We start from the raw sequence: 56,200 nt of genomic DNA, 5'->3' as shown, positions 1-56,200 counted from the left end.
CAGGGAAAGCCGACATCGACGACGCCGGCGTCCGGCAGCCCCTCGCCGGTGACGGTGACCAGGAACTCGCGGTCGCGCAGCTGCGGGTTGGCCGTCAGCCGCTCGGGCGGCACGACCTCCGCCCACGGCAGAGCCCGCCTGCGCGCCTCGGCGGCCAGTTCGGCGGCGGGCATCCCCGCCGCGAACCGCCGGACCAGCTCATCGACATGGGCACGCCCGGCCCACCGGAACGCCGGGTCCTGCCAGCGCTCGTCGAGCAGATCACCGGCCTCGCCCCGCTCCGCCATCCATGCCAGCAGATCGGTCCACATCCGGTCGCTGCCGGAGTAGCCCCCTGCCACGTGCCCGTCCGCCGCCTCGAAGATCCGGTGCGCCACGTGCTCGTACACCCCCGCGCTGCGCACGGGGAAACGTCCGGCGTGGATCCAGGCCAGGGCGGCGGTCTCCAGCGTGGCGGCGACGGCCTCCTGTACGGAGATGTCGACGAGCTGCGGCGTCCCCGACACGATGCCGAGCAGCGCGCCCATCGCCGCGTGGGCTCCCGCGGTCTGCAGCGCCTGCTCACGCGGCGGTGGTGTGGGCTGCCCGCCGGGGCGCCCGCCGAGCCAGGTCATGCCGCCCGCCGACGCCAGCACCAGGTCGTCGCCGACCCAGTCGCGGCGCGGTCCGGTGAGACCGAAGGGCGTCACCACCACGTGCACGGCGCCCGGCCACCGCGAGCAGCCGTCCTCCCGCAGCCCGCGCAGCCGCGCCAGGGGCCCGCTCTCCAGCACGATGTCGGCGCCCGCGGCCAGCTCGTCGAGCTCCGCGGCCCCGTGCACCGGCCGCAGGCGTTTGCCCGCGTGCCAGTGCGTACGGGCCGCAGGGCCGAGGCCGGTGCCCGGCTCGATCCGTACGACGTCGGCGCCGGTGCCGACGAGCAACCGGGCGCCCTGGAAGGCGAGTTCATCGCTCAGATCGAGCACGCGCAGTGCCGTCGGGTCCGTGTCTGTTCGCACCACGGCTCCTCCCCTCACGTGTCCGCAGCCCTTGCGGAATCTCACGATCACCGGGGGGAGGGGAGGCGGGCCACCGACCTGTTCTGCTGACCGGACCAGGGCCGGACCAGGGCCGGACGCCACCGGACAGAGGCCGGACCGAATGTGCCCCGCCCCGCGCGCTCAGCTCACCGCGGTCGCGTTCCGGCCACGCACCGAGCGCACCGATCGCACCGGACGCACCGCACCGTACGAATCCGTGTCCGTGCTCCCGCTCCTGCACGCCACACCGCGCTCGATGCTCCGCGCCGTGTCCTGCAACGCCGTGAGGCACCGGTCCACGGAGACCTGCGCGACCGGAGCGGTGACCGAGAGCGCCGCGTACTCCCCATCGCCCAGGGCCACCGGAACGGCGAGGCTGGCGTACCCGGCCCTGACGCCCTCGACCTCCAGCGCGTACCCCTGACGGACCGCCGCGGCCAGGTGCTGCGCCAGCACCTCCGGGTCCGTCACGGAACGCGGGGTCAGCGCGGGCAGACCGACGCGGACGAGGGCCGCCACCCGCTCGGGCCCGTCGGGGGCCAGGGAGAGCAGCACCCGGCCGGTCGCCGTGCAGGAGGCCGGCAGCCGGCCGCCGACGTAGGAGTGGGTGAGCACGTTCGCCTCCCCCGCGATCTTCTCCAGGAACAGGACGTGGGTGCCGTCGAGGACCGCGAGGTGCACGGCGATGCGGGTCCGCGTGAACAGGTCGGCCATCAGCGGGCGGGCCACCGAGCGCAGCACCGCGGACGCGGGCACCCGCTGCCCCAGGTGGAAGAGCCTGATGCCGAGCTCGTACGTCTCCCCGTGCCGGTCGAGCAGCCCCCACTGCACCAGCTCCTGCGCGAGGCGGTACGCCGACGCCTTCGGCACACCCGAGCGGCGGCTCAGCTCGCTCAGCCGCAGCCGGTGCGCGCCCGACTCGAACGCGGCGAGCAGGAGGTGAGCCTTGCCCAGTACGGAGTTGGGCAGCAGGTCATCCTCTTCGGCGTACGACCCCATCAGCGTCCCCTTACGTCGTCACATGGCGGCACAGGCCATTTGAAGTGCAACAACGCCATGTTGCATAGAGGGGCAGCGACGTAAACACCAGGCAACAGGTGCGCCGACGCAGGCCCTGGGATCCGCGCGCCTTACGGACGGTCCGACGCAGGCCCTGGGACCCGTGCGCCGTACGGACGGCCCGATGCCGCCTCGTTCCTGCCGTTCCGCCAGCCGGGACAGCGTCCTTTGCGTCGACCCTCCCGGGTGCCAGCGTGCCGCAACCCCGACAGCACTCCGACCCGGAGGACGCATCCGATGTTCTGTCACCACCGCAGGGGAAGGCGTCCGGCGGCCGCTCTCCTCACCTTGTTCGCCCTGCTCCTCGCCACCGCCTGCGGCGCCGGCACCACCGACTCGGCGGGATCGGCGGGCGGGAAGAACCCGACCGTACGGATCGCCCTCGGCGTCGACGCCTCGTACGCGCCCCTGTATCTCGCCGCCCAGCGCGGCATGTTCGAGAAGGCCGGCCTCGACGTACAGCTGATGCAGGTCGAGGGCGGACCGGCCGCCGCCCAGGCCGTCACGGCCGGCACGGCCCAGATCTCCGCCAACGCCGACTCCACGGCCTTGCCGCAGATGGTGAGCAACCCCCGGCTGCGCGCCCTCGGCGCCTTCCAGTCCTCGGACCGCTACCTGAAAGTCGTCCTGCGCAAGGGCCTCACCTCGCCACGGCAGATCAAGACCATGGGCTCCATCCAGGGCCTCGGGCTCTACGCCACCCACGAGTACCTGCGGCACCACGGCATCGACCCGGCGTCGGTGAAGATCCTGCAGAGCGCGCCGCAGGAGATCCCCACCATGCTCCAGCGCGGCGACATCGACGGCTACATCCTGTTCGACCCCTGGGTGAGCAAGGGGGTCGACGCCGGGGGCCGCATCGCGGGCTCCATCGGCGACTTCGGCGTCACCTATGTGCAGTGGCTCCTCACGGACGAGAAATGGCTGAAGGAGAACCAGGAACTCGCCGGAAAGATCTTCAAGGTGGTCGCGGAGGCCGACCGGCTGGTGACCGAGGACCCGCACGCGGCTGCCCTCGCGGCCCACGAGCAGGCCCAGCTGCCGGTCGCGGGGACCGAGCGGGCCATCGGTGAGATCTCCTTCGAGGCCCGCGCCCTGACCTCGGCCGATGTCACCTCGTCGCGCCGGATCGCGGACTTCCTTCTTGAGCAGAAGCTCATCAAGCAAGCACCCGACCTCGACACGGTGCTGCTGCGCGGCTGGTACGACCGGCACGCCCGGTGACCGCCCCCGACACGCCATTCCCGCGCTGTCCCGCTGAGCGGACCGCCGCGCATGCACCGGCCCGCACACCGGCAGTAGCGTGCGCCAACTCGCGGACCCCCACCCCGATGACCTGCCGAAAAGCACCCCAATCCGAGGTGACCATGAAGACTGCGTCCCGCTCGACATCCCGCCCGTCACACCGCATCACCGGTGTGTCACTCGTCACCGCCGCACTTTTCGCGGCGACCGCGTGCGGCGCGGGCACCACCGACGCCGGAGCCGGCCCGGGCTCCGGCGGTGGCGGGAAGGGCCACCCCCAGCTGCGTATCGCGGTCGGCATCGACGCCTCGTACGCGCCGTTCTACGTGGCCGGCGCCGAAGGGCTCTGGGCCAAGCACGGGGTCGACGTCGACCTCGTCCAGTTCGCCAAGGGCGGCGAGGGCGTCGACGCCCTCAACGCCGGACAGGTGCAGATGGCCGGCAACTCCGACGCCACCACCATCGGCCTGCTCGGCCAGAACCCCGACCTGCGCTCCCTCCTCGTGTACGAGAACTCCGGGCGCTACCTCAAGGTCGTTCTCGGACCGGGCGTGAAGACGGCCAAGGACATCCGGAAGATGGCCGTGGTCCCGGGCCTGTCCGAGCTGGCCGCCACCCGGTTCCTCGAATCGAAGGGCATCAAGCCCGGCTCGGTCGAGTTCGTGACCTCCGACCCCGCCGAGATCCCCGCGCTCACCAAGAAGGGCGACATGGACGCGTACGTCCTGTGGGAGCCCTGGCCCTCCAAGGGCGAGGAACTGGGCGCGAAGATCCTGGAGACCACCGGCGACTACGGCCTCAGCTACCAGCACTGGCTGCTCTCGACCTCCCCCTGGCTCAAGGACAACAAGGACACCGCCGCCAAGGTGGCGGCGGCCCTCGCGGAAGCGGCCGAGAAGGTCGAGAGCGACCCGGACACCGCGGCGAAGGCCACCGAGGACGCCGCGAAGATCCCCACGGCGCAGACCGTGAATGCGGTGAAGGAGATCGACTTCGGCGTCCGCGACTTCACCGCGGAGGACCTGAAGGGCTACGAGGACACGGCCCGGTTCTACCTGGACACCGGCAAGGTCAAGGCCCGGCCCGACGTGGCCCGTGCCGTCCAGCGCGGCTGGCTCCCCGACAACCCCGCACAGACGGAGGGGTCCTGATGACCGAGGGAATCGAGAAGGAGACGGCACCGGGGAACGGCGCGCTGACCGTGGCCACCGCGCCCGCACCCCGTACCCGTACGGAACAAGCGGCCGAAAAGCGCGGGGCGGCCCTGCGCGTCGAAGGCGCCGGGATCACGTTCGGCGACTTCCGGGCCGTCCAGAACATCGACCTCGACATCCCGGCCGGCGAATTCCTCTGCCTGCTCGGCCCGAGCGGCTGCGGAAAGTCCACTCTGCTGTCGGCGATGGCCGGATTCATCCAGGTCAGCGAGGGCTCGCTGACCGCCGACGGCGTCCCCGTCAGCGGACCCGACCCCGAACTCGGCATGGTCTTCCAGAGCAGCGAGGCACTCTTCGACTGGATGACGGTCCACCAGAACGTCACCTTCGGGCCCCGTATGCGCGGCTGTTCCCGTGCCGAACAGGACCGGGTGGCCGACGAATTCCTCGGCCTGGTCGGACTGCGGCACTGCGCGGACCGGTACCCCGGCCAGCTCAGCGGCGGTATGCGCCAGCGCGTCCAGATCGCGCGGGTCCTCGCCAACGAGCCGGGTGTCGTCCTCATGGACGAACCCTTCGGCGCGCTCGACGCGCAGACCCGGCAGGTGCTGCAGCAGGAGACGGCCCGCATCTGGCGCTCCTCCGGCTGCACCGTCGTCTTCGTCACGCACGACATCGACGAGGCGATCCTGCTCGCCGACCGGGTCGCCGTGATGACCGCGGGCCCCGCGGCCTCGATCAAGTCCCTGTACACGGTCGACCTGCCGCGCCCCCGCGACGAGTCCGACCCCGCAGCCCTGCGCCTGCGCAACAAGCTGCGCGAGGACATCGGCGAAGAGGTCCGCAAGGCGATGCGCGACCAGGGACTCGACGACCAGCTCGACCGAGAGGCGAAAGGCGCATGACGATCACCACCACGGAGGCCACGGCCCCGGCCCGCCCACGCACCCGCCCGCGCCGCACCGGCCGGCCGGCGGGCGGACAAGGACTGCGCACCGTCGGCCTGTACGCCGTCGCCGTCCTCGTCGGCCTGGGGGTCTGGCAGCTCGTCGCCATGAAGTACGGCCCCTCCCTGGTCGCCTCGCCGAAGGAGACCCTGTCGGCCGCCCGTGAGCTGGCGGCCGACGGCACCCTGGGCAACTCGGTCATCGCCTCCAGCCGCCGCATCCTCATCGGCTGGGGTCTCGGCGTCCTGGTGGGCGCCCCGGTCGGTCTGCTCATCGGGCAGATCACGATCGTGCGCCAGCTCCTGGAGCCGTACATCGAGTTCTTCCGCTTCATCCCGCCGGTCGCCTTCGTGACCCTGGCGGTGGTGTGGCTGGGCATCGGCGAGACGTCGAAGGTGGTCCTGATCTTCTACACGGCCGTCTTCATCGTCACCCTCAACACCAGTGCGGGGGTGATGGCCGTCAACGAGTCCAAGTTGCGGGCCGCCGCCAGCCTCGGGGCGAGCCGCCGCCAGGTCCTGCAGCGCGTGGTGCTGCCGTCGACCGTCCCGTACATCCTCACGGGCGCCCGCCTGGCCATGGGCAACAGCTTCCTGACGATCGTCTCGGCCGAGATCGTCGCCGCCCAGGTCGGCCTCGGCTCCCTGATCTGGACCTCCCGCAACTACGGCCGTATCGACTGGGTCTTCGTCGGCATCATCACCCTCGGCATCCTGGGCCTCGTCTACGACCGGATCCTGCGCGTGATCGCGATGCGTGTACTGCACAAGTACGGAGCTAAGGTGTGAAAGGGCCCGCAGTGATCAACGGGGGAAAGCCGTGATCAACGGGGGAGCAGTGACCGGCAGGGAAGAGTCGTGACCGACGGGGGAAAGCGCAGCGACCATCGGGGGAAGAACGGAGAACACCGCACGTGAGTATTCCCTCGAAGGCATCGCGGACGACGGCGTCGGGAACGTCGGCGTCCGGAACATCGGCGTCGGGAACGCCGGCGTCGCGCACCCTCCTCCTGGAGGAGTTCGGCACCCTGCCGCGGCTCGGGGAGCGGCCCGTTCCCGAGCCGCGCCCCGGGCACACCCTCGTCCGGACCGCGGCGGCCACCGTCGCGCACCTGGATCTGAACATCCTCGACGGCAAGTTCGGCATCCTGCCCGAGCTGCCGTTCATTCCGGGCACCCAGGGCAGCGGTCATGTCCTCGCCTCGGACACCCACCCCGAGGGCGCCCTGGTCCGGTTGCGCGGCGAGGGCCTCGGCCTGAACCGCGACGGCGCCTGGGCCGAGCACGTGCTCGTACCGGACGCCGCCGCGGAGCCGATGCCCGAGGGCACCGACCCCGCTCTCGCCTGCATCTACTTCTCCCCGGTCGGCACCGCCTGGGCGACCGTGCACACGATCGCCCAGGTGCGGCCGAGGGAGCGGGTCCTGGTCACCGGCGCGTCCGGCGCGGTCGGCGCCATGGCCGTACAGCTGGCGGCGCGCGCCGGTGCGGAGGTCGTCGGCGCGGTCGGCCGCCCGGCGAAGCTGCCGCACGTCCCCGGCGTCGCCAAGGCGCTGCTCGCCGCCGACCTCACGGAGGAAGCCATCGGGGGCAAGGTGGACGTGCTGATCGACACGGTCGGCGGGCAGGTCCTGCGCAACGCCCTCCCCCTGGTCCGCCCGCGCGGCCGGGCCGCTCTGCTCGGCTACACCGCCGGCCGTGAACTCACCCTGGACCTCGCGGACTTCTTCCTCGCCGATGTCTCGCTGCTGCCCGTGAACATGATCAGCCGCGGCGAGGAGGTCGCCGCCGACGTGCTGGGCCTGCTGCCCGACCTGTCGTCGGGCGCGCTGTCGCTGCCCTACGAGCGGTACGGGATGGACGCCCTCGGCGAGGCGGTGGACCGGCTGCGTACGGGTGCGGCGGTCGGGAAGATCGTGCTCGACCTGGGGAACGGCGCGGGCTGAACCCGTCCCCTCCGCAAGGGGCCCCTCCAATCCGCAAAGAGCCCCTCCAATCCGCAAAGGGCCCCCTCCAACAGGAGGGGGCCCTTTGCGGTCGCGGGGTCAGGGCAGGGAAACGCCTGCCTGCGCGGCGAGTTGGTCCGGATTGACGGGGAGCCAGTCGTAGTCGATGGAGTTCCAGAAGGCGCACTGGCGGCGCGCCTCGTACACCTCGGTGCTCAATGCCCGGCTCTCACCGCCCGGCAGCAGCGACATGTACTTGCCGGCCCGGTACGAAGGCCACGCGGCGAGTCCCGGGGCCGCCGGGTTCCCGTGCTTCACGAACGCACCCCAGGAGCGCACCATTTCCCTGGACAGCTGCCGCTGCCCGGGGGACAGCAGCTTCGAGGCCGCCGAGGGCATCAGGTACGGCATCTCGGTGGCGTGCGCGGCACCCGGGTCGAAGCCGGGCGGCAGGTTGCCCAGGACCGGCGGGTGCGGGTCGTCGAACTGGTAGAAGTACGTGCGCGGTTGCCGCGAGGCGAACTGGGCCGTGAGGTTCTGGTACTGACAGCCGCCGAGACCGTAGAAGACGCTACTGTCGCCCCACAGTGCGGCCATGGCGTACGTCCCGGTGTACGAGTCGCCGTAGGCACTGAACGGATAGTGCTCGAGGACGGCCTCGGCCTCGGGCCCGAACTCGATGCGGACCGCCCGCTCGTACTGCTCCTTCGTCGCGCGCGCGAACGGCAGCGCCCAGGGCCGCACTTCGTCCCGCGTGCTGCCGATGAGGAGGGGGACGTTCGCCGCGCGGCCGGTGCGCACGGCCTCGCTCGGCGGGAGCGGCAGCTCGGGTCCGCCGGACACGGGAAGCGGACCGCTCAGGACACCGCCGACGAACCCGCCGCTGGAGTACAGCAGTTCACCGGCCGGCTTGCCCCGCAGACAGGACAGGCCGTCCGGGGAAGCGGGACAGCCCGCGGCCGCCGCGTACTTCTTGCCCCGGGCGACGGCCTGGTCGGCCGTGTGGCTGGGGCACCCGGCGCTCTGGATGATCGCGCCCGAGAACAGGCCGCGGGCCGGGGGCGAGGACATGAGCGCGCAGACGGAATGACCGCCGGCCGACTCCCCGGCGATGGTCACCCGGCCCGGGTCCCCGCCGAAGGCGCCGATATTGCGCTGGGTCCAGCGCAGCGCCGCCTGCTGGTCGAGCAGACCGTAGTTGCCCGCGCCCCGGCCGCTCAGCCCGGGCAGATCGAGGAAACCGAACACGCCGAGGCGGTAGTTGATCGTGACGACCACGACGTCGTTGGCCTCGGCGATCCGCGAGCCGTCCTCGGAGTCGCCCGCGCCGAAGGAGAAGCCGCCGCCGTGGATGTAGAACATCACCGGCAGCGGCCGGTTGGTGCGGTCGGCGGGGGTGTACACGTTCAGGTACAGGCAGTCCTCGCTCATTCCCGGGCCGCTGTCACCGCCGAACTGCAGACAGCGCTTGCCGGGGGCCTTCGCGGAGCGGGTGCCCGCCCAGGACGGGGCGGGGGCCGGCGGCTGCCAGCGGCCGGAGCCGACCGGTGGTGCCGCGTACGGGATACCGAAGAAGCGGTCGACCCTCTCCGCGGACGTTCCCGCGACCCGCCCTTTGTCGGTGCGGATCGTCAAGGAAGGTGAGGCGGGTGCGGCTGCCACGAGGGTCAGCAGGACGAACAGGCTCACCAGACCGGCGAGCCCTCTTCGGACAGTTGATTGCACGGAATCTCCTGAGAGGCCGGAGCAATGGGGGAGCCATGATGTGGCTCGTGCCCCGGGCGCACGACGATTCCGGTCCGTTCAACGGACCTGCGGTCAACGGACCTGCGGTCAACGGATCTGAGGTCAACGGACCTGCGGTCAACAGACCTGCGACAGAACGCCCTTCACCGCACCCGCGGCAAAGCGAACGGAACATGCCCGACCGCGCGGCCTGTGACGTTCGGCCGTGACGCTCGTATGACGCTCGTGGTGCCCGCGAGGTCGTCGACAGGACGGGAAAACCGCCACTGAACTGCAGTTTTTGTTGGTCCTGGCCAGGCCGACACCTTTCCGATGACGCATCACGTGGAGTGCGTCGCGATTCTGGAGCCGGCCGACAAGGGCCGCTGACCCCGACTCCGCAGCCACGTCACGGATAACGCTTTTCCGCTGGGAGATGCGTCACGGCGCGGGCGCGCATGTTTTTCGTTACGCCGTCCCGTCTTTCCCGGCCTCCTCTTCAGGGGTGCCTCTTCACAGGCGTCCCCCGCTGAACTGTCCCCTGAAGAAGGCCACCCCCCCATGAACAGCTCTTCCCCCAACCGCGCAGGCTCACGGCGGCGCGGTCAGCACCGTCGCCGCCGGGGTGCCGTCGCCCTGCTGCTCGCGGTGCCCGTCGCGGCCGTGCCGTATCTGCTGCTCACGCAGGACGACTCCCAGGCGGCGAAGGCCCCGACGTCCGCGGCAGCGCCGTACAAGTGGAAGAACGCGCAGGTCGTCGGCGGCGGTTACGTCTCCGGCCTCGTCTTCAACCAGCGTGAGAAGGGGCTCCTTTACGCCCGCACCGACATGGGCGGCGCGTACCGCTGGGACGCCCGTGCCGAGCGGTGGATCCCGCTGACCGACTGGCTCGGTGAGAAGGACTGGAATCTGCTCGGTATCGACTCCCTCGCCACCGACCCCGTCGACCCCGACCGGCTCTACCTCGGCACGGGCACGTACACCAACGACTGGGCGGGCCCCGGCGCGATCCTCCGTTCCACCGACCGCGGCCGCACCTTCAAGCGCACCGATCTTCCGTTCAAGCTCGGCGGCAACGAGGACGGCCGCGGCGCCGGCGAACGCCTCGTCGTCGATCCGTCGGACAACTCCAAGCTGCTTCTCGGCTCCCGCAAGAACGGGCTGTGGCGGTCCACCGATCACGGTGCGACCTGGCGCCAGGTCGAGTCCTTCCCGGTCAAGGACGGGGCGGGCAGCGGTGCCGGCATCTCGTTCGTGACCTACGGCCCGAAGGGCAGCAACACCGTGTACGTCGGTGTCGCCGACAGGTCGAAGTCCCTCTACCGGTCGGTCGACGGCGGTGCCTCCTGGCAGGCCGTCGCCGGGCAGCCGACCGGACAGATGCCGCAGCACGGTGTCGTCATGTCGGACGGCACGCTGTACCTGACGTACACCGACAACCTCGGGCCCAACGGCGTCACCGGCGGGTCCGTCCACAAGTACACGCCCAACAGAGGCAGTTGGAAGAACGTGTCGCCCTCCCAGGGCTCGTACGGCTTCTCGGGGCTCGCGGTCGACCCGCGCAAGCCGTCCACGGTGATGGTCACGACGCTGGGCCGCTGGTGGCCCGAGGACGAGATCTACCGCAGCACGGACGGCGGTTCGAGCTGGAAGGCCCTCTCGGACAAGTCCGTACGGAACGCATCCGGCGCCCCGTACGTCGGCACGCACACCGGTCACTGGATGACGGCCCTCGCGATCGATCCGTTCGACTCCGGGCATGTCCTTTACGGCACCGGCAACGGGATCTGGCGGAGCGAGGACGCCGACGCCGCCACGAGCCACTGGGCCGCAGGGGCCAAGGGACTCGAGGAGACGGCGATCCTCGACGCCATCGCTCCGCCCGGCGGCGCGAGTGTCCTGACCGCCATGGGTGACCAGGGCGGTTTCCGGCACACCGATCTGACGAAGGTGCCGTCCGGGCGGATGAAGAACCCGCTGATGAGCAACAGCACCGACATCGACTTCGCCGGGAAGAAGCCGTCGGTGATGGCGCGGGTCGGTACGGGTGGCAAGCAGGACGGCGCGTACTCCACCGACGGCGGTGTCACCTGGCGGGGCTTCGCCGCCGAACCGGTGGCCGGTGCTCACAGCGGCCGGATCGCCCTCGCGGCGGACGGTTCCACGCTGGTGTGGACCCAGGCAGGGCAGTCCCCGTACCGCTCCACGGACAAGGGGAAGACCTGGTCGAAGGTGCAGGGGCTCGGCACCGGTTCGGAGGTCGTCGCCGACCGCTCCTCGGCGCGCACCTTCTACTCCCTGGCCGGGGGCACCCTCTACGCCAGTACGGACGGCGGCGCGACCTTCACCGCTCGTGCGACCGGCCTGCCCGCCGACGGCCGCCTCAAGGCCGTGCAGGGCCGGGCCGGCGATCTGTGGATCGCGGGCCGCGACAAGGGGCTGCTCCACTCCACCGACGGTGGCCGCAAGTTCACCCGGCTCACCTCGGTGACGTCCGCCTCGGCGGTCGGCTTCGGCAAGGCGGCGCCGCGCGCCTCGTATCAGACGCTGTACATGATCGGCACGGTCAAGGGCGTCACCGGCGTCTTCCGCTCCACCGACCAGGGCGCCACGTGGACCCGCGTCAACGACAAGGGGCACCAGTGGGGCGCCATCGGAAGCCAGGGCGTCATCACCGGCGATCCCGACACCTACGGCCGCGTCTACATAGGCACCAACGGCCGCGGCCTCCAGTACGGCGACCCGTCCTGATCCCCGTACACCACCCGTGACAGCGGGCCGCCCTTCCGGCCGCGGCGACATCGCGGCCGGGAGGGCGGTACAGGGTCCGGCCGGTCAGCTCTCGCCGGTGCGCCGCCCTCTTCGCCGTACGGTGAAGCCGCCCAGCAGGGTCAGCTTCACCGCGACCGCCGCCGCGACCAGGCCGACCGTCCCTGCCGTCCACCGGGTGTCCGCCAGCGCGGCCCCGCCGAGCCCCAGGTGCACGGCCACCACGGCGGCCACCGCCGCGCCGGCCGCGAAGCCCGTCCGGGCGAAGTGTCCCAGCCCCAGGGGACGCTCAGGGGGCCATGGGTGTCCGACCACTCGACGCCGATCTCGTCGGGCCGGATCCCGGCGAGCACGGGTGCCCCGGCGGACGGGTCGCCGCCGTGGTGGCCGCACGGCCGGTGGTTCAAGTGCCGGCCCTTGTCGACCGCGTCTGTACGCGGAGATCGCGGAGATCGCGGAGATCGAGGAGTTCGCGGACGGGCGGATGCCGGTGGGCGGCAGCGGGAGTCGTGGGCCGCCTCGGGTGGTTGGGTCCCCTCGAACGCGAGGTCGCCGGCCACCCGCATGGGCGAGGTCGCGGTGCCGCGGGCATTCGGATCGGCCGCACCGGCGCCCCGGACGACGTGGCCGCCACCGTGGTGTTCCTGCTCTCCGGCCGGGCCGACCGGGTGACCGGCGCGTTCTGGATCGTCGACGGCGGCGTCATGGCCGGACGGAATGGAACACCACGGCCGCAACGAAAGGCCCCGTATCGGCTACGCGGCAGGCCCCGGTCTCAGGCACTGCCCTGGTCGTCGAACGACCAGCTCACGTCATACGGCGCCAGACGCGCGGTGATCCGGCTGCGCTGGTCGGGGTCGTGGACGGCGGGCAGGGAGACCTTCGGGCGGCCGTCCGCCAGTTCGCAGTGGATCCGGTTTTCGGGGACGTCCAGATCCGTCAGGGCCGTGGCGATTGCGCGTCGTGTGGCGTCGAGGCGGAGGGGGATCTTCGAAGGCTTGCCGATGTCCGTCAGGGGGAGGGCCGGCAGGACGACGACGTCCTTGGGGGCGGCGGCCCGCTCGGGGACGTGCCGGGCGGCGAAGGCGATCAGGTCGGCCGGTGTGGTGCCGGGCGTGCCGGGGCCGAGCGTGACGTAGGCGACCGGGACCTCGCCGGAGTGGGGGTCGGGGCGGCCGACGGCGCTTGCGGCGGTGACGGCCGGGTGGGCCAGGAGGGCGTCCTCGATGACGGACGGGTCGATGTTGTGGCCGCCGCGGATGATCAAGTCCTTTGCGCGGCCCAGGAGATGGATGAATCCGTCGGCGTCCACGCGCGCGAGGTCCCCGGTGTTCAGCCAGCCGTCGCGTACGGTGCCGAGGCTGTCGAGGACGGGGCCGGCGGCGTCGTGGCCGACGACGTAGCCGGGGAAGACGGTGGGGCCGCTGATCGCGAGGACTCCGGGTTCGCCGGGCGGGAGGTCGTGCCAGGTGCCGTCGCCGTCGATCCGTACGGTCTTCACGCGCTGGTACGGCATGCGCCGGCCCACGGCGTCGGGGCGGTGGTGCTCGTGCAGGAAGCTGCGGGCGCTGCCGCAGGTGGCTTCGGTGAGTCCGTAACCCTGGCAGAGAGGGACCCCGGTGTGCTGCTCGAACGCCTCGCGCACCGCGGGCGGCAGCGGGGACGCGCCGACGATCGCGAAGCGCAGCGAGGAGATGTCCGCGTCGAGCGGCACCCGCGCGAGGGCGGCGTACACGGTGGGGACGGCGGACAGGGTGGCGATCCGGAAGTGCTCGACGAGCTTCCAGAACACGCGGAACAGCGCCGGTTCGCGGTAGCCGAGCGGGCCGGTCCACACGCTGTGCTGGCCGCGCATGAGGGGTGCGAGAAGCGTGACGACCAGGGCGTTGACGTGGAACAGCGGCAGTCCGGAGAAGAGCACGGAGTCGGCGTCCAGGACACTGTTGGCCGCGATCATCCACGCGTCGGCCACCTCGTTGGCGTGGGTGTGCGCGGCGAGTTTGGGGGCGCCGGTGGTGCCTCCGGTGTGGAAGTACGAGGCCAGGTCGGCGGGGCCGGGCGGCGCGATCTCGGGGTGGAGTTGCGCGGGCTCGGCGGCGGCCGCGATGTCCAGGTAGGCGACGTGGACCCCGTCGAGGGGTGCCAGATCGGGCGCGGGACCGGTGGCGCCGGTCGGGCGCAGGGCGAACAGTGCGGTGCACGGGAGCGAGGCCGCCGCGGTACGGGCCGTCTGCCAGGCGGCGGCGTCGAGTTCGGGTCCGGCCGCGACCAGGATCCGTGCGCCGCCGAGGGCGAGGAGCCGTTCGGCGTGCTCCGCGGCGAGCGCCGGGTTGACCGGTGCCGCGCAGCCTGCGAGCTGGGCGGCGAGCAAAGTGGCCGGCAGCAGGCCGGTGTTGGGGGTCAGGAGTCCCACGGCGGTGCTGCGGCGGACGCCGTGCCGGTGGAAGAGGTTGGCGATGCGGTGCACCTGGTCGCGCAGCTGCCCGAAGGACACGGTCGTGCCGCGCGTCCATTCCTCGGCACTGGGCAGCGCGGTCAGGGCGGGCCGGTCGGGCCACGCGCCGGCGGCGCGTATGAGGACCTCGTACGTGGAACGGGGCAGGCCGCGCTCCTCCAGCGGGACGGACTCGATCGCCGCCAGCGCGCCCGGCTGGTCGTAGAGCGGCCAGAGCAGGTCGGTGTGCAGGGCGTTCACGGAAGCCGCCTCTCGGTGGTGACGGGCGTGCGGTCTCCGGCAGTCGGGGCGGTCGCGTCCCCGATCCCCGCGTACGACCAGGGCCTGAGCACTTCAAGGGCCTTGCCGATACGGAAGACGGCCGGGTCGTCGTAGGGGTGACCGACGATCTGGAGGCCGGTGGGCACGCCCCAACTCGACATGCCGGACGGCACGTTGAGTACCGGGCAGCGGTTGGCGATGTTGAACGGCGAGGTCATGGCGCACCACAGTTTGTCGGCCACTTCCTCGCCGTACACGACGACCTTGTCGCCGGCCAGGTCGTCGCCCGCGTGCCAGCCGGGGACGGCGGTGGTGGGGCAGACCAGGGCGTCGAACCCGGCCATGGCGGCGGCGAGTTGCTGCTGCAGCCGGTGCTCGGAGCGGAGCGCGTCGAGGTAGCTCACCTGCGTGCGGGCGTAGGCCATGGTGTCGGCGAAGGCGGCCGTGTACGGGCTGAGCAGCTCGCGATGGGTTTCGGCGGTCTCGCCGACGAGAGCTCCGAAGACGGTGGAGAAATGGCCGGCGACCGCCGTCAGCAGGTCGGCGCGCGTCCAGGGCAGGACGACCTCCTCCACGTGGGCGCCCGCGTCGGCGAGGGCCCGGGCGGTGGCTCGGGTGTTGACCTCGACCTCCGGATGCACCTCGTACTCACCGAGTCGTACGCACAGGGCGATCCGCGCCCCGCGCACGTCCTCGTACGAGGTGGGCAGGGTGAGCTTGGGCCGGATCGAGGCGTGGTCGCGGGGGTCCGGTCCGGCCAGGACGTTCTGGAAGGCGATGACGTCGTCCACGGTGCGGGCCATCGGACCGTCCCCGCGGTAGTGGTCGGCCGCGAGCACGCCATGCCCGGGATTGCGCCCGTACGGGGCCTTGAAGCCGACGGTCCCGGTGAAGGCCGCGGGAATGCGGGTGGAGCCGCCGATGTCGGAGGCCGTGGCGAGCAGGGACGTGCCCGCCGCGAGGGAGGCGCCCGCGCCGCCGGAGGAGCCGCCGGGGGTGAAGTCGGGGTTCCAGGGATTGCGGGTGACTCCCCACATACGGGAGTGCGTGTAGGTGGCGAGGGAGAACTCGGGGGTCGCGGTGCGGGCATGGATGATGCCGCCCGCGTCGAGGACGCGGTCGATCACGGGCGCGTTCTCGGTGGCGACGCGGTCCTTGTGGACGAGCGAACCTTCGGTCAGGGTGCGGCCCTTGAGGGCGTGCTTCTCCTTGGCGGCCACGGGGATCCCCTCCAGGGGGCGTGGTACCAGGCCGTTCCTGCCGAGGTAGCGGTCCTCGGCGTGCCGGGCCCGGTCGAGTGCCTCGTCGAAGAGCCGCTCGGTGAAGGCGTTGATCCGTGGCTCGACCTGCTCCGCCCGCTCGACGACGGCCCGCAGGAGTTCGACGGGCGACAGCTCACGTCGGAGGAACAGCCGGCGCGCCTCGGTGGCGCTGAGGTGCACGAGGTCGGCGTCGGCGGGCGTGCGACTGGACATGCGCGTCCTTCCCGTTCGGGGCTGAGGCGCCCGGCGCGTCGGCCGTGCGGCGGTGGTCTCAGCCGTCAGCCTCGGGGGCCCGCCGTGCCCGGACCGCGGATTGCACGGATCCGCCAGGAGCGGCGGCGGGGCGCAGGAAAGCGCAGCCTGCCCGGACCCGCGTTTCAGTCCACGGGGTGCCACGGATCGATCGGGACGCAGCCGACGCTTCGGCCGTCCTCGCCGAGCAGCCGGCCCATGCGCTTGACCCAGCGCAGGTTCACGGCCCGGTTGAGCACGCGCACCGAGGGGATCCTGGTGGCGGCCTGGACCTCGTAGCGCGCGAGGTCGTCCAGGGCGTGCAGCCAGACGACGCTCAGGAGATTCGCCTCGGCGGACACCGAGGCCGCCATCCGCGTGCTCCGCAGGCGGCCCAACTCCTCGCACGCGGAGACGAGTTGGGCGGGTGGCACGGACATCCAGAGCGTGGCCGTGCTGCGCCAGCCCGCATGCAGATGGGCGGCGTCGCAGCGCAGCACCGCTCGGCCGCTGTGGAGCAGCGAGTGGACGAGCCGCCGTACCGTCGACTCCGGACGGTCCAGTGCGGCGGCGATCGACGTGACGGAACGGCGGCCGTCCTCGGCGAGCGCGAGCAGCAGTCCGCGGTCCTCGGACGTGAGCCGGGCCCCGGCGCTGCGCACACTGCCGTCCTCGGCCTCCGCCAAGTCGCGCCGCTGGTCGCGGGAGAGGGAGTCCATCCGCCACTCGCTGCCGTCCCGGTGCACATGCTGCACCAGATGCGTGCGCGTGCCGGTCACCGTCTCGATCCGGGCGAGGGCGAGCACGTACGCGCTCATCGCCGGCATGGACGCCGTGGCGACGGTCAGGAGCAGGTCGCACGATCCCGCCACCAGCTCCACGCTCATCGCCTGCGGGTGCCGGGCGAGTTGTCCGGCCAGGGCCTCGCGGGCCTGCGGCAGGCAGGACACCTCGATCAAAGCGAGGGCGGCATAGGTGACTTGGGAGGGGGAGGCGTGGCAGGTGACCCATGCCGCCTCCGACTCCCGCAGCCGTGACCAGCGCCGCGACAGGGTCGCCGCGTCCACGCCGAGCGGGCGGGCCAGCTGGGCCCAGGGGGCGCGGGGCGCCATCTGCAGGGCGTTGACGAGTGCGAGATCCAGTTCATCGAGTGTTCCCCGGGGCGGGGTGGCGGCCGCCTTCGGTCCGGCAGTGCCTGCGAATTCATGCATCGGATCACCTTTCCGATGCGGATTCTTGCAATTGCGCGGCCGGGCGGGAAGTGGCCTGTTCTGTATCCCGCAACACACCGGCACCCGGCCACACACCGGCCACCCGGCACCACACCTGCACGCGGCCGCCTCACATCACCAACCGGCCGCACCGCAACACCGCAACACCGCAACACCGCAGCCCCGCAGCATCGCCCCGCTCTCAGACCTCAGCCCTGGGGAGTCCTCCATGCCTCGTTCGCGGTTCCTCTCCGGCGCCGTCACGGTCGCCGCCCTGTCCCTGGCGGCGTCCGCCTGCACCACCGGTCCGGCCGGCGGGCCTTCGTCGGACGGTGACGGGAGCGGCGGCGGCACCGTCAGGATCGGCTTCACCTCCGACGTCACCTCGTTCGACCCGGCGAAGGGCGCGGGCGCGACGGACTACGCCCTGACGTCGCTGCTGTACCAGCCACTGATAGGCCAGGACGACGGCGGCGCCTTCGTTCCCGGTCTCGCCGAGAAGTGGACGTCCACGCCGACGAAGACCACCCTGACCCTGAAGAAGGGCCTGACCTGCTCCGACGGCTCGCCACTCACCGCCTCCCAGACGGTCGCCTCGCTGCGGCGCTACCAGGCCGAATCCGCCGGCGCCCTGCTCACCTTCGGCCCCGCGAACGCCGGCGAGAAGACCACGATCACCGGCGACGACAAGACCGGCACGGTCACCATCACCACCTCCGCCCCGTGGGGCGAGGTCCTCGCCGGTCTGTCCGGCACCGCCGCCGGGATCGTCTGCAAGGCCGGCCTCGACGCGGGCGACGCGCTCGCCCGCGGCGCCGTCGAGGGCGCGGCCACCGGTCCGTACGAGATGGCGAAGGCACAGCGCGGAGCGTCGTACGAGCTGCGGCTGCGCAAGGGGTACACGGTGTTTCCGCAGTACGCCGCGGTCCCCGCGGGTGAACCGGCCGGCCGGCTGCGCATCCAGATCGCGAAGAACGAGTCGACGCTCGCCAACCAGTTGCAGACCGGCGCGCTCGACCTGGCGCCCTTCACGGGCACGGACGCCAAGCGCTTCGGCGACAGCGACAACGGCAGCGACAATGGCACGTTCACGGTCAAGTCCGCGCCGCTCATCCGCCATTACGTCGGTTTCAACCAGCGCTCCGGACGCCCGGGCGCCGACCCGAAGATCCGCAAGGCGGTCGCGCAGGCGCTCAGCGTGGACGCGTTCAACAACGTGTTCGGCGGCACCGGGCAGAAGCTGACCTCGTATGTGGACGACAAGGCCCCCTGCGTCTCCACCGACAGCTCCCTGCTGACCGGGACCGACAAGGCCGCCGCGAGGCAGGTCCTGAAGGGTGTCGTGATCAAGCTGGAGGGGTCCAATGCCGTCGCGGGCGGCGCGGGCAACTCCTATGTCGCCGAGGCCCTGCGCGCGGCCGGCGCCGATGTGAAACTCACCAACGCCGACAACGCCACCTGGGCCACCGACGTCACCGCCAACCAGGGCGACTGGGACCTCACCGTCTTCCCGCTGATCAGCGGTGCCCTCGCGCGCGGCGGTGCCTACTTCCTCGGCCCCGAACCGGCCGAGGGCGGTCTCAACTACGGCGCGGTGCAGAACACGGCGTACGCGCGGCACTATGTCGCCGCCACCTCCGTCACGGACCGCAACGCGAAGTGCGCCGCCTGGCAGAAGGCGCAGGAGGCGCTGCTCACGTCCCACGACGTGATCCCGCTGGCCACGGTCGACGTGCACTACGCCACCCGCAAGGGCATCTCCTTCGCGACGCCGACCGGGGCCCTGTCCCTCTCCACGCTCCGGGTCACCGGCTGATGGCGGCGACATCCGCACGGGCGGCCACCGTGGGGGCCGGGCGGCCGGCGCCGCTCGGCCCCTGGGGCGCCTTTCTCGTACGGCGAGTTGCCGGGCTCGCCGCCGTCGCGGTCACCCTCGTCGTCGGCACGTTCCTGATGGTGCAGCTGATCCCCGGAGACCCGGCACGCGTGGTCGCCGGCGGCGACGCGACCCCTGCCGACGTGGAACGGGTCCGCCATGAACTCGGCCTGGACAGGCCGCTGTTCACCCAGTTCGCCGACTACGCGGGCGGACTGCTCCGCGGTGACCTGGGCAGCTCCTTCCAGACGACGGAGCCGGTCGCCCGCATCATCGGGGACCGGCTGCCGTTCACCGCCGAGATCGCGCTGCTCTCCGTCCTCGCGGTGCTGCTGCTCGCCGTGCCGATCGGACTGGCCGTCGCGGCCCGCGGCAGCCGCCGTGCCGACAGCTCGTTCACCTTCGTCACCGGAACTGTCGGTGCCACACCCGAGTACGTCATCGGCACTCTCCTCGTCCTCGGCTTCGCCATCAAGCTGGGCTGGCTCCCGGCGGCGGGCGCCGAGACCCTCGCGTCACTCGTGCTTCCGGTTGCGGCCCTGGTGCTGCCCGCCACCTGCGTCATGGCCCGCATCGTGCGCAGGGAGGCCGCACAGGTCCTCGCCCAGGACTACATGCGCACCGCGCGCGGCCGCCGCCTGAGCCCCTTGCGCCTGTACGCCCGGCACGCCCTGCCCAACCTGCTGACCGCCACGCTCACCCTGGGCGGGCTGATCCTCGCCGGGCTGCTCGGCGGCACGGTCGTCGTCGAGTCCGTCTTCGCCTGGCCCGGCATCGGCCAGCGCGTCGTCGAGGCGCTCCTCGTGCGCGACTACCCCGTCGTCCAGGGCTGCGTCCTGGTGCTCGGCCTGCTCGCCGCGCTGCTCAACCTGCTCGTCGACCTCGTCCTCGCGCTGCTCGACCCCCGGGTCCTGGCCGGAAAGGGAGCCAACTGATGCGCCGCGTACGGTGGAACGCACCCCTGGTCACGGCCCTCGCCGGTCTCGGTCTGATCGCCCTCCTCGGCATCGTCGCGCCCCTCGTGCTTCAGGAGGAAGCGACCGCTCTGAGCGGCGCCGCCCGCGCGCCCGTGAGCGCCGAACACTGGCTCGGCACCGACGCGCTCGGCCGCGATGTCCTGGCCCGCACCCTGGTCGCCACCCGGCTCACCCTGGAGATGACCCTCGCCGCGACCGCGATCGCGGCGGGCGCGGGCATCCTGCTCGGTACCGGCGTGTGGGTATCCGGAAGGCGCGTAAGGGAGTTGGGCCTGCGCCTGATCGACGTCCTCGTCTCCTACCCGGCGCTCATCCTGGCGCTGGTGATCGCCACGGTCGTCGGCACCGGACCCACCGCCTCCGTCCTCGCGATCGGTCTGGGCGGCGCCCCCGCCTTCGCCCGGCTCACGGCCAACATGGCCGCGTCCGTGGCCCAGCGCGACTTCGTCACGCAGGCGCGGCTGATGGGCGTGCCCCCGTACCGCGTGCTGGTCCGGCACCTCCTGCCGAACATCGCAGGGCCGCTGCTCGTGCTGCTCTCGGTGGCCTTCGCGAACGTCCTGGTCGCCCTGTCAGGCCTCTCCTTCCTCGGGGTAGGCGTGCAGGCACCGGACTACGACTGGGGCGCACTCCTCAACTCCGGCCTGGCGTCCCTCTACACCAATCCCGCCGAGGCGGTCGGCCCCGCGGTGGCCATCACCGTCACCGGAGTCCTCGCGGGATTCGTCGGCGACGGACTCGCCGCGGCCCTCGATCCGCGCGCGCGGGACACGAAGACCGCACCGGCACAGACTCCGGCCGTGTCCGCGCCCTCGCACCGGGCTCCCGCGGACGCCCTGGTCACGGTGGACGGCCTGAGCGTCGTCCTGCCGGACGGCACACGGCTCGTCGACGAGGTCTCCTTCCATGTCATGCCCGGCGAAATCGTCGGTCTCGTGGGGGAGTCGGGCTCGGGCAAATCGCTGACGGCGATGAGCGTGGCGAGGCTCCTGCCGGAAGGGCTGTCCGCCCACGCCGCACAACTCACCCTGGACGACCTGGACTTGGCTGCTCCAGTGGTGGATCCGGCCCGGCTGGCGACCGGCATCGGCATCGTCTTCCAGGACCCCTCGGCCTCCTTCAACCCCGCGCTGCGGATGAAGGGCCAGCTCACGGAGACCCTGCGCGTGCACCAGGGCGTGCGCGGTGCGGAGGTGGACCGGCGGGCGGTGGAGGCCCTGGAGCAGGTGCGGATCAAGGAACCCGCCCGGGTCGTGCGGCAGTACCCGCACGAGCTGTCCGGCGGCATGCGGCAGCGCGCGATGATCGCCGCCGCCCTGCTGCCCGGCCCGAAGCTGATCGTCGCCGACGAACCGACCACCGCACTGGACGTGACCGTGCAGGCCGAAGTCCTCGACGTCCTCACGGACATCAACCGACGGCGCGGTACGAGCGTGCTCCTCATCTCGCACGACATCGGGGTCGTCGGCACGGTCTGCCACCGGGTGCTCGTGATGTACGCGGGCCGGGTCGTCGAGGCGGTGTCCGCGGCCGACCTGCGGGCGGGGCGCGTCAAGCACCCGTACACGCAGGCCCTGCTCGCGGCGAGCCCTCGGCTGCAGGACACCGGGGCCGCCGAACGCGCACCGCTCGCCACGATCCCCGGCCGTCCGCCGCAGCCCGCCGCGCGCCCAGCTGGCTGCGCCTTCGCCGCCAGATGTCCCGTGGCACTCGACACGGTCTGCGCCACCGAACGACCGCGACTGATCGACGACGTGGCCTGCCACGCCGTACGCCAGGAGGTGCCGACCGCATGACCTCACCCCCGTACAAGCTGCAGGTCGAGGACCTGACCGTCGGCTTCGGCCACGGCCGGCGCGCGCGCACCGTGCTGCACGGCGTCTCCACCGGGGTCCGCGCCGGGCAGACCCTCGGCCTCGTCGGCGAATCCGGCTCGGGGAAGTCCACGATCGCCAAGGCGATCGTCGGCATCCATCCCGTACGGGCGGGCCGCGTCCTCCTCGACGGAGCGGACCTCACCGGCCTCGGGCGCAGGGAGCTCGCCGCCGTCCGCCGCCGGGTGCAGCTCGTCTCGCAGGACCCGTACGCCTCGCTCAACCCGCGGATGACGGTGGGCCAGGCCGTCGCCGAGGCCGTCGATCCGGCCCGTGCCGACGCCCGCAAGCATGCGGCGGCGGTCGAACGGTGGCTGGAGACCGTGGCCCTGGACGGCTCCGCCGCCGGCAGATACCCGCACGAGTTCTCCGGCGGACAGCGCCAGCGCATCGCGGTGGCGCGTGCTCTCGCCGTGGGGCCCGAGGTCCTGATCGCCGACGAGATCACCTCGGCGCTCGACGCCTCCGTACAGGCGGAAGTGCTCAACCTCCTTGAGGAGCTGAGGCGTTCGCTGTCCCTCACGATGGTCTTCATCTCGCACGACCTGGCCGTTGTGCGCCATGTCAGCGACGAAGTCGCCGTCCTGCGCCACGGCGAGCTGGTGGAACAGGGCCCGGCGCACGATGTCTACCGGGCTCCACAACACCCCTATACGCGCAGTCTGTTGGCGAGCGCCCCGACATTCGAGGAACCCGGGGCATCCCACGCCTCCGCGGAAGCCGAGGACCTCGAGGAGAAGGAGGAAGCGGTATGAACGCACCGGATGCCGTCGCCCGCCGGGCACTGGAGATCACGGCCGATCTGCGGCCCGCCGCCCTGGAGGACTTCTACCAGGACCTCCACCGCCACCCCGAACTCGCCTTCCAGGAGCACCGCACCGCCGCGAAGCTCGCCGCGCGGCTGCGTACCGCCGGCTACGCCGTGACGGAAGGGGTCGGCGGCACGGGAGTGGTCGGCGTCCTCGCCCACGGCGACGGGCCGACGGTGTGGCTGCGCGCGGACATGGACGCACTGCCGGTCCAGGAGGCCACCGGCCTGACGTACGCCTCCACCGTCGACGGCGTGATGCACGCCTGCGGCCACGATCTGCACGTCACCTGGCTCGCGGGAGCCGCCGAGGCGCTGGCCGCCGCCCGCGGCACCTGGTCGGGCACGCTCGTCGTCGTCGGGCAGCCCGCCGAGGAATCCGGCGGCGGGGCGTCCGTCATGGTCGCCGACGGGCTGCACCGCCGGTTCCCGCGGCCCGACGCGGTGTTCGGCCAGCATGTCGCGCCCGGTCTCGCCGGCTTCTACCCGCACACCCCGGGCCTGACCATGTCGGCCTCCGACGACATCGACGTCGTCGTGCACGGCATCGGCGGTCACGGCTCGCGCCCCGAATCGACGGTCGACCCGGTGGTCACGGCCGCGTACATCGTCACGCGGCTGCAGACCGTGGTCTCCCGCGAGGTGGCGGCGGCGCACTCGGTGGTCCTGACGGTGGGACAGTTCCACGCCGGCACGAAGCACAACATCATCCCCGCCGAAGCCCGGCTCTCCCTGAACCTGCGCACCCAGGACACCCTCGTACGCGACCGCGTCATCGCGGCCGTCCGCCGGATCGTGACGGGCGAGTGCCGGACCGCGGGCTGCCAGGAGCCGCCGGAGATCACGGTCCGGGCCGGGTACCCGAACACCGTCAACGACGCCGTGCTCGACGGCGAGATCGCCGCCGTGCACCGCGAACTGTTCGGAGCGGACAGTGTGTTCGACTTCGGTCCGGCGATGGGCAGCGAGGACTTCTCGCTCCTCGCGCCCGAGGGAGTGCCCTACGACTTCTGGTACGTGACGTCGACCCCGGCCGACGTGTGGGAGGCGGCCGGGGGGACGGAACTGGCCGAGAAGTTCGCCAACGTACCGAGCAACCACAGCCCCCTGTTCGCCCCCGACCCGTCGGTGCTCGTCCCCGGCGTACGGACACTGGTGTCGGCGGCGCTGAGCCGGCTGGCGTGACTCACTCCAGAGGCAGCCCGGCCCCGTGCTCCCCGGGTGTCCTGGGCCCGTGGATACGGCGCTCATGCGCCTGGATCGGCACGTCGTTGATGCTCGCCTCGCGGCGGCGCATCAGGCCGTCGGCATCGAACTCCCACAGCTCGTTGCCGTAGGAGCGCCAGTGCCTGCCGGCCGCGTCCCGCCACTCGTACTGGAAACGCACGGCGATACGGTCGTCGCCGTAGGACCACAGCTCCTTGCGGAGCGCGTAGTCGAGCTCCCGTGCCCACTTCGCGGCGAGGAAGGCGCGGATCTCGTCCCTGTCCGTCACGAAGGAGTCGCGGTTGCGCCACACCGAGTCCGGTGTGTACGCGAGGGCGACGCGGTCGGGGTCGCGGGTGTTCCACGCGTCCTCGGCGGCCTGCACCTTGGCGCGGGCGTCGGCCTCGGTGAACGGCGGTACGGGCGGCCGGGGTTGAGCTGTCTGCCGGGTGTGGGTGTCGTGCCGGTCGCGGGTGTGCTGCGAAGAGTTCATTCCGACCACTCCGAATTCTCGATGACGTTCACGAAGTCGGTACGTACGAAGCCCGGGGAGAAGCGGGCGAGCACATCGGCCTTGACGTTGCCGAAGGCCGTGCCGGGGCGGTGCGCGATGCCCTCGGTGAACGCCGCGAGGATCCGGCGCTTGAAGTCCGGGCGCGGATGCGCGGCGACGACCGCGTCCCGCTGCTCACGGGTGACCTCGTCGAACCCGAGCCCCAGGACGTCGACTTCGACGCCCGCGGTGACCAGGGCCACCTCGGGCTCCATGTGGTACGGGATCTCCGGGGTCGTGTGCAGGGCGATGGCGGTCCATGCGATACGGGCCCGCTCGGGCGCCAGGCCGTGCCGCAGCAGGAAGTCCCGGGCCGCGTCGGCGCCGTCGATCTCGAAGCGCTGCTCCGACGCGGCGTACTTCTGCGTCAGCCCCAGGTCGTGGAACAGGGCGGCCACGTAAAGGAGTTCCGGGTCGAAGTCCAGTCCGCGGCGGTGGCCGCGCAGGGCGCCGAAGAGGTGGACACGGCGTGAGTGGTGGTAGAGCAGGTCGCCCGCGGTGTCGCGGACCAGCTCGGCCGCCTCCCGGGCGAGCGCGCTGTCGGGGATCTCGATACCGGCGATCCGTTCGGCGGTACGTGGGGTCACAGCCGGCTCCTTCTCGGTTGCTCCGCTGTCCGCGGCCCGTCGCCGCGGTGCCCTCAGACTGCCGCCCGCGCACCTCCGCCCACCATGTCCATCCGGACAGGAATCCCACACATATGGACAGAGCGCGGCGTTAACCTGGGGACATGAGTAGCCGAGAGCGCCCCGTCCTCCGTACCGTCGCCGTGCTCGCGTACGACGGTGTGCGCCTGCTCGACGTCACGGCGCCTCTTGAGGTGTTCAGCACGGCGGCCGGTCTCGGTGCCCGGTACGAGGTGGTCCTGCTGTCGCCTGAGGGCGGCCCGGTCACCACCTCGGCCGGGACCCGGCTGCTCACCGACCCGGTCGGTCAACTCGCGGGCCGCGTCCACACGTTGATCGTGCCGGGCTCCCCGGGGCTGCCGCGGCAGCTGCCGGCCGGTCTGCTCGACGCGGTCCGCACCCTGCACGCGGCGTCCTGGCGCACCACGTCCGTGTGCACCGGCGCCTTCGCGCTCGCCGAGGCGGGACTGCTCAGCGGCCGGCGCGCCACCACGCACTGGCGGCACACGACGACCCTGACTCGACGCCACCCCGATATCGACGTGGACGGCGACGCGATCTTCGTACGGGACGGGCGGATCTACACCTCGGCCGGCGTGAGCGCGGGCCTCGATCTGTCCCTGGCGCTCGTCGAGGCCGACGAAGGCCCCGATCTCGCCCGGGAAGTCGCCCGCGACCTGGTCGTCTTCCTGCAACGCCCGGGCGGGCAGTCGCAGTTCTCCGTCGCCGCGCGCACCCCCACGCCACGCCACGGCACCCTCACCGCCCTCCTCAGGGAGATCGCCGCGGACCCGGCGGCGGACCACTCCCTGCCTGAGCTCGCCCGCCGGGCCGGCCTCAGCGCCCGCCATCTCACCCGGCTCTTCCACGACGAGATCGGTGACACCCCGGGCGGCTACGTCGAGTCGGTACGCCTGGAAGCCGCGCGGAACCTGCTCGACGCGGGCGAGACGGTCACCGCGACGGCCCGGCTCAGCGGCCTCGGCAGCGACGAGACCCTGCGCCGGGTGTTTCTGCGCCACCTGGGAGTGACGCCCTCGGCGTATCGGGCGCGGTTTCGTACGACGGCCCCAGGAGCGCGTCAGTAGACCGCCAACGGTGCCGGCCGCTGGACCTGAGCGTGCCCCCGCGCACGGACGCCGATCCCGCCGCGCCGTCCGACGATGGCAGGATGCCTTGTTTGCGGTGGCGCCGAGGCGCCGGCCACAGCGCCACCGGGCCCAGAAGTTCGTGAGAAGTGATGACGTGATGAGGAGGGACGGGCTGTGTCCGCTCCACGGATGAGTACGACGCCCCTGCCGGGCATCGGTGTCCGCTACGACCTGACGACCCGTGCACACCGCCAGCTGTCGGTGGTCGCCCACCGCGACGGCAGCAGGACCGTGAACGTGTACCACGGCGACGACCCCGACGCGTGCGCCCAGGCCGTGCATCTGACGGGCGAGGAGACCGCCGCCGTGATCGATGTCCTGATGCCCTCCCATCACAGCCCCAACCTGCTGCACACCACCGATCTCGGCCTGGTCGCCGAACGCATGGAGGTGTCGGCGCACTCGCACTGGAACGGCCGGGTGCTCGGCGACACCCGGCTGCGTACCGAGACCGGTGTGTCCGTCGTCGCCGTGCTGCGCAGGGCCGAGGCGATCCCGTCGCCGACGCCGGACTTCAGGCTCGCGGGCGGGGACACCCTCATCGTCATCGGTACGCGCGAGGGCGTGGACGCGGCCGCTTCGATACTCGGACGTGAGTGACAGATGCACTCTGCCGTCTTTCTCATCGAGTTCGGCGCGATCATCCTCGGGCTCGGTCTGCTCGGCAGGCTGGCCGGGCGACTGCGGTTCTCGCCGATTCCGCTCTATCTGCTCGCCGGTCTCGCGTTCGGCGAGGGAGGTCTGCTCCCGCTCGGCGCCAGCGAGGAGTTCGTGGCGATCGGTGCCGAAATCGGCGTGATCCTGCTCCTGTTGATGCTCGGGCTCGAGTACACCGCCAGCGATCTCGTATCGAATCTGAAGACCCAGTACCCGGCCGGACTTGTCGATTTCTCGCTCAATGCACTCCCAGGAGCCGTTGCGGCACTGCTGCTCGGCTGGGGACCGGTGGCCGCGGTGGTGCTCGCCGGTGTCACCTGGATCTCCTCGTCCGGTGTCATCGCGAAGGTGCTCGCCGACCTGGGCCGCCTAGGCAACCGCGAGACACCGGTGATCCTCAGCATCCTGGTCCTCGAGGACCTGGCGATGGCGGTCTATCTGCCCATCGTCACCGCCCTGCTGGCGGGCGTGAGCCTCGCCGTCGGCGCCATGACGCTGGGGATCGCCCTGGGCGTCGCGGGCGCCGTGCTGTTCATCGCGCTGCGGTACGGGCGGGTCATCTCACGCTTCGTCTCCAGCGACGATCCCGAGAAGCTGCTCCTGGTCGTGCTCGGCCTCACGCTCCTGGTGGCGGGCATCGCACAGCAGCTGCAGGTGTCGGCCGCCGTGGGGGCGTTCCTCGTGGGCATCGCGCTGTCGGGCGAGGTCGCCGAGGGCACCCATGTGCTGCTCTCTCCGCTGCGGGATCTGTTCGCGGCGGTGTTCTTCGTGTTCTTCGGGCTGCACACGGATCCGGCGAGCATCCCGCCGGTGCTGCTGCCCGCGCTGGCCCTCGCGGTCGTCACCGCCTGTACGAAGATCGCTACGGGCTACTGGGCCGCACGGCGCGCGGGCATCGCCGTCAAGGGGCGCTGGCGGGCGGGCGGCACGCTGGTGGCCCGCGGCGAGTTCTCGATCGTCATCGCCGGGCTCGCCGTCACGGCCGGGATCGAGCCGGCGCTCGGCCCGCTGGCCACCGCGTACGTCCTGATCCTGGTCGTGATCGGCCCGTTGACGGCGCGCTACACACAGCCCCTGGCCGACCGTCTGACGAAACGCCGGCCGCCTGCGGTCCCGCCGGAGGCGAAGGTGCCGGCTCCCGCCGGGGCCGCGGAGACGGAAACCGGGACCGGGACGGAAGCGGAGGCCCAGGGCCGGGCGTAGGCGCTCGGCGATTGGCACCCCTGGTGAGGGGCACTCGGCAAGGCAAGTGTCAACCAAGGGGCAGTGATGGAGATTTCAGGTCTGATCAGCGCGATAGTGATCGGCATCGTGATCGGCGTACTGGGACGCCTCGTGCTTCCCGGGCGGCAACGCATCGGCATGCTGTGGACGATCGTGGTCGGTATCGTCGCGGCCCTGATCGGCACGGCCATCGCGGCCGGGCTCGGCGTCGCGGACACCGAGGGCGTGGACTGGGGCGAGTGGCTCATCCAGATCGCGCTCGCGGCGCTGGGCGTGGCCGCGGTCGACCGCGTGAAGCTGCGCAGGCGGTGACGCAGGCCTGACAGCAGCGGTCCGGGTGTGGGCGGCGGGGACGGAGGTACCCGCCGCCCATGCACCTCGATCACACCCAGGCTCCCGTACTCCAGGCGCTCGCCGCCTACCGCGACCACCATGAGCTCGGCTTCACGCCGCCGGGGCACAAGCAGGCGCGCGGAGCCGACCCCGAGGCGCGGGAGGTGCTCGGGGACGCCGTGTATCTAGGGGACGTGCTCGCGTCCGGCGGGCTCGACGACCGCCGCCGGCGCGGGGAAGTCCTGGAGCGCGCCGAGCAGTTGATGGCCGACGCCGTGCACGCCGAGCACACCTTCTTCTCCACGTGCGGCAGTTCGCTCTCGGTCAAGGCCGCCATGCTGACCGTCGCCGCGCCCGGCGAATCCCTGCTGATCAGCCGGGACGCCCACAAGTCCGTGGTGGCGGGCCTGATCCTGGCCGGCATCGAACCCGTATGGCTGGAACCGCAGTGGGACACGGAGCGGCACATCGCCCACCCGCCGTCCGCCACCGTGGTCGCCAAGGGCTTCGCCGACCACCCCGAGGCCCGGGGCGCGCTGGTCACCAGCCCCACCCCGTACGGCGCCGCCGCCGATCTCTCCGCCATCGCCGACGTCTGCCATCGCGCGGGCCGGCCGCTGGTCGTGGACGAGGCGTGGGGCGCGCATCTGCCGTTCCACCCCGAGCTGCCCACCTGGGCGATGGACGCGGGGGCCGACGTCTGCGTCACCAGCATCCACAAGATGGGCAGCGGCCTCGAACAGGGCTCCGTGTTCCATCTGCAGGGCGACCTCGTCGACCCGGCCGCGCTCGCCTCGCGCGCCGACCTCCTCGGCACGACCAGTCCGTCCGTGCTCCTCTACGCGGGCATCGACGCATGGCGCCGCCAGATGGCCCTGCACGGGCAGCGGTTGCTCGGCGAGGCACTCGATCTCGCCCATTCCGTACGGGAGTCGATCGACGCCCTCGACGGCCTGCGGGTGGACCGCCGCGAGGACTACTGCGGCACCGGCCTCGCCCACGACTTCGACCCGCTGCCCGCCGTCGTCGACGTCACGGGCCTCGGACTCACCGGCTATCGCGTCGCGGACTGGCTGCGCGCCCGGCACCGTATCGACGTCCATCTCGCCGACCACCGCTGCATCAGCGTCCAGCTCACCCACGCCGACGACCGCGACACCACCGGCCGGCTCCTGATCGCGCTGCGCGATCTCGTCCACCGGGCGCCTTCGCTGCGGCCGGTGCCGCAGGTCGAGGTTCCCGCGCCCGACGATCTGCGGCTGACCCAGGAACACCTGCCGCGCGACGCCTACTTCGGGCCGGTCGAGGACGTCCCCGCCGAGCGGGCGGCGGGCCGGATCGCGGCGGAGATGCTCACCCCGTACCCGCCCGGCATCCCCGTGGCCCTGCCCGGCGAGCGGCTCACCGACGTGGTCCTCACCTATCTCCGTACAGGAATCGAGGCGGGCATGAACGTCCCCGACGCCGCCGACCCCACGCTGGGCACGATCCGGGTCGTCGCCCAGGGGTGAGCGCGGTGTCGAGGGGCACACGTTCCGTCTCGTACCCCTGGAACCGCGGAGAGAGGAGTCCGCCATGGAGGGCAAACGGATCATCGTCACCGGGGCGACCGGCAACGTCGGGACCAGTGTCGTACGGCAGTTGGCCGAGGAGGAGAGCGTCGGTTCGGTACTCGGGCTCGCGCGCAGGACGCCGGACCTGGAGCTGCCGAAGACCGAGTGGGAGGCCACGGACCTCGCCGACGAGAGCGAGCTCGCCAAACTGTTCCACGGCGCGGACGCCGTGATCCATCTGGCCTGGCGCTTCCAGCCCTCGCGCGATCCGGCGACCACCTGGCGCACCAACGTCCTGGGCACCGTACGGGTACTGCAGGCGGTCTCCGCGGCCGCCGTCCCCGCCTATGTCCACGCGTCGTCCGTGGGCGCCTACTCGCCCGGGCCCAAGGACCGTCCGGTGGACGAGTCCTGGCCGACCCATGGCTGGCCCGAAGCCGCGTACTGCCGTGAAAAGGCGTATCTGGAACGGGCGTTGGACGCCTTCGAGCAGGCGCACCGGGAGATCCGGGTGGTCAGGATGCGGCCCGCGTTCCTGTTCAAGGAGGAGTCGGCCAGCGAGCAGCGCCGTATCTTCGGCGGACGTTTCCTGCCCGGTCAGCTCGCCCGGCCCGCCCTGCTGCCGCTGCTGCCGGACATCCCGGGCCTGCGCGTCCAGGCCCTGCACACCGACGACGCGGCCAGGGCCTATGTGCGGGCCGCGTTGCAGGACCAGGCGCGCGGTCCGTTCAACCTCGCGGCCGAGCCGGTCCTCGACGCCAAGAACCTGGGCGAGCTGTTCCATTCGCGCACGGTCCCGATGCCGCGGATCGCGGCCCGCTCGGCGCTGGCCGCCGCGTACGGGCTGCATCTCGTGCCCGCATCGCCGCAGCTGTTCGACGCGGTGCTGCGGCTGCCTCTGATGGACTGCAGCCGTGCCCGTTCCGTACTGGGCTGGCAGCCGCGCAGGTCCGCGCTCGAAGCGGTGGAGGAGCTGGTGCAGGGGATGCGCGAGGGGGCGGGGGAGCCCACGCCGCCGATGGCGGGGAGCACGGTCGGGGGCTGAGGTCTCAGAGGACGGGGCGCCCGGTCCGTGAGGCGGGGCGCCCGGTCCGAGAGGGCGGTCCGCCCGGTCCGTCAGGCCGACGCCGGGCGCCGCCCGTACCCCGCCCACACCACCGCCGTGCACCCCAGCACCACCACCGCCACCACCCTGAGCGCCGAGGACATCCCCGCACCGTAGTCCTGCCCGCTCGCCGCGAGCACCGTCCCGGTCACCGCGACGCCGAGCGCCGCGCCCAACTCCCTTGCGGAGGTGCCGAGTCCGGAGCCGAGGCCCGCCTGGTGCGGTGGCAGCGCTTCGAGCACCCCGATGGTCAGGGCGGGCATGCAGACGCCGGTGCCGAAGGACACGATCAGGAGCCACACCACGTACAGGCCGTACGGGGTGTGCGCACCGGCCGTGGAGATGCCGAGCAGTCCCAGGCCGATCAGCGCCAGACCGCTCGTGACGACCGGACGCGGTGTGGCGTGCCGGCGTGCGGCGAACCTCGGTGCGAGGGCCATCCCCGCGCTGACCGGCATGATCGCGAGGCCGGCGAGCGCGGGACCGTATCCCTTGAGGCCTTGCAGATAAGAGGAGTTGACGAAGAAGAGGGAGAAGAGGCCGAAGAAGCCGGTGGCCGTGCCGAGCGCCGCCGCGCTCAGCCGCGGCGCGCGGAACACGCGCGGGTCGAAGAGCGGCGCGGGGGAGCGCAGCGCATGCCGCGTGAACGCCGCCGCGAGCAGCGCGCCCAGCGTGAAGGCGCCGAGGATGCGCGGCGACGTCCAGCCGTACGTGGGTCCCTCGATGATCCCGAAGAGCAGGGCGAACAGCGCCGCGGTGATCAGCAGGGTGCCGGCCGGGTCCGGGTTCCCGCGCGCCGAGCGCGCGGTGCGCGGGACGGCGTACGCGACACAGCAGGCGAGCACCGCCGCGAGCGGCACCATGACCCAGAACAGAGCACGCCAGCCGAGGAACTGCCCCGCGAGCCCGCCGAGCAGATTGCCGAACGCCCCGCCCGCACCGATGGCGAGGGTCCACGCGGCCATCGCCCGCGCCCGGCGCACCGGGGTGCCGGTGAGATGGACGAGGACCGACATCGTGGACGGAGTGATCAGGGCGGCCCCGACCCCGCAGACCGCGCGGCCCGCGATGAGTACTCCGGGCGCCGTGGCCAGGGCGCTGGTCGCGGCGCCGGCCGCGAACAGGGCGAGTCCGGTCAGGAGCGCACCCTTGCGGCCGTAGCGGTCGGCGGCCGCGCCCGCGGGGATCAGCAGACCGGCGAAGGTGATCACATACGCGTCGACCGTCCACATGATCTGCGTCGCGGACGGGTGCAGCGCCGAGGAACTCAGCTGCGGGATCAGCAAGTTGATCGCCGCGACCATGCTCTGCGCCACCATGACGCAGGCGCAGACGGCAAGGAGAGTGGCCCGGCCGAGCCTCGGTTCGGTCGCCGTCAGGGCAGGCGTGGACATGGCGGCTCCTCCGGGAGCTGATACGGGTGGGGTGCTCCTTCAACGTAGGCTCGGCCCCGGTCTGCTTTCCAGTGCAAGTTGTGCAGGGAGTACTTGCGTATGACGCAATCAATGAGGTCGACGGCCGGCTCGGTCACTGGATCGACCGCACATTCGGCCACCGGCCTCGACCTGAACCTGCTCGTCGCCCTGGACGTGCTGCTCGAAGAGGAGAGCGTGCGCGGTGCGGCCCAGCGCCTGCATCTGTCCGAACCCGCGATGAGCCGCACCCTCGGCCGCATCCGCAAGGCGCTCGGCGACCCGGTCCTGGTGCGCGCGGGGCGCCACATGGTGCCCACGCCCTACGCGCTGTCGGTCCGTGCCGAGGTGGGCGCGGTGGTCGAACGGGCGCGGGCCCTGTTCGCCGCGCACGGGGAGCAGGATCTGCGTGCGGTGGAGCGCACGTTCACCGTGCACGGCCAGGACTCGGTCGCGGCGCTGCTCGGCCCGCGGCTGCTCACCCGGGTGCTCGCGGAAGCGCCGGGGCTGCGGATCCGATTCCTCGGCGAAAGCCATCTCGACGCACCCGTCCTGCGTGAGGGCACGGCCGATCTGGAGGTGGGCGTGATCGGCACGACGGCCCCGGAGGTACGGGTGGAGCCCCTGGCCGCGGACTCCATGCGAGGTGTCGTACGGGCCGGACACCCGCTCCTGAAGGGCAGGCTGACGGCCCGTCGGTTCACGGAGGCGGCCGAACACCTCACCGTGTCGCGGCGCGGCAGGCTGCACGGACCGGTCGACGATGCCCTGGCCGAGCGGGGGTTGAGCCGGCGTGTGGTGAGCACGGTGGCCTCGTTCCCCGCCTCGCTCTTCCTCGTCCGCGACACGGATCTGATCGGCCTGGTCCCCGGCTGGTCCACCCCCATGACGGACGCGCTGGGCCTGGTGACCTTCCCCGTGCCGCTCGACCTGCCCCCGCTCCGGCTGGCGATGGCCTGGCATCCGCGCCTCGACGCGGATCCGGCGCACGGGTGGCTGCGGGCATGCGTACGGGAGTTGATGGGGGCGGAAGAGGCAGACCGCTGACGTCGCGGGGCGGCAGAGGCAGACCGCTGACGTCGCGGGGCGGCCGAGTCCGCCCGGTCGCCCCCGAACCCCGGCCGAGGGGGACCGCTGACGTCCCGGGGCGGCCGAGCCACCCGGCCGCCCCCGAACCTCCGTACTACCAGGACGACTTGCGAACCCCCGGCAGGAACCCGGCATGCGCCTGCCCCCGCAGGTTCACCCGGGAGAGCCCGAACGCCCGCAGATAGCCGCGCGGCCGTCCGTCGACGCTGTCCCTGTTGCGCACGCGGGTGGCGCTGGCGTCCCGTGGCTGGCGGCGCAACTCCCTTTGGGCGGCGAGGCGTTCGTCCTCGGTGCTCGACGGACGGCGGATGATCTCCTTCAGCTCCGCCCGGCGGGCGGCGTGGCGCGCGACGATCTCCTGCCGCCGCTCGTTCTTCGCGATCTTGCTCTTCTTCGCCATCAGACCCGCACCCCGCGCGCCCGGATCCGGGCCACGGCCGCCTCGATGCCGATCGAGTCCACCGTCCTGATCCCCTTGGTGCTCAGCGTGAGCCGGACATGCCGCCCCTCGCTCGCCAGCCAGTACCGCTTGCGCTGCACGTTCGGGTCGAAGCGGCGTGAACTGCGCCGGTGGGAGTGGGAGATGGTCTTGCCGAAGCCGGGCTGCCGCCCGGTCAGCATGCAGTGCGCGGACACGTGACGTACCTCTCTCGTCGGATCGCGGCCCCCTTTTTGTTAATGGGAACCATTTTCATTTACTCTAGCCCACATGGCCCGCAACGAACTACGTCCTGTCATCAAGCTCAGGTCCACCGCAGGGACCGGCTTCACGTACGTCACCCGCAAGAACCGCCGCAACGACCCCGACCGCCTGGTCCTGCGCAAGTACGACCCGGTCGCCGGCCGGCACGTCGACTTCAAGGAGGAACGATGAAGCGAGGCATCCACCCGCCCTACGGCCCCGTGGTCTTCCGCGACCGGGCCGCCGGCTACGCCTTCCTCACCCGGTCCACGGCCACCAGCGACAAGACGGTCGAGTGGGAGGACGGCGCCACCTATCCCGTGATCGACGTCGAGATCTCCAGCGCGAGCCACCCCTTCTACACGGGCACCGCCCGCGTCATGGACACGGCCGGCCGCGTGGAGCGCTTCGAGCGGCGTTACGGGCTGCGCGAAGGCGGCCGCGGATGAGTGGCGATCCGCACTCCGGCCTGCCGGTGGTGATCGTCGCCGGACTGCACGCCGATGCGCGCAAGGCGACGGTCGAGCGGCTGCTCGCGAGCGTTTCGGACAGCGTCGCGCTCCACCATGACCTCTCGACCGCCGTGGACGGCACGGTCGTTCGCACCATGCGCGACGCCGGCGGCGTGCTCGGCACGGGCGAGGCGCCGCTCGTCAACGACTGTGCGTGCTGCGCCCTGCGCGAGGACCTCGTGCCCGAGCTGGAACGGCTCGCCGACGCGGGCCTGGTCCGGCTCGCGGTCGTCGAACTGTGGGACTCGGTCGAGCCCAAGGCGATGGCCGAGGTGGTGGCCGGCCACGGGCTCACCGTGGCCTCCGTCGTCACCGCGGTGGATCCGGCGCTCCTGCTGCCCTGCCTCGGCAACGGCGACGACCTGATGGACGCCGGACTCGCCGCCGCCCCCACCGACCAGCGCACGGTCGCCGACACCTTCGCCCGCCAGCTCGAATACGCCGCCGTACTCGCCGTGGTCGCAGGCCCTGAGGCGGACGACGAGGACCGGGCGCTGCTCACCCAGCTGCACCCGACGGCCACCCAAGTCACGCTCGAAGGAGAGGAGTTGATGCTCGCGGCCCAGGCGGGCTTCGATGTGGAGGCGGCCGCCGCCGCCCAGCATCCGGCCTGCGCGCTGCTGCCGCAGGAGGCCGACGAGGCCGGAGTGGCCACGTATGTCTGGCAGGCCCGTCGCCCCTTCCACCCCGAGCGGCTCTACCAGGCCCTGGAGGACCTGACCTGCGCGGCGGCCCGCAGCCGCGGCCGCTTCTGGCTCGCCGACCGGCCCGACACGCTGCTCGCCTGGGACGCGGCGGGCGGAGCGCTCTGCGTGGAGAACGCCGGGCCCTGGCTCGCGTCGCTGCCCGACGCCGCCTGGGACCTCGTGCCACCGATGCGCCGCGCCGCCGCCGCGCTCGACTGGCATCCCGAGCACGGCGACTGCTGCTGCCAGCACTTGGTTTTCACCTCACCGGGCCTGGACCGAGACGGGCTGCAACGGGTGCTCGACTCCTGCCTGCTGACCGATGCCGAATACGCCGCCGGACGCGACGCATGGAAGAACCTGCCGTCCGGCTTCGACACCCTCCTGGAGGTCTGACCGCCATGTCCCCGCGCCGCGCCACCGAGCGCAAGCCGGCCAAGTCCCGCCCCAATCCCCTGGATGTGGCCGGCATCACCTACATCGACTACAAGGACACCGATCTGCTGCGGAAGTTCATCTCCGACCGCGGCAAGATCCGCAGCCGCCGCGTGACGCGGATCAGCGCCCAGCAGCAGCGGCAGATGGCGCGCGCCATCAAGAACGCGCGGGAGATGGCGCTGCTGCCGTACGGGAATCGGTAGTCGCCTGCGGTGGCGGGCAGGGTCTCAGCCCTCGAAGCCCGCCGCCTTCAGCGAATCGTCGATACGGGCCCGATGGTCGGCCTCCCACGCGTCGAGCGTCAGGGCCGCCTCCTTGGCGGCCTTGGCGCGCGCCGTGGTGAGCACCTCGTCCGCGCGCCCCTGCGGCACGACCACGATGCCCTCCTCGTCGGCCACGACGATGTCGCCCGCGTGCACGATCACGCCGCCCACCCGCACCGGCTCGTTGAACGGCTCGACCGTCCTCTTGTCACCCGGGATCGGCACAACGCCCTTGGCGTACACGGGAAAACCGCTCGCGCGGACCTCGGCCACATCGCGGATCGCGCCGTTCATCACGAAGCCCGCGATCCCGCGCCGCTGGGCGATGGCGCAGACATTCCCGCCGGCCAGTGCAAAGCGCGCGTCGGCCGCCTCGACCACGAGCACCGAGCCGGGCTCGGCCCGGTAGATCGCCGCGTGCAGCCCGAGCTGGTCCCCGGCCGGACACCGCACGGTGAACGCCGGCCCGGCGATACGCGGCGCCGGTCCCCACAGCGGGCTGATGTCCAGGTCCATGACCTGGGCGCGGCCGACGGCTTCGGCGAGCGTGGTGGGGGAGAGATCGCGGAACGCTGCGTGGTCGGCCATGTCGGTGTTCGTCCTCACTCTGCGCGGTGTGCGCGTTCTCCGGTGCGCCGCGATCGACTTGATCACGGGTGAGGCGCACGAAACAAGGGGCGATCCACCGTGACCCGTGTCGCTGTTGGGCCGAACGGGTGAGTCTGCGCAAGAATCGGGTGGTGCAGACAATCAGTGCGAGCAGTGCGAGCCACAAGGCCGGCGGCAGCCGACGCCCGGGGCAGGTGGAAAAGTGAACCGTCACTACCGCGACGTCACGGACGAACAGTGGGAGGGGCTCGCCGAGGTCGTACCCCTGCGCGGCCGGGACGAATGGCCGTCCTGGCCCGGCCACCGGGCCCAGCCCGAGGCCCGGACGGAGGCGCGGCGCCGGTTCACGGTGCTGCGGGTCAACGTGTTCGCCGACGCGCGCGACGTGGCCCAGTCCCTGATGGGCGGGATACCGGTGCTCCTCGACCTCAGCGGCGCGGAGACCCAAGTCGCCAAGCGGGTCCTGGACTTCAGCAGCGGCGTGGTCTTCGGGCTCAACTGTGCGATGACCCGTGTGGACCGCAATGTGTTCCTCCTGACACCCGCGGACACCGAGGTGCAGGGGCTGGTACAGCACGCGACGGGGGTCGCGCTGCCCCGTTTGTAGCGCATCCATCGATCGTAGGAAGCGGGAGCAGGCAAAACGGTTCGTCATGCGACGGCCTGTATAGCGTGCAGTCATGACTGTGCTCATCCAGGCGCCCGCCCCGGCGGGCCTGCCCGGTCCCGCGCCCGGATGTCCCGCCGTCAGTGCCCTGCGGCTCTCCGCGTTCGCCGGGCACCGGGGCACCACGGTGCCGCTCGGACCGCTCACCCTGGTCGCAGGGGCGAGCGGCAGCGGCAAGAGCAGCGCGCTGCGGGCGTACGAAGTGCTCGCGCGCCTCGCGTCGGGGGCGGCGCTCCCGGACGCCGTACCGGATCCCGGGGCCTGCGTGCCGGAGTGGGCGCGCCCCGACCGGCAGGGGCGGCGCGGCTTCCGTATCGGATGTGCCGTCACGGGGCCCGCGGGCCGGGTGCGGCTCGACCTCGCCGTACAGGTGGAGCCCGAACTGCGGATCGCGGGCGAGCGGTTGAGCCTCGGCGACGTGGTCCTCATGGAGTCCGCGCTGCGCGACCCCGCGCGCCGTACGGTCCAGGCGGCCTGGCACACCGCGGGCAGCGCGGCCGTCACGCGCGCACCGCTGCCCGACGACCTGCTCGCCACCGCGCTGCTTCCGCTGCGGGTCGCCGGCAAGACCGACGGGCAGCGCAGCGTCCTCGCGGCCGCCGAGCAGGTCGTGCTCGCGCTGCGTTCCTCCTACGCCTGCGATCCGCGGCCCGCGCGGATGCGGGCACCCGTCCCCGCCGGTTCGGGCCGGCTCCTTCGCGGGTGCGACAACCTGGCCGATGTCCTGCGCCGTACGCGCGCGGAGTGCGGCAACCGGCATGCGCTGTTCGTCGCGGCGGCGCGGGCGGGGTGTGCGGGGGCGGTCGCGGACGTACGGGTGGAGGAGGATGCGGGGGATGCCCTGCTGCGGGCGGTGCTCGACCGGGGTGCTTCGGCGCCTTCCGCAGGCACGCCTCTCGCGCGTCTCGGTGACGGGGAGCTCCGCTACCTGGCGCTCTCCCTGGTCCTGCTGACCGGTCCGGACGTGCTGGCCGTGGACCGGGTGAGTGAAGTCCCCTCGGCGCTGCAGCCGTTGACGGTCGTCGCCGACGGCTTCGACCGGGGGCTCGACCGGCGCCAGCGTGCGGAACTGCTGCGGCTTGCGGCGCGGATGTGCGCGCGGGGGCATATCCGGTTGCTCGCGGTGGTGGGGGAGGACGCGGTGGGTGAGTGTGTGCGCGGGAGTGCGGTCGGGGAGGGGCCGGGTCCGGTGGAGGGGGCGACGGTGGTAGACCTTGGGCGTGACAGAGAAGGAACGCAGCGAGCAGCGCGGCAAGAGCGGCCGGAACAGCGGCCGGAACAGCGGCACGAGCGACAAGAGTGACCTCGACGTACGGGAGCTGCAGCGCAGGCTGGCCGCCTTCGCGGCCGCCCGCGACTGGGGCCCGTACCACACGCCGAAGAACCTGACCTCGGCGCTCAGTGTCGAGGCGGCCGAACTGGTCGAGATCTTCCAGTGGCTGACCCCCGAGCAGTCCGCGCACGTCATGGAGGACCCCGACTTCGCGCACCGCGTACGCGACGAGGTCGCCGATGTGCTGGCGTATCTGCTGCAGTTCTGCGAGGTGCTCGGCGTGGACGCGCTCGAGGCCCTGGCGGACAAGATCGACCGCAATGAGCAGCGCTATCCGGTGGGGGCGCGAGGGCCCGCGGCGCCGGGGCGGATCAAGTCCACGCCCGCTGCGGCCGGTTCGTCGGCGGACGGCTCGTCGCATACGGACGGTCACTCTGCGGAGTGACGAGGTTATCCACAACCGCGCTTCTGTCCACAGTTTCCCGAAATCCTCTGGCCCTTGGGCCCGGTCGCCCTCACTCTGGGTAGTGAATGCGTAGGGCAGCACGGATGTACGGCCGGCGGCGCGGCTGGAGTGCGGCCGACCGGATGTACGGCACGGGGGATACGAGATGGATGCGTTACGGCTGATCGTGGCCATCAGAGGTGCGCTGGCGCGCAGCGACGCGCCGCCGGACGTCCTGGCCGAGGCCTGGCAGGCCCAGGCACTGGCCAGGACGATGGCGGCCCGCCTCGCGGTGAGCGGCCCGCCCGAACTGCGCGACGAGGCACTGGACTTGAGCGAGGTGAGCGGCCGCGGCTGCGCACTGCTCGGCACCCCGCCCCTGCCCCCCGACCGCATACGGGCCACCCACCTCACCTCGATCGCCGACCCCCGCGCCTGCCTCGTCGCCCTGGGCACCCTCCTCGGCGAGGTCGGCATCGCCCTGGTGGGCGTGGCCTGCGCGGTGGACGGCGAGGCGGACTACTGGCAGTGCATAGAGGCCATCGACGCCGCCGACGACTCCCGCGACCGCGTCCTGGAAATGCTGCGCCGCCTGGGCGGACAGGGGTTGGGTCGGGAGGTGGCGGGGCGGTGAGGGGTGGGGCCGGTGGGGAGGGGCAGGCCTCGATGGGGCAGGTCCCGCCGGGGACGGTCCTGGTGGACGAACCCCGGCGGGGCGGCCTCCCTCGCTCAGTCCGCCCCGCCCGGCAGTCTCCCGCTCAGCCCCGCCGCTCATCCCGCCCGGCGTCACGGCCCCGTCCTCAGCCCAACTGCCCCTGCACCTGCGCAGAGATCAGTTCCAAGTGGTCCAGGTCGTCCAGGTCCAGGATCTGGAGGTAGACGCGCTGGGAGCCGATCTCCGCGTAGCGGCTCAGTTTGTCGACGACTTCCGACGGGGAGCCGGCCAGGCCGTTGGCCTTGAGTTCGTCCACGTCGCGGCCGATGACCGCCGCGCGGCGGGCGACCTCTGCGTCGTCCTTGCCGACGCAGGCGATCAGGGCGTTGGAGTACACCAGCTCGTCCGCCTTGCGGCCCGCCTCCTCGGCCGCCGCGCGGACCCGGCCGAACTGCCGCTTGCTGTCCTCGATCGAAGCGAAGGGGATGTTGAACTCATCGGCGTACTGGGCGGCAAGGCGCGGCGTGCGCGAAGCGCCGTGGCCGCCGATGAGGACCGGCACCTTGGCCTGCGCCGGCTTGGGCAGCGCGGGCGAATCGGTCAGCTGGTAGTGCGTGCCCTCGTACGAGAAGGTCTGGCCGACCTCCGTTGCCCAGAGCCCGGTGACGATGGCCAGCTGCTCCTCGAGGCGGGCGAACTTCTCCTTGGGGAACGGAATGCCGTACGCCTTGTGCTCCTCCTCGAACCAGCCCGCGCCCAGACCGAGTTCGACCCGGCCGCCCGACATCTGGTCGACCTGCGCCACCTGGATCGCCAGAACCCCGGGAAGGCGGAACGTGCCCGCTGTCATGAGGGTGCCGAGCCTGATCCGCTTCGTCTCGCGGGCCAGGCCGGCCAGGGTGATCCAGGCGTCGGTCGGACCGGGCAGACCGTCCGCGGAGCCCATCCTCAAGTAGTGGTCGGACCGGAAGAAGGCGTCGAAGCCGAGCTCCTCCGTGGCCTTGGCGACGCTCAGCAACGTGTCATAGGTGGCCCCCTGCTGGGGCTCGGTGAAGATGCGAAGATCCATGTCTCCATCCTGCACGCTCGAACGGCCGTCAACCGAGCCGACCCTGCCCGTCCACCGGGTCCTCGGTCGGGTGAAACTCCGTCAACTGCGCGCCCGGCGGCGGTCCGTGCCAGTGACCGGCCACGGAGGTGATCGTTGGCTCGGGCGGAGCCGGACCGCCCGGCCCCGGCGAACGCTGCCCGGGCGTCGCCTGCACCAACTTGCTCCGCCCCACTGGACGGAGCGCAGGCCGAGGAGGCCGTCATGTCCCAGGAAGCCGCGCCGGAACAGGCCGTCGACATCCCCGCCCAGGGCGGCCGCCCCAAGGGGCTGCTGCAGCAGATGGAGGAGCTGATGGCCGCGCTCAACGCGGATCTGTCCCAGCTCGACGCCGATCTCCAGTCCGCACCCCGCACCTCCGCCGAGGGCACCCCCGGAGGCTGACACCCCGGTCCGCTAAGGTGACGGCCCGAACGGGCGGCCGTAGCGAAACGGGCGGCCGTAACGAACGGCGAGGTGGGGGAGATGGCGCAGACGCGCGGCAGCAGTGTGACGGGCTGGATCCATGCCACGGTCAGCGTCCTCGTCGGCGCGGCCGCCCTGCTGATGCTCGGCATCCAGTTCTTCTCCGCCACGACGGCCGGCGCGATCGCCATCGGTGTCGCGCTGGTCGGCCTGGTCGTCGAGGCCAAGAACGGCGACGTCTCCCGCCGCCGCACCTTCCATCTGGCAGGTCTCCTGATGGGCCTCGCGGCAGCGGTTCTCGGGCAGATCGTGCCCACCTTGTTCGTCTTCGCCACCATGTGAGGCCGCAGGCAGCGCACCCCCGCGAAATCCGACTCCCCTTGTGACCTCCCGTTTTGCATAATGCACCGGTGGAATACGAGCGGGGTCGACAGCGCGGACGGGACAGGGCCGTCGAGTCCTCCCGCCATGCCGCCGGCACCCGGATCCGCCGCTCTCCCGCCGCCCGGATACAGCGCCGGCTGAGCCGCCCCGCCCTGCCGCCGCCGCTGTGGCTCCGGATCGAGGGCATCTGCGTCGCCCTCATCGGAACCCTGGCCGTCATCGGCTGCGCGGTCGCGGCCGTCCTCGCCGGACTCCCGTCGTCGAAGGCCCTCGCCGCCGGCGCCGTCGCCGCGTCGGCGCTCACGCTGTATCTGCTCGTCACCCGCGCCGGACGCCTCCTGACCGGCGCGGTCGCCGGGCTCGGGATCGCGCTGGCCGCGGTCGTCCCGCAGCTCGCCACCGAGCTCACGCTGGCCGAGCGCGGCGAGCGCGTCCAGGTCGTGGTCACCGCGGTGGATGCGAGCAGCGAGGACGGCGGCCGCTATCTGTGCTCCGTACGGCATGGGGACGGCACCCCTGTGCAACGCCGGTTGTGGCGCGGCTGCTCGGCCTCGGTGTCCCCCGGTGAGTCGATCGCGATGGTGTACGACCCGAAGGGGCGGGTCGAGCCGCGGGGCATCACCCCCGAGCCGGTCACCTGGCGGCTCGCGGCGCAGAGCGCCGGGCTTGCCGCGCTGCTCGCCGCGTTCGGCTACACGGCGGTCGTACGGTCGATCCGCCGCCGCTGACGCGGCTCGCCGACGTGGTACCGGGCACGCGAGCGCCCGGTCCGTGAAGGGACCCGCGGCCCACGAGCGCCGGCCCGTGAAGGGTCACGCAGCCCGCGGCCGAGACCTTGAGCCCGCCCGTACGGGACGAAAATCCGTGCAGGTCGACGAGGTGTTCGAGGTACTTTGAGCGGGCGCCCGGCCCTGGGCGCACCCACTCAGACGGCGTCAAGACGCCCATGTATCGAGGCACTCACCGTGTTCCTGACGATCTCCACCACCGGCACCCCGGACCGCCCCGCATCCGACCTCGGTTTCCTCCTGCACAAGCATCCCGACAAGGCGCAGTCGTTCGGCACCGCGCAGGGCCGGGCGCATGTGCTGTACCCCGAGGCGAACGATGACCGGTGCACGGCCGCGCTGCTCCTGGAGATCGATCCCGTCGCGCTCGTGCGCAAGGGGAAGGGCAAGGGCCGCGGCGGCGCCCCCGACGCGGCGCTCGCGCAGTACGTCAACGACCGCCCGTATGCCGCGTCCTCGCTCCTCGCGGTGGCCCTGAGCTCCGTGTTCAAGTCCGCCCTGCGCGGGGTGTGCCCGGCGCGGCCCGACCTCGTCGGGCGGCCGCTGCCGCTGCGGATCGAGGTGCCCGCGCTGCCCGCCCGCGGTGGCCCGGACCTGGTCACCAAGCTGTTCGAGCCGCTGGGCTGGCAGGTCACGGCCGAGCCCGTGCCGCTCGACACCCAGTTCCCCGAGTGGGGTGCTTCGCGCTACGTACGTCTCGTACTCGAAGGGGACCTCGTACTCGCCGAGGCGCTGCGCCACCTCTATGTGCTGCTTCCGGTGCTCGACGACGCCAAGCACTACTGGGTCTCGCCCGACGAGGTCGACAAGCTGCTGCGCGCCGGTGAGGGCTGGCTCGCCGAGCACCCCGAGCACAAGCTGATCACCAGCCGCTACCTGGCCCGGCGCTGGTCGCTGACCCGCGAGGCCATGGAGCGGCTCGAACTGGTGCGCCTCGCCGACCTCGACGAGCTCGAGGTCGAGCAGGTCGACAACGCCGTGGACGAACAGACGGACACCGAGGACAAGCCGGTGCCGCTCGCCCTGCAGCGACGGGACGCGATCATCGAGGCGCTCAAGGCCTCCGGTGCGCACCGGGTGCTCGACCTGGGCTGCGGCCAGGGGCAGTTGGTGCAGGCGCTGCTCAAGGACGTGTCGTTCACCGAGATCGTCGGTGTCGACGTCTCGATGCGCGCGCTCACCATCGCCGCGCGCCGGCTCAAGCTGGAGCGGATGGGGGAGCGGCAGGCCTCGCGGGTGCAGCTCTTCCAGGGTTCCCTCGCGTACACGGACAAGCGGCTCAAGGGATACGACGCCGCCGTGCTCAGCGAGGTCATCGAGCACCTCGACCTGCCGCGCCTGCCCGCGCTCGAATACGCGGTGTTCGGCTCGGCGCGGCCCACGACCGTGCTCGTGACCACGCCGAACGTCGAGTACAACGTCCGCTGGGAGTCCCTGCCCGCCGGGCACGCACGCCACGGCGACCACCGGTTCGAGTGGACGCGCGAGGAGTTCCGGGCCTGGGCGGACAAGGTCGCCGAACGGCACGGATACGCAGTCGAGTTCAAGCCTGTCGGACCGGACGACCCCGAGGTCGGACCGCCCACACAGATGGCGGTCTTCACGATCGCCGAAAACACCAGCACCGAAAACACCAGCACCGAAAGCATCAGCACCGAAAGCACCCGCACCGAAAGCACCCGCACCACGAAGGGAGAGCAGGCATGAGCAGCGAGACCCAGGTCCCGGGCCGCGCCCTGCCCGTCACCGATCTGTCCCTCGTGGTCCTGATCGGCTCCACCGGATCGGGCAAGTCCAGCTTCGCCCGTAAGCACTTCAAGCCCACCGAGGTCCTCTCCAGCGACTTCTTCCGCGGCCTGGTGGCCGACGACGAGAACGACCAGAGCGCCAGCGGTGACGCCTTCGACGTGCTGCACTACATCGCGGGCAAGCGCCTGGCCGCGGGCCGGCTCACGGTGGTCGACGCGACGAACGTGCAGACCGAGTCGCGCCGTCAGCTCGTCCAGATCGCCCGGCAGCACGACGTCCTGCCGATCGCGATCGTCCTCGACGTACCCGAGGCGGTCTGCGCCGAGCGCAACGCGCGGCGCGAGGACCGCGCCGGTATGCCCCGCCGCGTCATCCAGCGCCACCAGCGCGAGCTACGCCGCTCGCTGCGCGGCCTGGAGCGCGAGGGCTTCCGCAAGGTGCACATCCTGCGCGGGGTCGAGGAGATCGAGGGCGCCTCGATCACGATCGAGAAGCGCTACAACGACCTCACCCACCTCACCGGCCCCTTCGACATCATCGGCGACATCCACGGCTGCCGCTCCGAACTGGACACCCTGCTCGGCAAGTTGGGGTACGCGGACGGAATGCACCCCGAAGGCCGTACGGCCGTGTTCGTCGGCGACCTCGTCGACCGCGGCCCGGACAGCCCGGGCGTGCTGCGCCGGGTGATGTCGATGGTCAAGTCGGGCAACGCGCTGTGCGTGCCCGGCAACCACGAGAACAAGTTCGGCCGCTACCTCAAGGGCCGCAACGTCCAGCACACGCACGGGCTCGCGGAGACCATCGAGCAGATGGACGGCGAGAGCGAGGAATTCAAGGCGGAGGTAAGGGAGTTCATCGACGGGCTCGTCAGCCACTACGTCCTCGACGAGGGCAAGCTGGTGGTCTGTCACGCCGGTCTGCCCGAGAAGTACCACGGCCGTACGTCCGGCCGGGTGCGCAGCCACGCCCTGTACGGGGACACCACCGGCGAGACCGACGAGTTCGGTCTGCCCGTGCGCTACCCGTGGGCCGAGGACTACCGCGGCCGTGCGGCGGTCGTGTACGGCCACACGCCCGTGCCGACCGCGAGCTGGGTCAACAACACCATCTGCCTCGACACGGGCGCCGTCTTCGGCGGCAAGCTCACCGCGCTGCGCTGGCCGGAGCGCGAACTGGTCGAGGTGCCGGCCGAGAAGGTCTGGTACGAGCCGGTCAAGCCGCTCGCGTCCGAGGCGCCCGGCGGCCACGAGGGCCGGCCGCTGGACCTGGCGGACGTGTACGGCCGCCGGATCGTGGAGACCGGTGAGCACGGGCGCGTCTCGGTACGCGAGGAGAACGCGGCCGCGGCGCTCGAAGTGATGAGCCGTTTCGCGGTCGACCCGCGGCTCGTCCCGTACCTGCCGCCGACGATGGCCCCGACCGCGACCTCGCAGGTGGAGGGCTACCTGGAGCACCCGGCCGAAGCCTTCGCGCAGTACGCCGCGGACGGCGTCGAGCGCGTCGTGTGCGAGGAGAAGCACATGGGCTCGCGCGCCGTGGCACTGGTCTGCCGCGACGCGGCGGCCGCACGCGAACGCTTCGGCGTGGACGGCCCGACCGGCTCCCTCTACACCCGTACAGGACGCCCCTTCTTCTCCGACCCCGCGGTCACCGAGGAGATCCTCGGGCGGCTGCGCGCGGCGGTCGGCGAGGCCGGGCTCTGGGAGGAGCTCGGCACGGACTGGGTACTGCTCGACGCGGAGCTCCTTCCGTGGTCGCTCAAGGCCTCCGGCCTGCTGCGGACGCAGTACGCGGCGGTCGGTGCGGCCGCGGGCGCGGTCTTCCCCGGTGCGGTCGCCGCTCTGGAGGCGGCGGTGGCACGCGGTGTGGACGCCGGTGAGCTCCTGACGCGGCAGCGCGAACGGGCCGCGGACGCCTCCGCGTTCACCGACGCGTACCGGCGCTACTGCTGGACGACCGACGGTCTCGAAGGAGTGCGGCTCGCGCCCTTCCAGATCCTCGCCGTCCAGGGCCGCAGCATGGCCGCGGTCCCGCACGACGAACAGCTCGCGCTGCTCGACCGGTTGGTGGCGGCGGACGCGTCCGGACTGCTGCAGACGACGCGCCGGCTGTACGTGGACACGGGGTCGCCCGAGTCCGTGCAGGCCGGTGTCGACTGGTGGCTGGAGATGACCGGGCGCGGTGGTGAGGGCATGGTCGTCAAGCCGCTCGGGGCGTTGGTGCGGGACGGCAAGAGGCGGCTCGTCCAGCCCGGGATCAAGTGCCGTGGGCGCGAGTACCTCCGGATCATCTACGGGGCGGAGTACACGCGGCCGTCCAACTTGGAGCGTCTGCGCCGGCGTTTCCTCGGCCACAAGCGGTCGCTCGCGCTGCGGGAGTATGCCCTCGGTGTCGAGGCCCTGTCCCGGCTCGGCGCCGGTGAGCCTTTGTGGCGCGTCCACGAGGCGGTCTTCGCGGTGCTGGCGCTTGAGTCGGAGCCGGTGGACCCTCGGCTCTGAGTGTCGGGTGCGGGTGGGTGGGGGTGCGGGTTCGCCTGCGGCGGGCCCTCTTCCCCTACCCGCCCCTTCCCGAAACCGGGGCTCTGCCCCGGACCCCGGCATCCGAACTTCGTTCGGATCTGCTCAAGCGCCGCAGGGGCTGAAAGATCTGCTCAAGCGCCGCAGGGGCTTTCGTGGGTAAGGATGCCGACATGGGATTCCACGTCGACTCCGAGACCGGGCGGCTGCGCCGGGTCATTCTGCATCGGCCCGATCTGGAGCTGAAGCGGCTCACTCCGAGCAACAAAGACGCCCTCCTCTTCGACGACGTCCTGTGGGTCCGCCGCGCCCGCCAGGAACACGACGGCTTCGCGGACGTGCTGCGCGACCGTGGCGTCGAAGTGCATCTCTTCGGGGACCTGCTCGAGGACACCCTGCGCATCCCGGAAGCCCGCACCCTCGTCCTCGACCGCGTCTTCGACGAGAAGGCGTACGGGCCGCTGGCCACCCCGACGCTGCGCGCGGCGTTCGAGACGATGACCGCCGCCGATCTGGTCGGAGCGCTCGTCGGCGGCATGACCAAACGCGAGTACCTGGAGCGCCACCCCGAGCCCACCTCCGTCCGCTTCCACGCCATGGAGCTCGACGACTTCCTGCTCGGACCGCTGCCCAACCACCTCTTCACCCGCGACACCTCCGCCTGGATCTACGACGGGGTGTCGATCAACGCGATGCGCTGGCCGGCGCGGCAGCGCGAGACCGTCCACTTCGAGGCGATCTACCGGCACCACCCGCTGTTCACGGGAGCCGAGGCCGGGCCCTTCCACCACTGGTCCGAGGGCCAGTCCGACTACCCGTCCACCATCGAGGGCGGCGACGTCCTCGTCATCGGCAACGGGGCCGTGCTCATCGGGATGAGCGAGCGGACCACCCCGCAGGCCGTCGAGATGCTGGCGCACAAGCTGTTCGCGGCCGGCTCGGCGCGCACCATCGTGGCGCTCGACATGCCCAAGCGGCGGGCCTTCATGCACCTCGACACCGTGATGACGATGGTCGACGGCGACACCTTCACGCAGTACGCGGGGCTCGGCATGCTGCCCTCGTACACCATCGAACCGGGCGTCGGGGAACGGGACTTGAAGGTCACCGATCATCCGCCCGAGCACATGCACCGCGCCATCGCCGCCGCGCTCGGACTCGGCTCGGTCCGCGTGCTCACTGCCACCCAGGACGTCCACTCCGCCGAGCGGGAGCAGTGGGACGACGGCTGCAATGTGCTGGCCGTCGAGCCCGGCGTCGTGATCGCGTACGAGCGGAACGCCACCACCAACACGTATCTGCGCAAGGAGGGCATCGAGGTCATCGAGATCCGCGGCAGTGAGCTGGGGCGCGGGCGGGGTGGGCCGCGGTGCATGAGTTGCCCGGTCGAGCGGGATGGCGTGGTCTGAGAACGAGCGCGACGACTGCCGGTATACATTTACCGACCCTTGTATATACTTGCAGTCCTTCGATCGTCCCCACCAGCCCTGGAGCATGCGCATGGCCACCCACCTGACCGGGCGTTCCTTCGTCAAGGAGCTCGACTTCACCGCCGAGGAGTTCATCGGTCTGGTCGAGCTGGCCGCCGAGCTCAAGGCGGCGAAGAAGGCCGGTACGGAGGCCAAGCGGCTGACCGGGAAGAACATCGCCCTGATCTTCGAGAAGACCTCGACCCGTACGCGGTGCTCCTTCGAGGTCGCGGCCGCCGACCAGGGCGCGTCCACCACCTATCTGGACCCGTCCGGCTCCCAGATAGGGCACAAGGAGTCCGTGAAGGACACCGCGCGGGTCCTCGGCCGGATGTTCGACGGGATCGAGTACCGCGGAGACAGCCAGGACGCCGTGGAGGAGCTCGCCGCGTACGCCGGAGTGCCGGTCTGGAACGGTCTGACCGACGACTGGCACCCCACCCAGATGCTCGCGGACGTCCTCACGATGACGGAGCACAGCACCAAGCCGCTGGGCGGGATCGCGTTCGCCTACCTCGGCGACGCCCGCTTCAACATGGGCAACTCGTATCTGGTGACCGGCGCGCTGCTCGGCATGGACGTACGGATCGTCGCGCCCCGCGCCTACTGGCCGGCCGAGGAGATCGTGGCGCAGGCCCGTGCGCTGGCCGAGAAGAGCGGTGCGCGGATCACGTTCACCGAGGGGGTCGAGGAGGGCGTACGGGGTGCGGACTTCGTCGTCACCGACGTCTGGGTCTCCATGGGCGAGCCCAAGGAGGTCTGGGCCGAGCGGATCGCCGCGCTCTCGCCGTACGCCGTGACGATGGACGTGCTGCGGGCCACGGGCAATCCGGACGTGAAGTTCCTGCACTGCCTGCCCGCCTTCCACGACCTCGGCACCAAGGTCGGGCAGCAGATCCACGAGCAGTACGGGCTCGACTCGCTGGAAGTCACGGACGAGGTCTTCGAGTCGGAGCACTCGGTGGTGTTCGACGAGGCCGAGAACCGGCTGCACACGATCAAGGCCGTCATGGTGGCGACCCTGGCCGAAGAGACTCCGCGGGTGACCCTGGCCTGAGGCTCAGACCGCCGGCCTGGCCGGAAGCGTGAACCACACCGCCTTGCCGGAATCGGTGAGGCGGTGTCCGCATGCCTGGCTCAGGGTGCGGATCAGGAGCAGGCCGCGGCCGTGCTCCTGCCAGGGGTCCGGGCAGTCGTCCTCGATCGGACGGCTCAGATCGCCGGGCGGTGCGGGCGAGGGGTCGTGCACCTCGACCTGGCAGCCGGTCGGAAGGAGCTCCACGACCAGCTCGATGGGGGCGTCGCCGGAGGTGTGCTCGACGGCGTTCGCGACCAGTTCCGCGGTGAGCAGCTCGGCCGTGTCGCAGTCCGCGGCCGTCTCTGGCGCGATGTCCTGCAGCGCCGTACGGACCAGGGCGCGGGCGACCGGCACGGCCGCGACCGTGTGCGGCAGTGCGATACGCCAGGAGGCAGGGGATTCGTGCAAGGCGGGTCCGTTCGGCAGCAGGCTGTCCTGCTTTCAACCATACGAAGCGTAACCCCACAGCCAGTAGTGCCGCCGGGCCGGGGGTGGCGGGACGTGTGCCCCGTGGAATCGGGACCTTCGGCGGGCGTACGAGGGTTTCCGGCCGGATCCGCCGTACATCTATCGCGCACTCATGACGGCAGTCACATTCGAGTGATAGCTTCGAAAGCGCGCTGTCTCTCCCCAGGAGGCCTTCGGTATGAGCCCCTTCACCGGTTCCGCATCCCGCACCTCCCAGTGGCAGCACCTGAGGGTGAGCGTCGACGAGAGCGCGGTCGCCACCGTCACCCTCGCCCGCCCCGAGAAGCTGAACGCGCTGACCTTCGGGGCGTACGCGGATCTGCGCGACCTGCTCGCCGAACTGGCCCGCGAGAAGACCGTGCGGGCCCTGGTCCTCGCAGGTGAGGGCCGTGGCTTCTGCTCCGGCGGCGATGTCGACGAGATCATCGGCGCGACGCTCGCGATGGACACCTCGCAGCTCCTGGACTTCAACCGGATGACCGGCCAGGTGGTGCGCGCCATCCGCGAGTGCCCCTTCCCGGTGATCGCCGCGCTGCACGGAGTGGCCGCCGGCGCCGGCGCGGTGCTCGCGCTCGCCGCGGACTTCCGGGTCGCCGACCCCTCGGCGCGGTTCGCGTTCCTGTTCACCAAGGTCGGCCTGTCCGGCGGCGACATGGGCGCGGCCTATCTGCTGCCCCGGGTCGTCGGGCTCGGGCACGCGACCAGGCTGCTCATGCTCGGCGACACGGTGCGCGCGCCCGAGGCCGAGCGGATCGGGCTGCTCAGCGAGCTGACCGACGAGGGCCACGCCGACGAGGCCGCGCAGGCCCTGGCGCACCGGCTCGCCGAGGGACCGGCCCTCGCGTACGCGCAGACGAAGGCGCTGCTCACGGCCGAGCTTGACATGCCGCTCGCCGCCGCCGTGGAGATGGACGCGGCGACCCAGGCGCTGCTGATGAACGGCAAGGACTACGCCGAGTTCCATGCCGCCTTCACCGACAAGCGCCCGCCGAAGTGGCAGGGGAGGTGAGGTGAGCATGCGCGTCGCCGTCATCGGGGGCGGGCCCGGCGGCCTGTACGCCGCCGCCCTGCTCAAGCGCCTGGACCCCGCACGCGAGATCACCGTCTGGGAGCGCAACGCCCCCGACGACACCTTCGGCTTCGGCGTCGTCCTGTCCGACGAGACCCTCGGCGGCATCGAGCACGCCGACCCCGTCGTCTACGCGGCGATGCAGCGGGAGTTCGTGCGCTGGGACGACATCGACATCGTGCACCGCGGCCACCGCTCCACCTCGGGCGGCCACGGCTTCGCCGCACTCGGGCGCAAGCGGCTCCTGCAGATCCTGCACGAGCGCTGCCGGGACCTCGGCGTCGAGCTGCGCTTTTGTGCGGAGGCACCGCCCGCGGCCGAACTCACCGCCGCGTACGACCTGGTGATCGCGGCCGACGGAGTGCACAGCCTCACCCGCGAGGCCCACGCCGACGTCTTCGGACCGCGGATCGAGGAGCACCGCTGCCGCTACATCTGGCTGGCCGCCGACTTCGCCTTCGACGCCTTCCGCTTCGAGATCGCCGAGACCGGACACGGCATCATGCAGCTGCACGGATACCCGTACAGCGACAGCGAATCCACCGTGATCGTCGAGATGCGCGAAGAGGTATGGCAGGCAGCCGGATTCGACGGGCTCGACGAGCGCGAGTCGGTCGAGCGCTGCGCGAAACTCTTCGCCGACGCCCTCGACGGCCGCCCGCTCAGGTCCAACAACTCCAGCTGGATCCGCTTCCGCACCGTGGTCAACGACCGCTGGTCCCACGGCAATACGGTGCTCCTCGGCGACGCCGCGCACACCGCGCACTTCTCCATCGGCTCCGGCACCAAGCTCGCCGTCGAGGACGCCCTCGCCCTCGCCGCCTGCCTCCAGGAACACCCCACGACCGAGAAGGCACTTCAGGCGTACGAGGAGGAGCGGCGGCCCGTCGTCACCTCCACGCAGCGGGCGGCTCGCGCGAGCCTGGAGTGGTTCGAGGGCATCGCGCGCCACGCGGACCAGCCGCCGCGGCAGTTCGCGTTCAATCTGCTCACCCGCAGCCGCCGCGTGACGCATGACAATCTGCGGCTGCGGGACGCGGGGTTCACGGCGGAGGTGGAGCGCGAGTTCGGCTGTCCGCCCGGCACCCCGCCGATGTTCACGCCGTTCAGGATCGGGGGACTTGAGCTCCGCAATCGCGTGGTCGTCTCGCCGATGGACATGTACTCGGCCGTGGACGGCGTCCCCGGCGACTTCCATCTGGTCCACCTCGGGGCCCGGGCGCTCGGCGGGGCCGGCCTGGTGATGACCGAGATGGTCTGCGTCAGCCCCGAAGGCCGGATCACGCCCGGCTGCGCAGGCCTGTGGAACCCGCAGCAGGCCGCCGCCTGGAGCCGTATCACCGCCTTCGTCCATCAGCAGGCGCCCGGCACCGCGATCGGTCTGCAGCTCGGCCACTCAGGCCGCAAAGGCTCCACCAAGTTGATGTGGGAAGGCATCGACGAGCCGCTCGACGAAGGCAACTGGCCGCTCGCCGCGCCCTCCCCGCTCCCGTACAAACAAGGCAGCCAGACCCCGCAGGAGCTCGCCCACGACGGGCTCACCGAGATCCGCGAACAGTTCGCGGCCGCCGCCTGGCGGGCCGCGCGCTGCGATTTCGATCTGCTCGAACTGCACTGCGCGCACGGCTACTTGCTGTCGAGCTTCCTGTCGCCGCTGACCAATCTGCGCACGGACGAGTACGGCGGCTCCCTGGAGAACCGGCTGCGCTATCCCCTGGAGGTCTTCGACGCCGTACGCGCCATCTGGCCCGCGGAGAAGCCGCTGACGGTACGGATCTCCGCCACCGACTGGGCCGAGGGCGGCACCAGCGGGGACGACGCCGTGGAGATCGCGCGGGCCTTCGCGGCGCACGGCGCGGACGCGGTCGATGTGTCGACCGGACAGGTGGTGGACGAGGAGCGGCCCGCGTACGGGCGCTCGTACCAGACCCCGTACGCCGACCGGATCCGGCAGGAGACCGGGATCCCGGTGATCGCGGTCGGAGCGATCTCCTCGTGGGACGACGTCAACTCGCTGATCCTGGCGGGCCGCACCGACCTGTGCGCGCTCGCGCGGCCGCATCTGTACGACCCGCACTGGACGCTGCACGCGGCCGCCGAGCAGGGCTACGCGGGGCCCGGTGTCGCCTGGCCGCTGCCGTACCAGGCGGGCAGCCGCCGCCCGCAGACCGGGCGCACCGACGCACCGAAGCCGCGCCTGACCCTGGGGTAGACGCGGCTCCGGAGAGAACGGCGCTCAGCAGTTGGCGCAGCCGCCACCGCAATTCTTGACCACCGGGAGCTCGCGGACGGCGGCGGCGCCACGGCACGAGCAGCCGCCGGCGCTCTCCGCGCAGCTGTTGCCGGCGCAGCCGCGGCAGGCGTTCATCTCACACGTACGGCAGGCCGAGGCCGGAGCGTTGCAGCTGCGGCAGGCGTTCACCGCGCAGGTGGCGCAGGCCGCGCCCGGGCCCTCGACACAGGTGGTGCAGGCGTTCAGCTCGCAGCCGCGGCAGGCCGACGCGGGGGCCTTTCGGCGTCGGCCCGGTGAGCGTAGAGCAGAAATATTTTGGAAAGGCAGCCGTTTCCTTATACGGAATTTCCTCAGGGCAGGGTTACCTGGGTCGCCCGGTTACTCGAATTCCGTGAAACGCGCTCCCGCGTCCCGCAGCCGCACATGGAGCCGCCCGAACACCTCGGCCGACCGGCCGCCCGGCCAGTCCTCGGGCAGGAGCTCCGCAGGCAGGACGGGGTCGGCATACGGCAGCTGCCGCCAGGAGTCCAGAGCGCGGAGATAGTCGCGGTACGCCTCTTCGGCGGGGGTGTCCGTCCGGGATTCCCAGGCGGCGAGTACGGGTTCATGGCGGTGCAGGAATTCCGCGTGGAGTTTCGCGATCGCCGTCAGATCCCACCAGCGGGCCACTGATTGCGCGGTCGCCGAGAATCCCAGATGCTCACCGCGGAACAGGTCCACGTAGGGCGCGAGTTGGAGCCGTTCCAGGGTGTGCCGCGTCTCCTCGTACAGCCGCGCCGGCGCGATCCACACGCCGGGCGCCGCCGTGCCGAACCCGAGGCGCGCCAGCTGCGAGCGCAGCACATGCCGCTTGCTGCGCTCGGCCTCCGGCACCGAGAACACCGCGAGCACCCAGCCTTCGGACACGGCGGGCGGACCCTCGGCGTAGATACGGCGGTCGCCGTCGTCGAGCAGCCGCCGGGCGTCCTCGGACAGCGCGTATCCCGCGGCGCCCTGCTCCGTGCGCTCCGGCACGAGCAGCCCGCGCCGCTTCAGGCGCGACACCGAGGACCGTACCGACGGCGCGTCCACCCCGACCGCGGCGAGCAGCCGGATCAACTCGGCCACGGGGACCGGCCCTTGGAGCCGCCGCCCGTAGGCACCGTATAAGGTGACGATCAAGGAACGCGGGGTCTGCTGCTCGGCCACGTGATCACTCTAGATCCCCGCCGGTGCGCAGCCGGAAGCGCTGCAGCTTTCCCGTCGGGGTGCGCGGCAGGGACTCGGGAAACTCGAGCACGCGCGGGCACTTGTACGGAACCAGCTCGGCCTTCACGAACTCCCGCAGCGCCTCGGCCGTGTCCGGCGTGCGCGGCACGCCGTCCCGCAGCACCACATACGCGGCGACGATCTGCCCGCGCAGCTCGTCCGGCTGCCCGACGACCGCGGCCTCCAGGACGTCGGGGTGACGGAGTAGTGCGTCCTCGACCTCGGGGCCGGCGATGTTGTACCCGGCCGAGATGATCATGTCGTCGGCGCGGGCGACATAGCGGAAGTAGCCGTCCGGATCGCGGACGTAGGTATCGCCGGTGATGTTCCAGCCGCCCTGTACGTACTCGCGCTGCCGCGGATCCGACAGATAGCGGCAGCCGACGGGCCCGCGCACCGCGAGCAGCCCCGGCTCCCCGTCGGCGACCGGCTTGCCCTCGCCGTCCACGACGCGCGCGGACCAGCCGGGGACGGGGGTGCCGGTGGCGCCCGGCCGGATGGCGTCGTCGGCGGCGGAGATGAAGATATGGAGCAGCTCGGTCGCGCCGATCCCGTTGATGATCCGCAGCCCGGTCCGCTCGTACCAGGACTGCCAGGTCGCGGACGGCAGATTCTCGCCGGCGGAGACACAGCGCCGCAGGGACCGTACGTCCGCGATGCTCTCACTGCGGTCCATCTCGTCGAGCATCGCGCGGTACGCGGTCGGCGCGGTGAACACCACGGACACCCCGTGCTCGGCGATGGCCGGCAACAGCTGCTTGGGACCGGCCTGTTCGAGCAACAGCGCACTCGCGCCCGCCCGCATCGGGAAGATCACGAGACCGCCGAGTCCGAAGGTGAAGCCGAGCGGCGGGCTGCCCGCGAACACATCGCCGGGCTCCGGCTTCAGGACATGGCGCGAGAACGTGTCGGCGATCGCGAGCACATCGCGGTGGAAGTGGATACAGCCCTTCGGCCGCCCGGTGGTCCCGCTGGTGAAGGCGATCAGCGCGACATCGTCCGCGGCCGTGTCGACCGGCGTGAACCCATCGGGCTGGCGCTCGGCAAGGCGGCACAGGTCGTCGGGGGAGTCGCTGCCGAAGGGCGTGACCCGCAGGCCGGACACCCCCTTCAGGTCCTCAAGGAAACGCGCGTCGCACAGCGCGTGGCCCACCTCGGCGATCTCGCACATCGTCGCGAGCTCGTGCGTGCGGTGCTGGGCCAGGACCGTGACGGCGACGGCCCCCGCCTTCATCACCGCGAGCCAGCAGGCCGCGAGCCAGGGAGTGGTCGGGCCGCGAAGCAGCACCCGGTTGCCGGGCACGACCCCGAGGTCGGAGGTGAGCACCTGCGCGATCCGGTCGACATGGCCCTGCAGCTGTCCGTACGTCCACACCTCACCCGAGCCGGTGCGGAACACAGGCCGCGAGGCGCCGAAACGCTCCACGGTCGCGTCGAGCAGTTCCGCCCCGCAGTTGAGACGGTCCGGATAGTGCAGCTCGGGCAGGTTGAAAACGAGCTCCGGCCACTGGTCCGCGGGCGGCAGATGGTCCCGCGCGAAGGTGTCGGCGTGGGCGGAGGGGGTGAGCGGTGTCGGCTCCATGGTGGCTGCCCCTTCACTGTGGTGGGGTCGCGCAACGAGCGTATCGTGATGATGACGACAGTCAACGGTGCGCGATAAGTCGGCGCGATGAGGCAGCGTGCTGCGTCAGCGCGAAACGTCAGCGCGATACGTCCGTGGGAGGG

General features: G+C 71.7%; 53 protein-coding genes and 1 pseudogene (1 of these 54 running past the window's edge). 37 read left to right on the top strand and 17 right to left on the bottom strand.

The window, feature by feature from the left end; translation table 11 throughout:
* Together H9Y04_RS11645 and H9Y04_RS11640 are read right to left on the bottom strand one after the other, a co-directional pair.
* Positions 1-998 carry the beginning of a CaiB/BaiF CoA-transferase family protein gene (locus H9Y04_RS11645; RefSeq protein WP_187813659.1) on the bottom strand. Its footprint begins 1,360 nt before the window's first position, so only the first 998 of its 2,358 coding nucleotides appear in the window; it begins with the start codon at positions 996-998; its stop codon lies off the left edge, out of view.
* A gap of 162 nt (positions 999-1,160) precedes the next feature.
* Positions 1,161-2,018, bottom strand: coding sequence for an IclR family transcriptional regulator (locus H9Y04_RS11640; protein WP_187813658.1), 858 nt, complete (start codon positions 2,016-2,018; stop codon positions 1,161-1,163).
* Between the two features lie 297 nt (positions 2,019-2,315).
* Between H9Y04_RS11640 and H9Y04_RS11635 the strand changes: the two genes are divergently transcribed.
* The 5 genes from H9Y04_RS11635 to H9Y04_RS11615 all read left to right on the top strand — a co-directional run bounded on the left by H9Y04_RS11635 (position 2,316) and on the right by H9Y04_RS11615 (position 7,369).
* On the top strand, positions 2,316-3,302 hold the full coding sequence (locus tag H9Y04_RS11635; RefSeq protein ID WP_187813657.1) for an ABC transporter substrate-binding protein: 987 nt from the start codon (positions 2,316-2,318) through the stop codon (positions 3,300-3,302).
* A gap of 143 nt (positions 3,303-3,445) precedes the next feature.
* Positions 3,446-4,474 carry an ABC transporter substrate-binding protein gene (locus H9Y04_RS11630; protein ID WP_187813656.1) on the top strand — a complete coding sequence of 343 codons (1,029 nt, stop codon included), beginning with the start codon at positions 3,446-3,448 and terminating at the stop codon, positions 4,472-4,474.
* Positions 4,474-5,382: an ABC transporter ATP-binding protein gene (locus tag H9Y04_RS11625; protein ID WP_187813655.1), complete on the top strand. Its 909-nt coding sequence runs from the start codon at positions 4,474-4,476 to the stop codon at positions 5,380-5,382. Before H9Y04_RS11630 ends, H9Y04_RS11625 begins: the two co-directional genes overlap by 1 nt.
* Positions 5,379-6,212: an ABC transporter permease gene (locus H9Y04_RS11620; RefSeq protein WP_187813654.1), complete on the top strand. Its 834-nt coding sequence runs from the start codon at positions 5,379-5,381 to the stop codon at positions 6,210-6,212. Before H9Y04_RS11625 ends, H9Y04_RS11620 begins: the two co-directional genes overlap by 4 nt.
* 125 nt (positions 6,213-6,337) lie before the next feature.
* Positions 6,338-7,369, top strand: a complete 1,032-nt coding sequence (locus tag H9Y04_RS11615; RefSeq protein WP_308800943.1) for a quinone oxidoreductase family protein — start codon at positions 6,338-6,340, stop codon at positions 7,367-7,369.
* A 99-nt stretch (positions 7,370-7,468) separates the two neighbouring features.
* Here the strand turns inward: H9Y04_RS11615 and H9Y04_RS11610 are convergent, their stop codons facing one another.
* Positions 7,469-9,094 (bottom strand): carboxylesterase/lipase family protein, encoded by a 1,626-nt coding sequence (locus H9Y04_RS11610; RefSeq protein ID WP_187813653.1) that lies wholly within the window; start codon positions 9,092-9,094, stop codon positions 7,469-7,471.
* 66 nt (positions 9,095-9,160) lie between these two features.
* Here H9Y04_RS11610 and H9Y04_RS48435 point away from each other — a divergent pair, with 66 nt between their 5' ends.
* Together H9Y04_RS48435 and H9Y04_RS11605 are read left to right on the top strand one after the other, a co-directional pair.
* Entirely contained in the window at positions 9,161-9,385 is a 225-nt protein-coding gene (locus H9Y04_RS48435; RefSeq protein WP_368858432.1) for a pentapeptide repeat-containing protein, read from the top strand.
* 270 nt (positions 9,386-9,655) lie between these two features.
* Positions 9,656-11,845 carry a YCF48-related protein gene (locus H9Y04_RS11605; protein ID WP_187813652.1) on the top strand — a complete coding sequence of 730 codons (2,190 nt, stop codon included), beginning with the start codon at positions 9,656-9,658 and terminating at the stop codon, positions 11,843-11,845.
* An 84-nt stretch (positions 11,846-11,929) separates the two neighbouring features.
* Here H9Y04_RS11605 and H9Y04_RS11600 read toward each other — a convergent pair whose 3' ends face one another.
* Positions 11,930-12,088 carry a hypothetical protein gene (locus H9Y04_RS11600; RefSeq protein ID WP_187813651.1) on the bottom strand — a complete coding sequence of 53 codons (159 nt, stop codon included), beginning with the start codon at positions 12,086-12,088 and terminating at the stop codon, positions 11,930-11,932.
* Between the two features lie 74 nt (positions 12,089-12,162).
* Between H9Y04_RS11600 and H9Y04_RS11595 the strand changes: the two are divergent.
* Positions 12,163-12,555: pseudogene (locus H9Y04_RS11595) on the top strand (hypothetical protein); the annotation flags it as partial.
* Between the two features lie 83 nt (positions 12,556-12,638).
* Here the strand turns inward: H9Y04_RS11595 and H9Y04_RS11590 are convergent.
* From H9Y04_RS11590 to H9Y04_RS11580, 3 genes are all read right to left on the bottom strand, one after another.
* Positions 12,639-14,558, bottom strand: coding sequence for an acyl-CoA synthetase (locus H9Y04_RS11590; RefSeq protein WP_308800942.1), 1,920 nt, complete (start codon positions 14,556-14,558; stop codon positions 12,639-12,641).
* Complete coding sequence (locus H9Y04_RS11585) at positions 14,555-16,054, bottom strand: amidase (protein WP_187813650.1); 1,500 nt, start codon at positions 16,052-16,054, stop codon at positions 14,555-14,557. Before H9Y04_RS11585 ends, H9Y04_RS11590 begins: the two co-directional genes overlap by 4 nt.
* A 164-nt stretch (positions 16,055-16,218) precedes the next feature.
* Positions 16,219-17,283: an Lrp/AsnC family transcriptional regulator gene (locus H9Y04_RS11580; RefSeq protein ID WP_187813649.1), complete on the bottom strand. Its 1,065-nt coding sequence runs from the start codon at positions 17,281-17,283 to the stop codon at positions 16,219-16,221.
* Positions 17,284-17,512: 229 nt separating this feature from the next.
* Here H9Y04_RS11580 and H9Y04_RS11575 point away from each other — a divergent pair, with 229 nt between their 5' ends.
* Genes H9Y04_RS11575 through H9Y04_RS11555 form a run of 5 tightly spaced genes read left to right on the top strand, consistent with a single transcriptional unit; the run spans position 17,513 to position 24,003 of the window.
* On the top strand, positions 17,513-19,099 hold the full coding sequence (locus H9Y04_RS11575) for an ABC transporter substrate-binding protein (RefSeq protein ID WP_187813648.1): 1,587 nt from the start codon (positions 17,513-17,515) through the stop codon (positions 19,097-19,099).
* The gene (locus tag H9Y04_RS11570) at positions 19,099-20,094 is read left to right on the top strand and encodes an ABC transporter permease (RefSeq protein ID WP_187813647.1); all 996 of its coding nucleotides are present in this window, start codon (positions 19,099-19,101) and stop codon (positions 20,092-20,094) included. Before H9Y04_RS11575 ends, H9Y04_RS11570 begins: the two co-directional genes overlap by 1 nt.
* A complete protein-coding gene (locus tag H9Y04_RS11565; protein ID WP_187813646.1) occupies positions 20,094-21,932 on the top strand; it encodes a dipeptide/oligopeptide/nickel ABC transporter permease/ATP-binding protein in 1,839 nt (612 codons plus the stop codon). The genes H9Y04_RS11570 and H9Y04_RS11565 overlap by 1 nt, the downstream gene beginning before the upstream one ends.
* On the top strand, positions 21,929-22,765 hold the full coding sequence (locus H9Y04_RS11560; protein ID WP_187813645.1) for an ATP-binding cassette domain-containing protein: 837 nt from the start codon (positions 21,929-21,931) through the stop codon (positions 22,763-22,765). The genes H9Y04_RS11565 and H9Y04_RS11560 overlap by 4 nt, the downstream gene beginning before the upstream one ends.
* A complete protein-coding gene (locus H9Y04_RS11555) occupies positions 22,762-24,003 on the top strand; it encodes an amidohydrolase (protein ID WP_187813644.1) in 1,242 nt (413 codons plus the stop codon). The genes H9Y04_RS11560 and H9Y04_RS11555 overlap by 4 nt, the downstream gene beginning before the upstream one ends.
* Position 24,004: 1 nt before the next feature.
* Here the strand turns inward: H9Y04_RS11555 and H9Y04_RS11550 are convergent, their stop codons facing one another.
* Positions 24,005-24,517, bottom strand: a complete 513-nt coding sequence (locus H9Y04_RS11550) for a nuclear transport factor 2 family protein (protein WP_187813643.1) — start codon at positions 24,515-24,517, stop codon at positions 24,005-24,007.
* Positions 24,514-25,164 (bottom strand): HD domain-containing protein, encoded by a 651-nt coding sequence (locus H9Y04_RS11545; RefSeq protein WP_187813642.1) that lies wholly within the window; start codon positions 25,162-25,164, stop codon positions 24,514-24,516. Before H9Y04_RS11545 ends, H9Y04_RS11550 begins: the two co-directional genes overlap by 4 nt.
* 143 nt (positions 25,165-25,307) lie before the next feature.
* Between H9Y04_RS11545 and H9Y04_RS11540 the strand changes: the two genes are divergently transcribed.
* The 6 genes from H9Y04_RS11540 (at position 25,308) to H9Y04_RS11515 (ending at position 31,166) form a co-directional block, all read left to right on the top strand.
* Positions 25,308-26,291, top strand: coding sequence for a GlxA family transcriptional regulator (locus H9Y04_RS11540; RefSeq protein WP_187813641.1), 984 nt, complete (start codon positions 25,308-25,310; stop codon positions 26,289-26,291).
* A 192-nt stretch (positions 26,292-26,483) separates the two neighbouring features.
* Entirely contained in the window at positions 26,484-26,954 is a 471-nt protein-coding gene (locus H9Y04_RS11535; RefSeq protein WP_187813640.1) for a cation:proton antiporter regulatory subunit, read from the top strand.
* Between the two features lie 3 nt (positions 26,955-26,957).
* Positions 26,958-28,214, top strand: a complete 1,257-nt coding sequence (locus tag H9Y04_RS11530) for a cation:proton antiporter (protein ID WP_187813639.1) — start codon at positions 26,958-26,960, stop codon at positions 28,212-28,214.
* A 66-nt stretch (positions 28,215-28,280) separates the two neighbouring features.
* Complete coding sequence (locus H9Y04_RS11525; RefSeq protein WP_187813638.1) at positions 28,281-28,547, top strand: GlsB/YeaQ/YmgE family stress response membrane protein; 267 nt, start codon at positions 28,281-28,283, stop codon at positions 28,545-28,547.
* Positions 28,548-28,606: 59 nt separating this feature from the next.
* Positions 28,607-30,079: an aminotransferase class I/II-fold pyridoxal phosphate-dependent enzyme gene (locus H9Y04_RS11520; protein ID WP_187813637.1), complete on the top strand. Its 1,473-nt coding sequence runs from the start codon at positions 28,607-28,609 to the stop codon at positions 30,077-30,079.
* Between the two features lie 64 nt (positions 30,080-30,143).
* On the top strand, positions 30,144-31,166 hold the full coding sequence (locus H9Y04_RS11515) for an NAD-dependent epimerase/dehydratase family protein (protein ID WP_187813636.1): 1,023 nt from the start codon (positions 30,144-30,146) through the stop codon (positions 31,164-31,166).
* Between the two features lie 71 nt (positions 31,167-31,237).
* Here H9Y04_RS11515 and H9Y04_RS11510 read toward each other — a convergent pair whose 3' ends face one another.
* Positions 31,238-32,620, bottom strand: coding sequence for an MFS transporter (locus H9Y04_RS11510; protein WP_187813635.1), 1,383 nt, complete (start codon positions 32,618-32,620; stop codon positions 31,238-31,240).
* 99 nt (positions 32,621-32,719) lie between these two features.
* Between H9Y04_RS11510 and H9Y04_RS11505 the strand changes: the two genes are divergently transcribed.
* Complete coding sequence (locus H9Y04_RS11505) at positions 32,720-33,685, top strand: LysR family transcriptional regulator (RefSeq protein ID WP_187813634.1); 966 nt, start codon at positions 32,720-32,722, stop codon at positions 33,683-33,685.
* A gap of 136 nt (positions 33,686-33,821) precedes the next feature.
* Here H9Y04_RS11505 and rpsN read toward each other — a convergent pair whose 3' ends face one another.
* Together rpsN and rpmB are read right to left on the bottom strand one after the other, a co-directional pair.
* Positions 33,822-34,127 (bottom strand): 30S ribosomal protein S14, encoded by a 306-nt coding sequence (gene rpsN, locus H9Y04_RS11500; RefSeq protein WP_187813633.1) that lies wholly within the window; start codon positions 34,125-34,127, stop codon positions 33,822-33,824.
* Positions 34,127-34,363 (bottom strand): 50S ribosomal protein L28, encoded by a 237-nt coding sequence (gene rpmB, locus H9Y04_RS11495; protein WP_165333087.1) that lies wholly within the window; start codon positions 34,361-34,363, stop codon positions 34,127-34,129. The genes rpsN and rpmB overlap by 1 nt, the downstream gene beginning before the upstream one ends.
* Before the next feature lie 73 nt (positions 34,364-34,436).
* Between rpmB and rpmG the strand changes: the two genes are divergently transcribed.
* From rpmG to rpsR, 4 genes are read left to right on the top strand one after another with little or no spacing between them, the layout of a single operon-like run.
* Positions 34,437-34,601, top strand: a complete 165-nt coding sequence (gene rpmG / locus H9Y04_RS11490) for a 50S ribosomal protein L33 (RefSeq protein WP_161695063.1) — start codon at positions 34,437-34,439, stop codon at positions 34,599-34,601.
* Positions 34,598-34,858: a type B 50S ribosomal protein L31 gene (locus tag H9Y04_RS11485; protein ID WP_187813632.1), complete on the top strand. Its 261-nt coding sequence runs from the start codon at positions 34,598-34,600 to the stop codon at positions 34,856-34,858. Before rpmG ends, H9Y04_RS11485 begins: the two co-directional genes overlap by 4 nt.
* Positions 34,855-36,003, top strand: a complete 1,149-nt coding sequence (locus H9Y04_RS11480) for a CobW family GTP-binding protein (RefSeq protein ID WP_187813631.1) — start codon at positions 34,855-34,857, stop codon at positions 36,001-36,003. The genes H9Y04_RS11485 and H9Y04_RS11480 overlap by 4 nt, the downstream gene beginning before the upstream one ends.
* Positions 36,004-36,008: 5 nt before the next feature.
* Positions 36,009-36,248 carry a 30S ribosomal protein S18 gene (rpsR, locus tag H9Y04_RS11475; RefSeq protein WP_187813630.1) on the top strand — a complete coding sequence of 80 codons (240 nt, stop codon included), beginning with the start codon at positions 36,009-36,011 and terminating at the stop codon, positions 36,246-36,248.
* Between the two features lie 24 nt (positions 36,249-36,272).
* On the opposite strand, the gene H9Y04_RS11470 is transcribed toward rpsR, so the two are convergent.
* On the bottom strand, positions 36,273-36,896 hold the full coding sequence (locus H9Y04_RS11470) for an RraA family protein (RefSeq protein WP_187813629.1): 624 nt from the start codon (positions 36,894-36,896) through the stop codon (positions 36,273-36,275).
* Between the two features lie 223 nt (positions 36,897-37,119).
* On the opposite strand from H9Y04_RS11470, the gene H9Y04_RS11465 reads away from it, so the two are divergent.
* The 4 genes from H9Y04_RS11465 (at position 37,120) to H9Y04_RS11450 (ending at position 39,936) form a co-directional block, all read left to right on the top strand.
* Positions 37,120-37,524, top strand: coding sequence for a cell division protein SepF (locus tag H9Y04_RS11465; RefSeq protein WP_187813628.1), 405 nt, complete (start codon positions 37,120-37,122; stop codon positions 37,522-37,524).
* Between the two features lie 73 nt (positions 37,525-37,597).
* Entirely contained in the window at positions 37,598-38,887 is a 1,290-nt protein-coding gene (locus H9Y04_RS11460) for an AAA family ATPase (protein WP_236070718.1), read from the top strand.
* A 16-nt stretch (positions 38,888-38,903) separates the two neighbouring features.
* Positions 38,904-39,302 (top strand): nucleotide pyrophosphohydrolase, encoded by a 399-nt coding sequence (locus H9Y04_RS11455; RefSeq protein WP_236070762.1) that lies wholly within the window; start codon positions 38,904-38,906, stop codon positions 39,300-39,302.
* A 166-nt stretch (positions 39,303-39,468) separates the two neighbouring features.
* Positions 39,469-39,936, top strand: coding sequence for a DUF6099 family protein (locus tag H9Y04_RS11450; RefSeq protein WP_187813626.1), 468 nt, complete (start codon positions 39,469-39,471; stop codon positions 39,934-39,936).
* A 166-nt stretch (positions 39,937-40,102) separates the two neighbouring features.
* Here H9Y04_RS11450 and H9Y04_RS11445 read toward each other — a convergent pair whose 3' ends face one another.
* Positions 40,103-41,026, bottom strand: coding sequence for an LLM class F420-dependent oxidoreductase (locus H9Y04_RS11445; protein WP_187813625.1), 924 nt, complete (start codon positions 41,024-41,026; stop codon positions 40,103-40,105).
* 243 nt (positions 41,027-41,269) lie between these two features.
* Between H9Y04_RS11445 and H9Y04_RS11440 the strand changes: the two genes are divergently transcribed.
* From H9Y04_RS11440 to argF, 7 genes are all read left to right on the top strand, one after another.
* Positions 41,270-41,449, top strand: a complete 180-nt coding sequence (locus H9Y04_RS11440) for a hypothetical protein (RefSeq protein WP_187813624.1) — start codon at positions 41,270-41,272, stop codon at positions 41,447-41,449.
* Between the two features lie 81 nt (positions 41,450-41,530).
* Positions 41,531-41,812 carry a hypothetical protein gene (locus H9Y04_RS11435; protein WP_187813623.1) on the top strand — a complete coding sequence of 94 codons (282 nt, stop codon included), beginning with the start codon at positions 41,531-41,533 and terminating at the stop codon, positions 41,810-41,812.
* Positions 41,813-41,880: 68 nt separating this feature from the next.
* Positions 41,881-42,582 carry a hypothetical protein gene (locus H9Y04_RS11430; RefSeq protein WP_187813622.1) on the top strand — a complete coding sequence of 234 codons (702 nt, stop codon included), beginning with the start codon at positions 41,881-41,883 and terminating at the stop codon, positions 42,580-42,582.
* A 237-nt stretch (positions 42,583-42,819) separates the two neighbouring features.
* Positions 42,820-44,349: a 3' terminal RNA ribose 2'-O-methyltransferase Hen1 gene (locus tag H9Y04_RS11425; protein ID WP_187813621.1), complete on the top strand. Its 1,530-nt coding sequence runs from the start codon at positions 42,820-42,822 to the stop codon at positions 44,347-44,349.
* Positions 44,346-46,892: a polynucleotide kinase-phosphatase gene (locus H9Y04_RS11420; protein ID WP_187813620.1), complete on the top strand. Its 2,547-nt coding sequence runs from the start codon at positions 44,346-44,348 to the stop codon at positions 46,890-46,892. Before H9Y04_RS11425 ends, H9Y04_RS11420 begins: the two co-directional genes overlap by 4 nt.
* A gap of 191 nt (positions 46,893-47,083) precedes the next feature.
* The gene (locus tag H9Y04_RS11415; protein WP_187813619.1) at positions 47,084-48,319 is read left to right on the top strand and encodes an arginine deiminase; all 1,236 of its coding nucleotides are present in this window, start codon (positions 47,084-47,086) and stop codon (positions 48,317-48,319) included.
* 91 nt (positions 48,320-48,410) lie between these two features.
* Positions 48,411-49,436 carry an ornithine carbamoyltransferase gene (gene argF / locus H9Y04_RS11410; protein WP_187813618.1) on the top strand — a complete coding sequence of 342 codons (1,026 nt, stop codon included), beginning with the start codon at positions 48,411-48,413 and terminating at the stop codon, positions 49,434-49,436.
* Positions 49,437-49,439: 3 nt separating this feature from the next.
* Here argF and H9Y04_RS11405 read toward each other — a convergent pair whose 3' ends face one another.
* Positions 49,440-49,865 (bottom strand): ATP-binding protein, encoded by a 426-nt coding sequence (locus H9Y04_RS11405; protein WP_438818095.1) that lies wholly within the window; start codon positions 49,863-49,865, stop codon positions 49,440-49,442.
* A 238-nt stretch (positions 49,866-50,103) separates the two neighbouring features.
* On the opposite strand from H9Y04_RS11405, the gene H9Y04_RS11400 reads away from it, so the two are divergent.
* Complete coding sequence (locus H9Y04_RS11400) at positions 50,104-50,934, top strand: enoyl-CoA hydratase family protein (protein WP_187813617.1); 831 nt, start codon at positions 50,104-50,106, stop codon at positions 50,932-50,934.
* Between the two features lie 7 nt (positions 50,935-50,941).
* Complete coding sequence (locus tag H9Y04_RS11395) at positions 50,942-53,206, top strand: bifunctional salicylyl-CoA 5-hydroxylase/oxidoreductase (RefSeq protein WP_187813616.1); 2,265 nt, start codon at positions 50,942-50,944, stop codon at positions 53,204-53,206.
* 399 nt (positions 53,207-53,605) lie between these two features.
* On the opposite strand, the gene H9Y04_RS11390 is transcribed toward H9Y04_RS11395, so the two are convergent.
* Complete coding sequence (locus H9Y04_RS11390) at positions 53,606-54,415, bottom strand: PaaX family transcriptional regulator (RefSeq protein WP_187813615.1); 810 nt, start codon at positions 54,413-54,415, stop codon at positions 53,606-53,608.
* Positions 54,416-54,419: 4 nt separating this feature from the next.
* Positions 54,420-56,057 (bottom strand): AMP-binding protein, encoded by a 1,638-nt coding sequence (locus H9Y04_RS11385; RefSeq protein ID WP_187813614.1) that lies wholly within the window; start codon positions 56,055-56,057, stop codon positions 54,420-54,422.
* Between the last annotated feature and the right edge of the window lie 143 nt (positions 56,058-56,200).

This window comes from Streptomyces polyasparticus (genome assembly GCF_014493765.1).
GTDB classification, from domain to species: domain Bacteria; phylum Actinomycetota; class Actinomycetes; order Streptomycetales; family Streptomycetaceae; genus Streptomyces; species Streptomyces polyasparticus.
This window is presented reverse-complemented; position numbering and strand designations above follow the sequence as displayed.

Bases quoted from the DNA above. Each gene is read 5' to 3' on its own strand.
- H9Y04_RS11620 (WP_187813654.1), top strand. From the start codon at position 5,379: ATGACGATCACCACCACGGAGGCCACGGCCCCGGCCCGCCCACGCACC.
- argF (WP_187813618.1), top strand. From the start codon at position 48,411: ATGGCCACCCACCTGACCGGGCGTTCCTTCGTCAAGGAGCTCGACTTC.
- H9Y04_RS11480 (WP_187813631.1), top strand. From the start codon at position 34,855: ATGAGTGGCGATCCGCACTCCGGCCTGCCGGTGGTGATCGTCGCCGGA.
- H9Y04_RS11515 (WP_187813636.1), top strand. From the start codon at position 30,144: ATGGAGGGCAAACGGATCATCGTCACCGGGGCGACCGGCAACGTCGGG.
- H9Y04_RS11525 (WP_187813638.1), top strand. From the start codon at position 28,281: ATGGAGATTTCAGGTCTGATCAGCGCGATAGTGATCGGCATCGTGATC.
- H9Y04_RS11520 (WP_187813637.1), top strand. From the start codon at position 28,607: ATGCACCTCGATCACACCCAGGCTCCCGTACTCCAGGCGCTCGCCGCC.
- H9Y04_RS11560 (WP_187813645.1), top strand. From the start codon at position 21,929: ATGACCTCACCCCCGTACAAGCTGCAGGTCGAGGACCTGACCGTCGGC.
- H9Y04_RS11580 (WP_187813649.1), bottom strand. From the start codon at position 17,283: ATGCATGAATTCGCAGGCACTGCCGGACCGAAGGCGGCCGCCACCCCG.
- H9Y04_RS11575 (WP_187813648.1), top strand. From the start codon at position 17,513: ATGCCTCGTTCGCGGTTCCTCTCCGGCGCCGTCACGGTCGCCGCCCTG.
- H9Y04_RS11565 (WP_187813646.1), top strand. From the start codon at position 20,094: ATGCGCCGCGTACGGTGGAACGCACCCCTGGTCACGGCCCTCGCCGGT.
- H9Y04_RS11400 (WP_187813617.1), top strand. From the start codon at position 50,104: ATGAGCCCCTTCACCGGTTCCGCATCCCGCACCTCCCAGTGGCAGCAC.
- H9Y04_RS11440 (WP_187813624.1), top strand. From the start codon at position 41,270: ATGTCCCAGGAAGCCGCGCCGGAACAGGCCGTCGACATCCCCGCCCAG.
- H9Y04_RS11445 (WP_187813625.1), bottom strand. From the start codon at position 41,026: ATGGATCTTCGCATCTTCACCGAGCCCCAGCAGGGGGCCACCTATGAC.
- H9Y04_RS11635 (WP_187813657.1), top strand. From the start codon at position 2,316: ATGTTCTGTCACCACCGCAGGGGAAGGCGTCCGGCGGCCGCTCTCCTC.
- H9Y04_RS11505 (WP_187813634.1), top strand. From the start codon at position 32,720: ATGACGCAATCAATGAGGTCGACGGCCGGCTCGGTCACTGGATCGACC.
- H9Y04_RS11605 (WP_187813652.1), top strand. From the start codon at position 9,656: ATGAACAGCTCTTCCCCCAACCGCGCAGGCTCACGGCGGCGCGGTCAG.
- H9Y04_RS11535 (WP_187813640.1), top strand. From the start codon at position 26,484: ATGAGTACGACGCCCCTGCCGGGCATCGGTGTCCGCTACGACCTGACG.
- H9Y04_RS11530 (WP_187813639.1), top strand. From the start codon at position 26,958: ATGCACTCTGCCGTCTTTCTCATCGAGTTCGGCGCGATCATCCTCGGG.
- H9Y04_RS11585 (WP_187813650.1), bottom strand. From the start codon at position 16,054: ATGTCCAGTCGCACGCCCGCCGACGCCGACCTCGTGCACCTCAGCGCC.
- H9Y04_RS11420 (WP_187813620.1), top strand. From the start codon at position 44,346: ATGAGCAGCGAGACCCAGGTCCCGGGCCGCGCCCTGCCCGTCACCGAT.
- H9Y04_RS11640 (WP_187813658.1), bottom strand. From the start codon at position 2,018: ATGGGGTCGTACGCCGAAGAGGATGACCTGCTGCCCAACTCCGTACTG.
- H9Y04_RS11470 (WP_187813629.1), bottom strand. From the start codon at position 36,896: ATGGCCGACCACGCAGCGTTCCGCGATCTCTCCCCCACCACGCTCGCC.
- H9Y04_RS11415 (WP_187813619.1), top strand. From the start codon at position 47,084: ATGGGATTCCACGTCGACTCCGAGACCGGGCGGCTGCGCCGGGTCATT.
- H9Y04_RS11555 (WP_187813644.1), top strand. From the start codon at position 22,762: ATGAACGCACCGGATGCCGTCGCCCGCCGGGCACTGGAGATCACGGCC.
- rpsN (WP_187813633.1), bottom strand. From the start codon at position 34,127: ATGGCGAAGAAGAGCAAGATCGCGAAGAACGAGCGGCGGCAGGAGATC.
- H9Y04_RS11435 (WP_187813623.1), top strand. From the start codon at position 41,531: ATGGCGCAGACGCGCGGCAGCAGTGTGACGGGCTGGATCCATGCCACG.
- rpsR (WP_187813630.1), top strand. From the start codon at position 36,009: ATGTCCCCGCGCCGCGCCACCGAGCGCAAGCCGGCCAAGTCCCGCCCC.
- H9Y04_RS11460 (WP_236070718.1), top strand. From the start codon at position 37,598: ATGACTGTGCTCATCCAGGCGCCCGCCCCGGCGGGCCTGCCCGGTCCC.
- H9Y04_RS11395 (WP_187813616.1), top strand. From the start codon at position 50,942: ATGCGCGTCGCCGTCATCGGGGGCGGGCCCGGCGGCCTGTACGCCGCC.
- H9Y04_RS11630 (WP_187813656.1), top strand. From the start codon at position 3,446: ATGAAGACTGCGTCCCGCTCGACATCCCGCCCGTCACACCGCATCACC.
- H9Y04_RS11550 (WP_187813643.1), bottom strand. From the start codon at position 24,517: ATGAACTCTTCGCAGCACACCCGCGACCGGCACGACACCCACACCCGG.
- H9Y04_RS11385 (WP_187813614.1), bottom strand. From the start codon at position 56,057: ATGGAGCCGACACCGCTCACCCCCTCCGCCCACGCCGACACCTTCGCG.
- rpmG (WP_161695063.1), top strand. From the start codon at position 34,437: ATGGCCCGCAACGAACTACGTCCTGTCATCAAGCTCAGGTCCACCGCA.
- H9Y04_RS11450 (WP_187813626.1), top strand. From the start codon at position 39,469: ATGGATGCGTTACGGCTGATCGTGGCCATCAGAGGTGCGCTGGCGCGC.
- H9Y04_RS11510 (WP_187813635.1), bottom strand. From the start codon at position 32,620: ATGTCCACGCCTGCCCTGACGGCGACCGAACCGAGGCTCGGCCGGGCC.
- H9Y04_RS11625 (WP_187813655.1), top strand. From the start codon at position 4,474: ATGACCGAGGGAATCGAGAAGGAGACGGCACCGGGGAACGGCGCGCTG.
- H9Y04_RS11540 (WP_187813641.1), top strand. From the start codon at position 25,308: ATGAGTAGCCGAGAGCGCCCCGTCCTCCGTACCGTCGCCGTGCTCGCG.
- H9Y04_RS11570 (WP_187813647.1), top strand. From the start codon at position 19,099: ATGGCGGCGACATCCGCACGGGCGGCCACCGTGGGGGCCGGGCGGCCG.
- H9Y04_RS11485 (WP_187813632.1), top strand. From the start codon at position 34,598: ATGAAGCGAGGCATCCACCCGCCCTACGGCCCCGTGGTCTTCCGCGAC.